Raw genomic sequence first — 56,914 nt, forward strand, 5'->3', positions numbered from 1 at the left:
GCAGCGCGGCGGTCAAGGTCGCGAGCGCCTTGGCGCCAGACTCGCTGATCTGATCCAGCATGCCGATCAAGGTGTCCAGATTGCCGGCGCCGCTGCGCAGCATGCCGCTCGCGGCGTTGATGACGTTGAGCGGGACCTGGATCTGATAGATGGCCGCGGCCAGTGCCTCGCGCGTGCCGTGCATGAGCTGTTGCTCCGCCAGGCGCGCGCGCAGATTCTCCATATGCGCGCGCTCGATCTCGCGGCGGCGCCCGGTGATGTCGTTGGCGAGGATCAGCAGGCGGCGCTCGCCCGGATCCGTCTGCCCGAAGTAGTTGCGCGCCGTGGGGTCGGACTCCTCCACCGGGGTGCCCGAGCAGGCGAACCAGCGCGGACCCTGATGGCCGCGGATGTCGATGCTGACCTCGACGTTCTTGAAGGGCTTGCCCTCCAGGCAGGCCGCGAAGGCGTCGATGCCGAGCTGCTCGCTGATGGCGGCGCGCAGCACCTCCACGGGCTCCTTGCCCTGCAGGTCGGCGAGCAGGCGCTTGTACTCCTGGTTGTCGAGGATGACCCGCCCCTCGCTGTCGAGCAGGACGACGATGACGGGCGCGGCGTCCAGCACGGTCTCGATGCGCGCCTTCTGCTGGCGCAGCGCGCCCTCCAGCTCGTGCATCTTGGTGACGTCGCGATGCATGCCGAGGAAGTATTTGAGATCGCCGTCCCGGTCCAGGACGGGCGAGATGGTCAGCTCGGCCAGGTAGTCGCCGCCCTGCTTGGTGCGGTTGACCAGGGTGCCGGTCCAGGTCTGCTTGCGCTGGATGGTGCGCCAGAGCTGCTCGTAGACGTTGTTGGGGGTGGCGTTGTTGGAGAGGATGGCCTCGTTCTCGCCGACGACCTCCGTGCGTCCGTAGCCGGTGAGCTGCTCGAACGCCGGGTTGGCGTAGAGGATGGTGGCCCTGGCGTCCGTGATGGAGATCGCGACCGGCGACTGCTCGACCGCCTCGAAGAAGAGCCGAGGCGGCAGCGGGGCCGAGGGGTTCCCGCCCATGAGGGCGAGTGCCTCGATCACCTCCGGCGGCGTGCCGTCGGGTGGACGGGCGAGAAACGCGCCCAAGGCGTTGATCACGTCTTCTTGGACGGGCTCCGGGGGTTGTCGGACCGACACGGCATTCTCCTGAGCGGCACGCTGATTGACCGCTCTGCAATAAGCAAAAAATACACCATGCAGCCATCTCGCGTCAGGCGGCGGTTGCGGGGACCACGGCGGGGGCCATTGTCGGTTTTCCAACAATCACACCGCCTGGCAAGGTGCAATCTTGTTGGCACCACGACAGGTGGAGGCCAGGCGCGTGGCGCTTGGGTCAAGGGTCTCGTCCTGGGCGCGAGGCTTCCGGGCGGCGTCCGCCGGCTCGCAAGCGCCTGATTTGCTGGCCGGTGTCACGGCGCCAGCCTGGTTCGGCAGCGCGTTTTGGGCGCCCTCTCAAAGCCCTGATGGATGCAGTGGCATTTGCCTTGCATGAGCAGAATCATCTCGTTCGTCGCGCAAGGGCTTCCGTACATGGGTGAGTATCTCATGCTGATCCTGGCTACCGCACTGGTCAACAATGTGGTGCTGGTGAAATTCCTCGGTCTCTGCCCCTTCATGGGGGTCTCGGGCAAGCTCGACTCCGCGCTCGGAATGAGCCTGGCGACCACCTTCGTACTGACCCTGGCCGCCGTCGCCAGCTGGCTGCTGGAGCACTTCGTCCTCGGACCGCTCGGGATCGGCTATCTGCGCATCCTGACCTTCATCCTGGTCATTGCCGCCGTGGTGCAGTTCACGGAGATGGCGGTGCGCAAGATCTCGCCGGCCCTCTATCAGGTGCTCGGCATCTATCTGCCGCTCATCACCACCAACTGTGCCGTGTTGGGCGTGGCGCTGCTCAACATCCAGGAGAAGCACGGCTTCCTGGAGAGCGTCCTCTACGGCTTCGGCTCGGCGCTCGGTTTTACCCTGGTCATGGTCCTCTTCGCCGGCATGCGCGAGCGCCTGGCGTTGGCGAACGTGCCCGCGGCCTTTGCCGGCGCCCCCATCGCCTTCATCGCCGCCGGGCTGCTGTCCCTGGCGTTCCTGGGCTTTGCCGGCTTGGCGTGACGCTTCCGACGACCGAGCATGATGGGTTCGGCGCGCGCGACCTATCCCACCCACTGATTCTCCCGGAGATCTGACTGCCATGTTTGCCGCGATCGCCAGTCTTACCACGCTCGGTCTTGCCCTCGGCGGGCTGCTGGGGCTCGCCGCGCGTTACCTGAAAGTCGAGGGGAACGCGGTGACCGAGGAGGTCGCCGCCCTCTTGCCCGGCTCCCAGTGCGGCCAATGCGGCTACCCCGGCTGCGCTCCCGCCGCCGAGGCCATCGCCTCGGGCGCGGCACCCGTCACGCTCTGCCCGCCCGGCGGACGGGCGCTCGCGGAGTCGTTGGCGAGCCTGCTTGGCGTCACCGCCGACCTGTCCGGCGTCGAGGACAAGGCGCCGATGATCGCCCACATCCACGAGAACCTCTGCGTGGGCTGCACCAAGTGTTTCAAGCGGTGTCCGACCGACGCCATCATGGGCGCGAACAACATGATCCACAGCGTCTTCGCGGACGCCTGCATCGGTTGCGAGCTGTGCTTCGATGTCTGTCCGACCGAGTGCATCGAGATGCGTCCGCTCACGCCGACGCTGCAGACCTGGTTCTGGCACAAGCCGGCGGTGGCGATATGACATCAATGCCACGCGGGAGCCGAACTCACCTTGCGATGGGCGGCGCGCAACTTCGGACGGAGGATCGCTGAAAGCCATGAAACTCTTCAAGATTCGCGGCGGCGTCCACCCGGACGACCGCAAACAGCTCGCCGCGGGACAAGCGATCGAAGTCCTGCCGATGCCGGCGCTCCTGCATATTCCGCTGCAGCAGCATATCGGCGCGCCCGCCAGCCCGGCGGTGCGGCGCGGTCAGCTGGTCGCCAAGGGCGATCTGCTGGCGAACGGCCAGGGCATGATCTCGGCGCCCGTGCATGCGCCGACCTCGGGTCGCATCATGGGTGTCGGCAGCTATCCGGCGCACCATGCCTCCGGCCTCTCGGTGCCGACCATCACGCTCAAGCCGGACGGCGAGGACCGCTGGGCCGATCACATCCAGGGCGTGGACGATCCCTTTGCGCTCGACGCGGACGCCATCGCCGCGCGTGTCGCCGCGGCCGGCATCGTCGGCCTGGGCGGCGCGACCTTCCCCGCCGCGGTCAAGCTGAACCTGCGCAAGAAGTATCGGCTGCACACCCTGGTCATCAATGGCGCGGAGTGCGAGCCCTACCTGACCTGCGACGACCGCTTGATGCGCGAGCGTTCGGCCGATGTGATCGACGGCATCCGCATCATGGCCCACGCGCTGGGCGTCGAGCGGATCGTCATCGGCATCGAGAACAACAAGCCGGAGGCGCAGGCCGCCATGGCGGTCGCGGCCTCCGAGCATGCCAACATCCGCATCGCGCGCCTCCCGACCCGCTATCCGATGGGATCGGAGAAGCATCTGGTGCAGACGCTGACCGGTCGGGAGACGCCGGCGCGTGGTCTGACCGCGGACATCGGCGTGGTCGTGCACAACCCCGCCACGGCCTTCGCCGTGCACGAGGCCCTGCGCTACGGCTATCCGCTGGTGGCGCGGGTCGTCACCGTGACCGGCCACGCCATCTCCAGGCCCCGCAACCTCAAGGTCCTGCTGGGCACCAAGGTCCAGGACATCCTCGACTACTGCGGCGGCTTCAAGGTGGAGCCGGAGCGGCTGATCAGCGGCGGCCCCATGATGGGCCAGCCCCTGCCAAGCACCCGCGTGCCCATGGTCAAGGGCAGCAATGGGGTCCTGGCGCTGACCGCCGACGAGACCAATGTGCGCGACACCATGCCCTGCATCCGCTGCGGGAGCTGCGTGCAGGCCTGCCCCTGCGGCCTGGTGCCCTTGGAGATGGCCGCGCACATCCGCGCCGGCGACCTTGAGGGCGCCGTGAGCCGCGGACTCATGGACTGCATCGGCTGCGGCTCCTGCGCCTACGTCTGTCCGGGCCACATCCCGCTGGTGCAGTTCTTCAACTATGCCAAGGGCGACATGGCCGCGCGTGGCCGCGCCAAGCAGAAACAGGCCGAGACCAAGCGGCTCGCCGAGCAGCGCACGGCCCGCATGGAGGCCATCAAGGCGGCCAAGCGCGAGGCCATGGCGAAGCGCAAGCGTGAGATGGCCGCGAAGAAGAAGGCCGAGGCCGAGCAGGCGGCGGCGCCCTCGGCGCACGCCGCAACCCCGATAGCGGAAACCCTAACCGCCGAAACCCCGGCCGAGACGGAGGCCTGAGATGAGCATCGAGACCCCGGCCGCCCAGGCCGGGCCATTCGCCCACGAGCCGGTCAGCATCTCCCGCACCATGGGCCTGGTGATGCTGGCGCTGCTGCCCGCCACGGTCTTCGGGCTCTGGCAGTTCGGCTGGCCAGCCATCTATCTCTTCGCCGCGACCATTGCGTCGGCCCTGGTGTTCGAGGCCATGAGCCTGCGCGTTGCCGGCAAGCCGGTGCGCCCCTTCCTCCTCGACGGCTCGGCCCTGCTGACCGGTTGGCTGCTCGCCATGACCCTGCCGCCCTGGGCGCCCTGGTGGATCGGGGTGGTTGGGAGCTTCATGGCCATCGTCATCGCCAAGCAGGTCTTCGGCGGGATCGGCCAGAACCTCTTCAACCCGGCCATGGTCGCCCGCGTTGCCCTCTTGATCGCCTTCCCCCTGGAGATGACCAGCTTCGTCGTGCCGACGCCCCTGTTCTCCGCCGAGGCGCCCGGGCTGCTCCAGGGGTTGGCGATCACCTTCGGCGGTCAGGGCTTCGACGCGTTCAGCGGGGCGACCGTCCTCGGGCACGTGCGCACGGAACTCGGTCAGGGCCATGAGTTGTCGGTCATCCTGCCCGGTCTGTTCGGCCCGCTGTCCGGTGCCCTGGGCACGGTGGCCGGCAGTCTGGGCGAGACGTCCGCCCTGCTCCTGCTCTTGGGCGGGCTGCTGCTGCTCTACAAGCGGATCATCACCTGGCACATCCCGCTCGCCATGTTGGCGACCGTCGCGATCCTGGCGACCCTCCTGCATCTCTATGATCCGGAGCGCTACGCCGGAGCCCTCTACCACCTGGTCTCGGGCGCGACGCTGCTCGGCGCCTTCTTCATCGCGACCGACCTGGTGACCTCGCCCGTCTCGGCGCGCGGCCAGATCCTCTTCGGTGTCGGATGCGGGCTCCTGGTCTATGTCATTCGCACCTGGACCAGCTATCCGGAAGGCGTCGCCTTCGCGGTGATGCTCATGAATGCCTGTACCCCATTGATCGACCACTATGTGAAGCCGCGCATCTACGGCCGCGATCGCAAGGGTAGCCCGATCGAGTATGCCGATGACGCGGGGGTGAGCCGATGAGCGACGTCGCCTGGTCGAACTTCAAGCAAGGCATTGGCTATCAGGGGCTGCTGCTCGGCTTCACCGTGGCCGCGGCGGCCACCCTGCTGGTCGTGGCGGATCGCCTGACCCGGGAGCCGATCGCGCTGCGCCATGCCGAGGACATGAATGCCTCCCTGGCCGAGGTCATCCCGGCCTCGCTGCACGACAACGATCTGCTGGCCAACAGCGTCACGCTGACGGACGCCTCGGGCGAGCCCGTCACCGTCTATCGCGCCCTCTCCGGTCACCAGGTCACCGCGCTCGCCTACCAGGTCAAGGCGTTCGGCTACGCCGGCGAGATCGACGTCATGCTCGGACTCGCCGCCGACGGCAAGATCCTCGGTGTCCGGGTGCTGTCCCACAAGGAGACGCCTGGTCTGGGGGACAAGATCGAGGTCGGCAAAGCGGACTGGGTGCGCGCCTTCGAAGGCCGCTCACTCGGCGATCCGCCGGCCGAGCGCTGGGGGGTCAAGAAGGACGGCGGTGACTTCGACCAGTTCAGCGGGGCCACCATCACGCCGCGAGGCGTGGTGCGCGGCATCAAGGGCGGGCTGGAGTTCTTCGCGGCCAACCGCGACGCGCTCACGGCCACCGTCGTCATCCAACGGCGCGAAGACCGCGCCGGCGCCATCCAGCCGAGTCATCCGTGAGGCCGCAGCATGACTGATTCAGACACCAAGCAGGGCACTCCCTGGGGGCGCATCGCGCGCGACGGCATCTGGTCCAACAACGTGATCCTCAGCCAGAGCCTCGCGCTCTGTCCGACGCTTGCCGTCACCGGGACCGCGACCAACGGGCTGGGCATGGGGCTCGCGACCACCGCCGTGCTGACCGTCTCCAATGTGCTGGTGTCCCTCATCCGGGGTGCCGTCACGCCGGAGGTGCGCATCCCGGTCTACATCGTGGTGATCGCCACGCTCGTGACCCTGGTGGACCTTGGCCTCAACGCCTATGCCCACGAGCTGCACAAGGTCTTGGGGCTCTTCATCGCGCTCATCGTGGTCAACTGCGCCATCCTTGGGCGGGCGGAGTCCTTCGCCTCCAAGAATCGGGTCCTGCCCGCCGCCCTGGACGGCTTGATGATGGGGCTGGGCTTCACCATCACGCTCGTCGTGCTTGGCGGTGTGCGCGAGATCTTCGGGACGGGAACGCTCTTCGCCGGGGCCTCTCAGCTGCTCGGTCAGGCCATGTCGTTCCTCGAGCTGACACTCATACCTGACTACCGCGGCTTCCTGATCGCCATTCTGCCGCCGGGGGGATTCCTGGCGCTCGGATTCCTGCTCGCGGCGAAGCGCGTCATCGACGCACGTGCCGCCGATGCGGCCAAGCGTCGAGCCACGGTGGCGGCGGCGATCGGCTGAGCCGGCCGTCGTCACGAGATCGAGATCCTGGGAGACGAAGAAGATGCTGGTTGGTGTCGCCTACGCAGACAAGTTCAAACAGACCTGGCTCAAGCTGGACATGCCCGACGGCAGCACCATTCGGGATGCCATCGAGCGCTCCGGTCTGCTCGATCAGTTCCCGGAGATCGACCTGGACGTCAACAAGGTCGGCATCTTCGGCAAGATCAGCAAGCTGGACACCAAGCTGACCGACGGCAATCGCGTCGAGATCTACCGGCCCATCACGGCGGATCCCGAGCTGGTCGAGCGGCGCGATCAGGATGAGGATGATTGAGGTGTCAGGTGTCAGGTGTCAGGTGCTTTGAGCCGTTGCCTGGCTGACGGAGGTCCTGGTCGTCACCCAGCGCGGCGGCTGAGAGGCGCGAACCGAATTCGAGAGACGCTTGAGCGACCGTGAACACCACAGCCTGACAGCGGAAACTCAATCGTTGCGTTGTGCTCCGCACATCGGCCATGTGCCTTCGGTGCACCGCGCGCATTCGGCGCCATTCGGCGAATTCCGGGAATGATATTACCCACGAGGCCGGGATGTTTTTTCCGTCTCGCGGCACCGCTCTGCGGGGCCACGCGTCTCTCCGGCGCTCTGCGCCAACACCGCTCGACCACAAACGCCTGGATCACTCCCACCCGCCAGGACCCGCGGTTTCGATCCCGTAGGATGGGCAAAGCCCTGGCGATGCGCTTCTTTCGCAGTGCCGAGGGTCGCGGGGCGTGCCCATCATCCCTGCTCGGCGTCTTGCAAGATGGGCACGTCCGTTTGGCGTCGAGCTTGGGCTCGATCTCAGAGCGCGGACTTTGCCCATCCTACCGATCCGGATCTATTTGGGTACGATCATTTCCGGATATCGCCTTAGCCCGTGGGGAGTTGTTACTTCGGTGCGTGTTGCTGGACGGGCGGGCCTGTGGAAAAACAGTCATGGGCCGGAAGCTCGCAAAATCGTGCGACGATGCGAGAACTGACCCCTTACCGCCGCCGATGCGAGAACTGACCCCTTACCGCCGTGTCAGCGCCGGACGCCAGCGCGATTGACTCCGCCATTCCAATTGCCGGGTTTGGGGGCAGCCACCGCTCGACCCACGGGGGCGACAGGGACAGGCACCGGGCGGACCACAGGTGCAACGCGAACTGCGGGGCGCACCACACAGCCCTTCGGAACACCGACGGTCTTGCAATAGACCACGGCGCTGGCGGGCGCGGTGGCGAACGTCAGCGTCAAGGCAATGGCGGAAAAGAGAATTGAGCGATTCATCAAAGGCTCCTCGGTGCGGGCAATGGTTCGTGAGCGTGAGGTTGGCGTCGGGCAATCCCAACCAAAATGATTGGATACCTTCGGCGGCCAACATGCAAGCAGCCCCGGCTAATGGGTAACGGAGGGTAAAGGCTCGCCGCCCGAGCGAGGTCGAGATCTTGGGCTGCGAGTTTCCGCTCCTGGGGCAGACTCTTTACCGCCGTCGATCGGTTGGGCGAATCGTCGAAATGCGTGACGGTATGGCGTTGGAAACGACGTCTCGGCTGGAAACGACGCTCCAGCCGTGACAGCGCATCCCGCGCCCCGCCTCAGATTTGAATCCCGCGCGTCTCCAGCTGCCGCCGAACGATGGGATCGGTACGGTTCTTGGATGTGGCGGCCTTCATGAAGACCACGACCCGATCGATGTCGCGGATCACTCCGAGCAGGGTTTCATCGTCTTCATGCATGGCGCGGAGCGACTCGAAGGCGATGTCCATCAGTTGCTCGTCGGCGCGTGCGATGCCGACGGCATAGGCAATGTTGCACGCAAGTCCACGCTCGTGATGGTGCATGCGGCTGGCGAAACGTCGCCAGGCGCCGAGCCAGCCCTCCCACTCCATCGCGGAGACGTTGCTGCGGCTGGTGCGTAGGAAGAGCACCACCTTGAGGAGCTCGTCCCGCCAGGCCCATGCCGGGGAGCCCTGCTTCCTGCGTACCCGCTCCACGACGCGGCCGTGATACTCCACGCAGTGATCGCACTGGTAGTAGAGGCCGAGCGCGTAGGCCACGTACTCGCGATCCAGCTCGCTGAGCGTAAAGGGATCTGACTCGCCTGGTGCGCCCGAGAACGTATGGGCGTGTAGCTCGTTCAGAACGTCGTTGAAGGGTTGGCCTTGAATGGACTCGCGGACTGCTTGACCTGCCACCGGTAGAACCTCTATGGAATGCTGCTGTTGGGGGGGCGATGCTACGCACGGCTATGCCGCACTGCAACATAAGAGATTGCTGCTAGACCGCGCGCTTCAACCCCCCGCGACTCTGCCCTTGTCGAGATTGCTGTCAGCATAGGCGTCTGCGGCGAAGCAGGCTGTGATCCACATCGCTAACGGGCGTTGCTGGCCCAGGGCCGGCGTCGTGGGCTGGTCTTTGCGTCAGCGCTCGGGCCTGCGCCGCGGTACGAAACGCTGCAAATGGGCCTTGAGCGGCTGGAGGCTGTGCGCGGCGTCGACCGTCCCATAGCGTGCGGGAAGATAGAGCGCGATGAAGCGACTCACGGGCGCCCGCAGATCCGGTCGGACGCTGGCGACACGCTCGCCATAGTCCCTCGGGCCTTCATGGTGAAGACGCGGGATGCCAGCCCGCGCGAGCTTGCGGCAGAAGCGCGCATAGAGTGCGTCGAGAGGGTCTTCCGCGGGCTTGTCGCGCATCAGTCCGAGCATGACGACAGCCAGGGTCAGGGAGATGGCGACGAGCATCAAGGCCGCCAGGCCGTATTCCCGCAAGGCGCCGAGACCCATGCGGTCGAGCAGGGCGAGCTGATCCTCGGAGGAGAAGTCCAGCACCCAGTTCTGCCAGCCGGCGTCCAGCGTGTCGGCGAGGAGCCGCAGGCCGCGGACGAAACGGACGATGCCGCTGGCGTCGTCGAGATCGAAGCGCACCGATGCGCCGGCCCCCAGCAGGCGCGACGCACTGCTGCGGTCGATCCGCGAGGGGTCGACGGCCGCTGTCGGGTCCACGCGCACCCAGCCGCGCCCCGCGATCAGGACCTCGGCCCAGGCATGAGCGTCCGATTGGCGGACGATCTGGTAGCCGCCGATGTCGTTGTCCTCACCGCCCAGGTAGCCGAGCACGATGCGCGAGGGGATGCCGCCGATCCGCATGAGCAGGGCGAAGGCGCTGGCGTAGTGCTCGCAGAAGCCGCTGCGCGTTTCGAAGAGGAACTCGTCCGCCGGATTGCGGCTCAGCGCCGGCGGCTCCAGGGTGTAATGGAAGGCCTCGCGATTGAAGAAGGCGAGACCGCGCTGCACCAGTTGCCAGTCCGTATCGGTTTGCGTCTTCCAGTCCGCGACGAGCGCGCGCATGCGCGGCGTGATGTTGTCCGGCAGGCGCAGTGCAAACTCACGCAGCGCCGGGCTGGGTTCCGTTGTCCGATAGACGAGCGCGGAGCGCACGCGATAGCGCTTGAGCGCGTTGATGGGCCGGTGCGAGATGATCTGCAGATCAGGCGTGACGAAGGCGCCCTCGGGTGCGCTGACCGGCATATCCAAGGCGAAGAGCCAGCGCTGTTTGGTTGGCTCCAGGACGATCTCGTAGTCGATGGGCGCCTCGGCTTGCAGCAAGCCGGCGGCGGCGTCGCGCGGCGGGGTGCCCGGCGTCCAGCGCCGTCCGTCCATCTCCCAGAGCACCGGGCCGCGCCAGTAGAGCTGGTCGCGCGCCGGGGGCGTGCTGTCGAAGCGGATGCGGAAGGCGCCTTCGCCATCGACGACCAGCTTGCTGATGTCGCCGGGCTCCATGGTGTCGGACATGCCGGTCATGGCGGCGTCGCGCTCGAAGCCGAGGTTCCAGAGCGGCGCGTTGAGGCGCGGGAAGAGGACGAAGAGCACCAGCGTCAGGGGGAGCGCCTGCAGCGACAGGTTGAGCGCGACGCGCAGCGCGGGTCGCGCGCTCGCGTCTCTGAATCCGGCGTTCAGATGCGCCAGGAGCGCCACGACGCCGAGGGCGATGGCACCCAGATAGGCCGCCATGGAGAAGGACTCGTCGAACAGAAACTGCACCACGATGAGGAAGCCGATGAGGATGGTGACCAGGCGCAGATCTCGCTTGGACTTCAGCTCCAGCAGTTTGAGCGTGATCATGGTCGCGAAGAGCGCGGCGCCGCCGTCCTGGCCCGCCAGGGTGTGGTAGCCGTGCAGGCAGTTGGCCACGCCGGCGAAGGTCAGCAGTATGCGCACGCCGGTGCCTGGCATGGCCGAGGGCCAGCGCACGGCGAGCAGCCGAACGGCGAAGATGAGCACCAGAAAGGCATTGACCTGCCAGTGCAGATGCCACATCAGGGGCAGGCTGGCGGCCATGACGAGGAGGCTGGTCCAGAGGGCCTGCCGGGGCTCTGCGTGCTCGCCGATCGGGATGGTTTTTTCAGACATCGTGGAAGAGTGCGAGTCGGGTGAGGCAGCGCTGGGCATGGGCGGCGCCTTGCGCGAGCGGTTCGGTGCCATCGGGTAGACGCAGTCCGAAGCGCAGGCCCGCCTCGCTTGCATCCAGGATCTGGCGGCTCATGAGGCTGAGGCGCGTTTCGGTGTCCGTGGCGCGCAGCCCGGACCAGTCGATCCAGACCTCCTGGCCCTGCTCGCCGCCGAATTCCTTCACTAAGAGTCCGCGCTCGCGGGCGAAGGCCTTCCAGTCGATGTGCTTGGGGGAGTCGCCCGGTCGGTAACGGCGCGAGCCGAGGTAGTCCTCCGCGCCCTCTCCGCTGTGCTTGTGCGGACGGCGATTGTCCCCGGCATCGGGGCTCGGCTCCGGGGCATGTGCCGCCGGAGCTGGATAGACCAGCGTGGTTGCGGCGGCGTCCACATAGCACCAGGCGCGAAACAGGCGCATGGGATGCCGGGTCTCCAGCGTGATGGAGCCGAGCCGCAGCAGGCCCCGGCGCAGCGCGGGCACCGCGAGGCCGAGCGAGCCCTGGTCATTGGCCGGCACGAACAGGGGTGGCGGGGTGTCCTGAGCTTTGCGGACGTGGATGTCATGGCGCATGCGCCGACCCTCGGCCCGCAGCGTGACCTCGAAGGTTGCCGTTTCACCGGCGAAGACGGCCGGCCCGCCGCGGGCCTGAACCGCGAGCCCGAGCAGGTTGAGCCAGGCGTGATGCATGGCGATCACGCCGACCGACGCCAGGAAGAAGGTGAAGAGGAGGCCGAGGTTGTTCTGATAGTTCAGCGAGCCCAGCAGCATGACCAGCATGACGGCGCCATAGGTCATCCCGGCCGCTGTCGGCAGGATGTAGATCTGGCGCGCGCCGACCCGCGCGACGCCGTCTGGCCCCATGGGAACCCGGCGCAGCATCCCCTCGAAGTGCCGCGCGATGCGTGTCTTGAGCGCGCGGATCGGGTGGCGGGACGTCCCGGTATCCGAGGGCTTGGCCCGGATCCGGCGGAATCGCGTTGCGAGGATCGAAGACATGCTGCAAGCGCTGCCGAGTTAGAGCGCGACGCTCTCGAGGATGAAGGGTGCCACATCCTCCTCGCCCGCGCGCTGGCCCAGCTCGCCGCAGACCAGCCGATGGACGACACAGGCCGGCAGCACCGTCTGCACGTCCTCGGGGATGACGTAGTCGCGTCCGGCGAGCAAGGCCCAGGCCTTGGCGGCATGCAGCATGCCGAGCCCGGCCCTGGGCGAGAGTCCGTAGGCGAAACGTTCCGAGCCGCGCGTGAACTGCAGGATGGCGTGGATGTAGTCGATGATGGGGCGGGCGGCGTGGATCTGGGTGGCCGACTGCTGCAGCCCGATCAGCTGGGCATTGGTCAAGGCCGGCGCCTGGCGCGCGACCATGTCGCGCCTGTCCTCGCCGGCGAGCAGCCGCTTCTCCTGCTCGGCATCCGGATACCCCAGGCGGATGCGCATCAGGAAGCGGTCGAGCTGCGATTCGGGCAGCGGATAGGTGCCGACCTGATGCAGCGGATTCTGGGTCGCGATGACGAAGAAGGGCTCGGGCAGGGGGCGGGTCTCGCCCTCGACGGTGACCTGGCGCTCCTCCATGGCCTCAAGCAGCGCGCTCTGCGCCTTGGGCGTGGCCCGGTTGATCTCGTCGGCCAGAATGAGTTGGGAGAAGACCGGCCCAGGATGAAAGCGGAACCCCTCGGTGGCGCGGTCGTACACCGAGACCCCAACGACATCGGCCGGCAGCAGGTCGCTGGTGAACTGGATGCGTGCATAGTCGAGGCCCAGGAGGCGGGCGAGGAGATGGGCGAGGGTGGTCTTGCCGACGCCCGGCAGGTCTTCGATCAGCAGGTGTCCTCGGGCCAGGATGCAGGCGAGGGCCAGCCGAAGCTCGTGGTCCTTACCGAGGATGACCGTCCGAGCGCTGTCGAGAATGCTCTCGGCGAGGACCGGACGGGGGCGAGTCTCGGTCTGGGGCTGACGTTGCGCTAGATTCGTTAAATTCATTGTCCGGTGACTCCCTCAGGGGCGTGTAGCCCATCGGATCGAGAATAAGTCTCTCTTTTCAAGCGTCTTTACCCTGCCGCTTTGGGTTAGACTAGCGAGCTTGATTGGTTCAGGCTCACTGTGATGATTGCAAGCGATGCATACGATGTGGTGGTCGTCGGCGGCGGGCACGCCGGCACCGAGGCGGCGCTCGCCGCCGCGCGCTGCGGGGCGCGTACCCTGCTGCTCACCCAGAACATCGAGACCATTGGTCAGATGAGCTGCAATCCGGCGATCGGCGGCATCGGCAAGGGTCATCTGGTCAAGGAGATCGATGCCCTCGGTGGCCTCATGGCGCGGGCGGCGGACCGCGGCGGCATCCAGTTCCGCATCCTCAATGCCAGCAAGGGACCCGCGGTGCGGGCGACCCGCGCCCAAGCGGACCGCGTGCTCTACAAGGCCGCGGTGCGCGGCGCCGTCGAGCGTCAGCCCGGACTCGCCATCTTCCAGCAGGCCGTCGATGACCTCCTCGTCGAACAGGATCGCGTCGTCGGTGTCCAGACCCAGATGGGGCTGCGCTTCATGGCGCGCGCCGTGGTGCTGACGGTCGGGACCTTTCTCGGCGGCCGTATCCATATCGGACTTTCGAACTATGAGGGCGGCCGCGCCGGGGATCCACCGTCCAACGCCCTTGCAAGACGGCTGCGCGAGCTGCCATTTCGTGTTGAGCGTCTCAAAACCGGCACGCCGGCGCGTATCGACAGCCGCAGCATCGACTACAGCCGCCTGCAGGAGCAGCCCGGCGACGATCCGGTCCCGATCTTTTCCTTCCTGGGCAGTCCGGCCGACCACCCGCGTCAGATCAGTTGTCACATCACCCACACCAATGAAAGGACGCATGACATCATTCGTTCGGGTCTGTCCCGCTCGCCGCTCTTCACCGGCGTGATCGAGGGTGTTGGGCCGCGCTACTGTCCCTCCATCGAGGACAAGATCGTGCGCTTCGCCGACAAGGCGTCGCACCAGATCTTTCTCGAGCCGGAAGGGCTCGACACCCACGAGGTCTATCCCAACGGCATCTCGACCAGCCTGCCCTACGACATCCAGGAGTCCCTGGTGCGCTCCATCGCCGGGCTCGAGCAGGCCCATCTCACGCGCCCTGGCTATGCCATCGAGTACGACTTCTTCGACCCGCGCGACCTCAAGCCGACGCTGGAGACCCGCTTCGTCGAAGGCCTTTTCTTCGCCGGACAGATCAACGGGACGACCGGTTATGAGGAGGCCGCCGCCCAGGGTCTGCTCGCCGGCGCCAACGCCGCGCTTCAGGTCCAGGGGCGCGAGGCCTGGCAGCCGCGCCGCGACGAGGCCTATCTCGGCGTCATGGTCGACGACCTCATCACCCGCGGCACCAACGAACCCTACCGCATGTTCACCAGCCGAGCTGAGTACCGGCTCATGCTTCGCGAAGACAATGCGGATCTGCGCTTGACAGAGACCGGTCGGCGGCTCGGCTTGGTTGGGGACGATCAGTGGCGCCGCTTCGAGGCGAAGCGGGAGGCGATCGAGCGGGAGCGTCAGCGCCTGCGCGAGACCTGGGTGCGGCCCGATGCCCTGAATGCGGAGCTGGCGACGCGCATTCTCGGCGAGCCACTGCGGCGAGAGGCGCGCGCGCTGGACCTGCTGGCGCGCCCGAGCATTGGCTACGATGGGGTTCGGGCGCTGGCCGGCGATCCCCCCGAGCCGCTGCCGCGAGATGTCACCGAGCAGCTCGAGATCCAGTCCCGCTATGACGGCTACATCAGCCGCCAGGGCGCCGAGATCGCGCGTCAGCGCGCGCAGGAGACCAAGGCGCTGCCGGGTGATTTCGACTACGACCAGGTGCGCGGTCTCTCCGTCGAGGTGCGCGAGAAGCTCGTGCGGGTGCGTCCGGCGACCATCGGTCAGGCCGCGCGCATTCCGGGGGTCACGCCGGCGGCGGTCTCCTTGCTGCTCATCCATCTGAAGCGCAGCGCGGTCGCGTCATGACCATGGCTGGGCGTGCGACGGATCCTGGCGCTGAAGCGGGCCTGTCGGAGCGTCTGTCGGCGGGGGCGCAAGCGCTGGGGCTCGGGCTGACGGCGGATCGGCAAGGGCTGCTCCTGCGGTTTCTCGCCATGCTCGTGCACTGGAATCGGGCCTACAACCTGACGGCCGTGCGCGATCCGCTTGAGATGGTCGCCAAACACCTGCTCGATAGCCTCGCCATCCATGATTTTCTCTTCGGCGATCGCGTGCTCGACGTCGGCACCGGCGCCGGACTGCCCGGAATCCCGCTCGCCATTCTGAGCCCGGAGCGGCGTTTCTGGTTGCTCGACAGCAACGGCAAGAAGGTGCGCTTCGTCCGTCAGGTCGTCTTGGAGTTGGGGCTCGCCAATGTCGAGCCGGTCCAGTCGCGCATCGAAACGTACCGGCCGCAGGGAAAATTCAGTACCATAGTGAGTCGTGCAGTCGCCGCCGACGACATCCTGCGAGCCCCGACGGCCCAGTGGCTCGCGCGCCCCGGTCGACTGCTCCTGATGAAGGGGCGCGAGACCGAAGAACCGCTGGATACCTCGGCCTTTTCGGCCGCCGCCCCGCGTGTCCATCGCCTCAGCGTGCCTTTCCTGGACGTGTCACGGCATTTGATCGAAATCCGGAGTGATTGAGCCGACCATGGTCAACATCATCGCGATCGCCAACCAGAAGGGCGGGGTCGGCAAGACCACGACGGCGGTCAATGTCGCCGCCTCGCTGGCATCGCTCAAGCATCGCGTCCTGCTCGTGGACCTCGATCCCCAAGGCAACGCGACCATGGGCTGCGGGGTCGACAAGCACACGCTGGATTACACGACCTGCGATCTGTTGCTCACCGACATCCCCATCGCGGACTGCATTCAGCGCGTCACCGAGCCCTCGCCGGGCTTCGATCTGCTGCCCGCGAATGGCGATCTGACCGCGGCCGAGATCGGGCTGATCGATTCCGAAGACCGCGAGCGCCGGCTCAGCAAGGTGCTGAGCAGCGCGGCCCAGGCCTATGAGACCGTCATCGTCGACTGCCCGCCGTCGTTGAACATGCTCACCGTGAATGCCCTGGTCGCGGCGCAGGGCGTGCTGATTCCCATCCAGTGCGAGTACTACGCACTCGAGGGGCTCTCTGCCTTGCTGGACACGGTCGAGCAGATCCGCGAGAACCGCAACGCGGGGCTGCGCATCGAGGGCATCCTGCGCACCATGCACGATCCGCGCAACAATCTTGCCAATCAGGTCTCGACCCAGCTCATCACCCACTTCAAGGACGACGTCTACCGCACCATCATCCCGCGCAACGTGCGTCTGGCGGAGGCGCCGAGCCATGGCCAATCCGCCTTGATCTATGACCCCTTGTCCAAGGGGGCCATCGCTTACCTGGCGCTCGCGAGCGAGATCCTGCGCCGCAACGACAAGCGCAAGCGCGCCGCCTGATTCGAGGACGCATGGATATCGAGCAAAAGTCTTCCGTCAAGAAGAAGGGTCTGGGTCGCGGTCTGGATGCCCTGCTCGGTGCCGCGCGCACGCCGCCGGTGGCCGTCGAGTCAGGCGCCGAGGGTGGTAGCGTTGCCCAGGCATCCGAGCAGGTCGCTCGCCTGCCGCTGGAGCATATTCAGCGTGGTCGCTACCAGCCGCGCCGCGACTTCGATCCGGACGCCATGCGCGAGCTTGCCGACTCCATCCTGGCGCAGGGTGTGATCCAGCCGGTGGTGGTGCGCCCGCTCCCGGAGCCTGCGGAGGGTGTGGCGCGCTACGAACTGATTGCCGGCGAGCGGCGCTGGCGCGCCTGCCAGCAGGCGGGAATCGCGGAGATCCCGGTCGTCATCCGCGAGGTCGACGAGCAGTCGGCCCTGGCGATCGGGCTCATCGAGAACATCCAGCGGGCGGACCTCAACCCACTGGAGGAGGCCAGCGCCCTGGAGCGGCTGATCGCCGAGTTCGGCCTGACCCATCAGCAGATCGCCGAGGCCGTGGGCAAGTCCCGCACCATGGTGACCAACCTGCTGCGCCTGCTGGAACTCAATGCCGATGTGAAGGCGCTGGTCGAGCAGTCGCGCCTGGAGATGGGGCACGCGCGCGCGCTTCTTGGGCTGAAGGGCGCCGCCCAGAGCCAGGCGGCGCGCCAGGTGGTCGCCGGCGGACTCTCGGTGCGCGAGACCGAGCGCATGGTGCGGCGGCTCCAGCAGGCGGAGGACGTCGGCGCGAGCGGATCGACGCAACCGGAGCCGGATCCGAATATCCGTCGCCTACAGACCGACCTGACCGACAAGCTCGGTGCGCGCGTGCAGATCCAGCACGGCAATCGCGGCTCGGGCAAGCTGGTCATCGCCTACAACACCCTCGATGAGCTCGACGGGATACTGGCGCATATCAAGTGAGCGCCGCGTCGCCGGGGGCCTCGATCGCGGGCGGTTTCGCGCATCGCAGGATCCGCTTGGCCTCAGATCGATGAATGGATGCATCTAAATTCCTTGGGTTGCGTTGACCCTATATCCGTAACCCCTTATACTTCGCGCCCGGTGAGCCAGGCGCTCACCAACTCGCGATGATCTGATGCAACAGCCTGACGCGCACCGGGCCAAGAGGATCCTAAAGATCCAATTCCTTCTTGGCCTGTTTTTAGCATTCGCAGCTCTGCCGTTTGGCGTTCCAGTTGCAATTTCAGTGCTGATCGGGGCCGGAACCTGCGTGCTGGCAAACGCCATGCTCGTCGGTTGGGTTTTTCGCGAATACCGTGCTCAACAGCCAGAGCGGCTTCTTGCCCGTTTCTACGGTGCCGAGGCCGCCAAGATCGTATTGATCGTCGGTGTATTCGCCGTTGCCTTCGCAACGCTCGACGACTTGAACATAGCGGCATTGCTTGCGGCCTATTTTCTGGTCCAGGTCGTTGCAACTGTCATTGCCGCTCAACTGGACAGCCGAACCACGAAGTGAGAATGATCGATGTCTTCTGCTGAAACGCTCACCTCCCAGCAATATATCCAGCACCATCTCACGAACCTGACGCTCGGATTTCATCCGGAGCATGGGCTTGGCTTTGCGCACGATAGCGCGGAGGCGGCTGAGATGGGGTTCTGGGCGATCAACGTCGACACCATGTTCTTCTCGATCCTGCTTGGTTCGGTGTTCATCTGGCTGTTCCGTAAGGTCGCCGAGAGTGCCACCGCCGGCGTTCCGGGCGGCGCCCAGAATTTCGTCGAGTGGATCGTCGACTTCGTCGAGGAGAACGTTCGCGGCTCCTTCAGCGGGAAGAACCCCATGGTCGCCCCCTTGGCGCTGACCATCTTCGTCTGGGTCTTCCTCATGAACCTCATGGATCTGCTCCCGGTCGACCTGATTCCGCATCTCTTCGGTCAGCTGATGGCCGTCTTCGGTGCCGACCCGCATCATGTCTATCTGAAAGTGGTCCCCACCACCGACCCGAACGCCACCTTCGGCATGGCGCTGATGGTCTTTTTCATGGTGCTCTACTACAGCGTCAAGATGAAAGGCGTCGGCGGCTTTCTTGGCGAGCTGACCCTGCAGCCCTTCGGCAAGTGGGGCATGCCGGCCAACCTCATTCTCGAGGGGATCAGTCTGCTGTCGAAACCCGTCTCGCTGGCGCTGCGGTTGTTCGGCAACATGTACGCTGGCGAAATGATCTTTATCCTCATCGCGCTGCTCTATGGCGGCGGGGTGGTGCTCGATGGAACGGCTGGAGTGCTTCAGTTCGTCTGGGCCGTGTTCCATATCCTCATTATTACGCTTCAGGCGTTCATCTTCATGGTGCTGACCATCGTCTATCTCGACATGGCCCATCAGGAGCATCACTGATCGCGTCTGTTGTCCATCTGATTCGACCGTTCTTCTTTCATCAGGCTTTTTAGTCTTCGTTCATTAACCGTCTTAACTCACTAACCCCTGGGGGATCTCATGGAGCTCGAAGTCGCACAAGCATTCGCTATGGCTATCAAATTCATCGGCGCTGGCCTCATGCTCGGCCTCGGTGCAGTTGGCGCCGGCGTTGGCATCGGTGTCCTGGGTGGCCGCTTTCTGGAAGGCGCCGCGCGTCAGCCCGAGCTCATCCCGATGCTCCGCACCCAGTTCTTCATCGTCATGGGTCTGGTCGACGCGCTGCCAGTCATCGCGATCGCCATGGGTCTGTACCTGATGTTCGCTGCCTAATACCGCGTCCGGCTCAGCCGGGGCCGGGCTAGCGCCTGTCACCCTGACTTGGTTCGAGGCTAAGGCACGAGGCAACGATATGAATATCAATCTGACTCTGTTCGCCCAGATGATCACCTTCGCGGTGTTCGTCGGGTTCTGTATGAAGTATGTCTGGCCCCCCATCGTGAATGCGTTGGCGGAGCGTAAGGCGAAAATCGCGGAAGGTCTCGCTGCCGGCGAACGTGGCCATCAAGAAAAGGCTCTTGGTGAGCAGCGCGCGCTCGAAGTGATGAAGGAGGCGAAGGCCACCGCGGCCGAGATCGTCGGTCAGGCGCAGAAGCGCGCGACCGATATCGTCGAGGAGGCCAAGGTCGATGCGCGCACCGAGGGTGATCGCATCGTTGCCGCGGCTCAGGCGGAGATCGAGCGTGAGGCCAACCGTGCGCGCGAGGAGCTGCGCGAGAAGGTCGCGACGCTCGCCATCGCTGCCGCCGAGAAGATCCTCAAGAAAGAGATTGACATCGATATCCATCGGTCGATCGTTGACGATTTCGCCAAGCAGCTCTAGGGAATCACCATGGCCGGAGATATCACCACCATCGCGCGCCCCTATGCCGAAGCGGTCTTCGAGCGCGCTAAGGAAGCCGGGCAGATCGCTGCTTGGTCCGAGGCGCTGGCGTTGCTATCAGCGGTGACGTCCGATCCCCAAGTGGCCGCCCAGATCGGCAATCCAACCGTGCCGAGAGAGTCGATCCGCGACCTCGTCCTCGAGGTCTGCGGCGACGCACTGCCCGCGGAAGCCGTCAATCTCTTGAAGTTGCTGACGCTCAATGCGCGGCTCGATGCGGTCTGCGAGATCGCTCGACTGTTCGAGGAGCGGCGCATCGCCGATGAGGGCGTCCGGCATGTCCTGGTCCGCAGCGCCTTCGAGGTGGATGCCGAGCAGCAGGAAGCGCTTGCGAAGGCGCTTTCCAAGCGTCTGGGCGGTCAGGTCGACCTTGAGGTCGAGACGGACAGCGCCCTGCTCGGCGGCATCGAGATTCGCGCTGGCGACCTCGTGATCGACGACTCGGTCCGCGGCAAGATCAAGCAACTCGCCCACGCTTTGCAATTCTGAACTGGACACCGCCATGCAACTGAATCCATCCGAGATCAGCGATCTCATCAAACAGAAGATCGAGAAGTTCGATCTTCAGACCGAGGCCCGGACCGAAGGGTCGATCGTCAGTCTGACCGACGGCATCGTGCGTATTCACGGTCTGTCCGACGCGCAGTACTACGAGATGCTCGAGTTTCCGGGCGACACCTATGGACTGGCGCTGAACCTGGAGCGTGACTCGGTTGGCGCGGTCATCCTGGGTGACTACACGCACCTCTCCGAAGGCGATTGGGTTCGCTGCACGGGGCGTGTGCTTGAAGTTCCGGTTGGCGAGGGCCTGCTGGGTCGCGTCGTCGACGCACTGGGTAATCCCCTAGACGGCAAGGGTCCGATCGACGCCGCCGGGACGTCCCCGATCGAGAAGGTGGCGCCTGGCGTTATCGCCCGCCAGTCGGTCGACCAGCCGGTTCAGACCGGCCTCAAGGCCATCGACGCCATGGTGCCGGTCGGCCGCGGCCAGCGCGAGCTGATCATCGGCGACCGCCAGACCGGTAAGACGGCTGTCGCGATCGACGCCATCATCAATCAGAAAGACACCGGCGTTAAGTGTATCTACGTCGCCGTCGGCCAGAAGAACTCCTCCATCGCCGGCATCGTGCGCAAGCTCGAAGAGCACGGCGCCATGGATCACACGATCATCGTCGCCGCACCGGCGGCCGATTCCGCGGCCATGCAGTTCCTCGCACCCTACGCGGGCTGCACCATGGGCGAGTACTTTCGCGACAAGGGCGAAGATGCCCTCATCGTCTACGACGACCTCACCAAGCAGGCGTGGGCCTATCGTCAGGTCTCGCTGCTGCTGCGCCGTCCGCCGGGTCGCGAGGCCTATCCGGGCGACGTCTTCTACCTGCACTCGCGTCTGCTGGAGCGCGCCGCGCGCGTCAATGCCGACTATGTCGCGAAAGCCACCAACGGCAAGGTCACCGGCAAGACCGGATCGCTGACGGCGCTGCCGATCATCGAGACCCAGGCTGGCGACGTGTCCGCCTTCGTTCCGACCAACGTCATCTCCATCACGGACGGTCAGATCTTCCTGGAGACCGACCTCTTCAACGCGGGTATCCGTCCGGCCATCAACGCCGGTCTCTCGGTGTCTCGTGTCGGTGGTGCGGCCCAGACCAAGATCATCAAGAAGCTTGGTGGCGGTATTCGTCTGGCACTCGCCCAGTATCGTGAGCTGGCGGCCTTCTCGCAGTTCGCCTCCGACCTCGACGAGTCGACCCGCAAGCAGCTGCAGCGCGGTGAGCGCGTGACCGAGCTGATGAAGCAGCTCCAGTACTCGCCAATGAGCGTTGGTCAGATGGCGATTTCGCTGTTCGCGGCGAATGAAGGCTACCTCGATGACGTCGACGTCAAGAAGGTCGTGGATTTCGAGCATGCCTTGCAGAGCTACATGAAGTCCGCACAGGCGGAGTTGCTCGCAAAGATCGATTCCACGGGCGACTACAACGACGAGATCCAGCAGGGTATGCATGCTGCGATCAAGGACTTCAAAGCCAATAACACCTGGTAAAACAGCCACCAGCAGCCAGCTGCCAACCTCTAGCGGAGGTCTTGGCGGCTGGCGCGGTGCGTTTTGACAAGTATCGAACCTCCTCAGCCCCAGGCCGACCGTCTGGCGGCTGGACGCTGGAGGCTGGGAGCTAAAGAATGGCAGGCGCCAAAGAAATCCGCACCAAGATCGCGAGCATCAAGAGCACGCAGAAGATCACCAAGGCCATGCAGATGGTCGCGGCATCCAAGATGCGCAAGGCCCAGGATCGCATGTCCGCCTCCCGCCCCTACGCGGAGAAGATGCTCCAGGTCATCAGTCACTTGGCGAATGCGACGCCCGAGTATCGCCATTCCTTCATGGCGGTCGAGCGTCAGCGCAAGCGTATCGGCTACATCGTCGTCTCTTCCGACCGCGGACTCTGCGGTGGCTTGAACAGCAACCTGTTCCGCCGTTTGCTGGCCGAGATCAAGGAGAAGCGTGCGGCTGGCATCGAGCCGATCTTCTGCACCATCGGCTCCAAGGCGTTGGGCTTCTTCAAGCGTTTCGGCGGCGATGTCAAGGCGCAGGCGACGCAACTCGGGGACAAGCCGCACATCGAGGACCTGATCGGTACGGTCAAGGTCATGCTGGACGCCTTCGAGGCCGGTGAGATCGATGCGATCTACGTCGCGAGCAATGAGTTCGTGAACACCATGACCCAGCGCCCCGTGATTCGTCAGCTGGTCCCCATCGTCGGGGGCAAGCGCGACAACATGCCCTATCACTGGGACTACATCTACGAGCCCGACGCCCACACGGTCCTGGACGCGCTGCTGACGCGCTACATCGAGTCGCTCGTCTATCAGGCGGTTGTCGAGAACGGCGCCTGCGAGCAGTCCGCGCGCATGGTCGCGATGAAGGCTGCCTCGGACAACGCCGGCAACCTGATCGGCGAGCTGCAGCTCGTCTACAACAAGGCGCGCCAGGCCGCGATCACGCAGGAACTCTCCGAGATCGTGAGCGGCGCCGCGGCGGTGTGACCGCTCCGCCGTCGTTGGTGAACCAGTTGTGGAACCCAGATCCAGACAGAATCGCTAGACGCCGCAAGGCAGAAGAGGAAAAGACATTATGAGTTCCGGGAACGTGGTGGAAATCATCGGTGCCGTCGTGGACGTTCAGTTCCCACGCGGCGAGATGCCCAAGATCTATGAAGCCCTGAGGATCGACTCGGTTGGGTTGACGCTCGAGGTTCAGCAGCAACTCGGCGATGGCGTGGTGCGTACCATCGCCATGGGCTCGACCGACGGTCTGCAGCGCGGCGTCGATGTCACGATGACGGGCGCGCCGATTCAGGTGCCGGTCGGTCAGAAGACCCTCGGGCGCATCATGGACGTGCTGGGCAACGCCATCGACGAGATGGGCGACGTCCAGAGCGAGGAGCGCTGGTCCATCCACCGCGCGGCGCCCAAGCTGGAAGACCAGGCGACCTCCACCGAGATCCTGGAGACCGGCATCAAGGTCATCGACCTCATCATGCCGATCGTCAAGGGCGGTAAGGTCGGACTCTTCGGGGGCGCTGGCGTCGGCAAGACCGTGACCCTGATGGAACTCATCCGCAACATCGCCGCCGAGCATTCCGGCTTCTCGGTGTTCGCCGGTGTCGGCGAGCGTACCCGCGAGGGCAACGACTTCTATCACGAGATGAAGGAGTCGAACGTTCTCGATAAGGTGGCACTGGTCTACGGCCAGATGAACGAGCCCCCGGGCAACCGTCTGCGCGTGGCGCTCACCGGCCTTACCATGGCCGAGTACTTCCGCGAGGAAGGCCGCGACGTGCTGCTGTTCATCGACAACATCTACCGCTACACCCTGGCCGGTACCGAGGTGTCCGCGCTGCTCGGCCGCATGCCGTCCGCCGTGGGCTATCAGCCGACCCTGGCCTCCGAGATGGGCGCCCTGCAGGAGCGCATCACCTCGACCCGCACCGGCTCGATCACCTCCTTCCAGGCGGTGTACGTGCCCGCGGACGACTTGACCGACCCCTCGCCGGCCACCACCTTCGCGCATTTGGACGCGACCCTGGTGCTCTCGCGTCAGATCGCCGAGCTGGGCATCTACCCGGCCGTGGATCCGCTGGACTCCACCAGCCGTATCCTCGACCCCAATGTCGTGGGCACCGAGCACTACGACACCGCCCGCGCGGTGCAGGGGACGCTGCAGCGTTACAAGGAGCTCAAGGACATCATCGCGATCCTGGGCATGGACGAGCTGTCGGAGGAAGACAAGCTCACCGTCTCCCGCGCGCGCAAGATCCAGCGCTTCCTGTCGCAGCCCTTCTTCGTGGCCGAGGTCTTCACCGGCGCGCCCGGTAAGTTCGTTCCCGTGAAGGACACCATCAAGGACTTCAAGGCAATCGTCGCCGGCGAGTACGATCACCTCCCCGAGCAGGCCTTCTACATGGTTGGCGGGATCGCCGAGGCCGTGGCCAAAGCCGAAAAGATGGCCAGCTAAGGGGGTTCTCCCATGGCAATGACAATCCACGTCGACATCGTCAGTGCGGAGGGGGCCATCCACTCCGGCACGGCGACCATGGTGTACGCCACCGCCGAGATGGGCGAGGTCGGTATCGCGCCCCGCCACACGGCCTTCATCAGCCGGCTGCGACCGGGTGACGTGCGCGTCCAGAATGAGCAGGGCGAGCAGGAGCACTTCTACGTCTCCGGTGGCATGCTGGAGGTGCAGCCGAGTGTGGTGACCGTGCTGGCGGACACCGCGATCCGCGCCCATGACTTGGACGAGGCGGCGGCTATCGAGGCCAAGCGCAGTGCCGAGGAGGCACTGGCCGGGCACACTGCTGAGTTCGAGTACGCCAAGGCCCAAGCCGAACTGGCCGAGGCGGTGGCTCAGCTGCGCACGATCGAGAAGCTCCGCAAACTCAGAGGCGGCTGATCTGGATCGCTGGCGGTCTCGCGCCTGACGTCTTACGCAATGAGCGCCCCTGGTCGGTTTGACAGGGGCGTTCGCGTTTTTAGGGGCCTGTCCTCGGGCCGGACGACGGCTTCGCTTCCCATGACCCAAAACCTGACCTTCACGGATGATCTTGACAAGGGTTCGCCGGGAGATGGGAATCACCCGCTCGCTGGCAAGGCGCTGAAGCGCTACGTCTGCGTTCGGAGGTCCGCGACCCAATGCACTCCGAGCTGAACGCGCAGCATCCCGCTCACGCCGTGCTTCACTGACGTGGAGGTCGCCTCTCGCGTCCGAAGGCCGCAACAAGGAATGGTGATTCTATGAAACTTGGTGTCGTGATCTTGGCCGCCGGGCTGGGCAAACGCATGCGCTCCGAGCTGCCCAAGGTGCTGCATCCGCTGGCGGGTCGGCCGCTGCTCGGACATGTTCTGGAGGCTTCGCGGCAGCTCGCTCCCGAGCGGATCGTCGTGGTTCACGGGCATGGCGGCGAGCGCGTGAAGGCGACCTTCGCGGATCACGACTGCGTCTGGGTCGAGCAGGCCGAGCAGCGCGGGACCGGGCACGCGGTGATTCAGGCGATGCCGGCGGTGTCGGACCTCGACCGCGTCCTCGTGCTCTACGGGGATGTGCCCTTGATTTCGCCCGCGACCTTGCGCGCCCTCCTCGACGCAAGCACGCGGACCCGGCTCGGGCTCCTGACCGCCGAACTCGTCGATCCGCGCGGTTACGGTCGCATCATTCGCGATGCGCAGAATCGCGTGGTGCGCATCGTCGAGGAGAAGGATGCGAGCACGGAGCAGCGCGGTATTCAGGAGATCAATACGGGTTTCCTGGTCGCCGACCGACATCGCCTCTCCGAGTGGTTGGGTGCGATCCGCGACGACAACGCCCAGGGCGAATATTACCTGACCGATATCATCGGTCTCGCGGCGGACGAGGGTGTCCCCATCGCCACGACCCAGCCGGCCGAGCTGGCCGAGATCGCCGGCGTCAACGACCGGGTGCAGCTCGCGGACCTCGAACGCATCTACCAGCGCTGGGCCGCGGAGGATCTGATGCGCTCCGGGGTGGCCCTGGCGGACCCCAATCGTTTCGACCTGCGCGGACGGTTGGTGGCCGAGCGGGACGTTCACATCGATATCAACGTCATCGTTGAAGGCGATGTCCGGCTCGCCTCCGGCGTGCGTATCGGCCCCAACTGCGTCCTCAAGGACTGCGTGATCGGCGCCCAGACCGAGGTCATGGCCAACTGCGTGATCGAGGGTGCGGTCGTGGGGCGCAATGCCCGCATCGGTCCCTTCGCCAGGCTGCGTCCGCAGGCCGAACTCGCCGACGATACCCATGTCGGCAACTTCGTCGAGATCAAGAAATCGCGGCTCGGCAAGGGCAGCAAGGCCAACCACCTCACCTACCTGGGCGATGCTGAGGTCGGCGAAGGCGTCAACATTGGCGCGGGCACCATCACCTGCAACTACGACGGCGCCAACAAATCCCGGACCACCATCGGCGACCGCGCCTTCATCGGGTCCAACACGGCCCTGGTCGCGCCCGTTTCCGTTGGCGATGGGGCGACCATTGGTGCCGGGTCGGTGGTGACCAAGGACGCCCCGCCCGATGCGCTCACCCTCTCCCGGGCGCGGCAGGCCACCTTGAAGGCCTGGGTGCGTCCGACCAAGAAAGGCTGAGTGGATCATGCGGCGGCGATGCGCTCGCCGGGGCGCTTGCTCATCTCGTTGATTCGCTCATCTCATTGATTCGCTGATCTCATTGAGTCGATTACATCTGGGGGACCAGGACTATGTGCGGAATCGTGGGTGCCATCGCTCAACGCCCGGTTGCGGCGATCCTGCTGGAAGGGCTGCGCCGGCTCGAGTACCGGGGCTACGACTCGGCCGGGATCGCCGTGCTGGATCCCAGCGGCCAACTCAGTCGCGTCCGTACCCTGGGGAAGGTGTCGCGCCTGGTGGAGGAGGTTGCCGCCAATCCCCTGGCGGGGACCCTGGGCATCGCCCATACGCGCTGGGCGACGCACGGCGAGCCGGCGACGCACAACGCCCATCCCCACGTCAGCCATGACCGCTGCGCCATCGTCCACAACGGCATCGTCGAGAACCATGAGGAACTGAGGCGCGAGCAGATCGCCGCGGGTCACCGCTTCACCTCCGAGACGGACACCGAGGTCGTCGTCCACGCCATCTACGACGAACTGGCCAGGGGCGCGTCCCTCATCGATGCGGTCCGCCAGGCCGCGACCCGGCTGCGCGGCGCCTACGCGCTCGGCGTCATCGACAGCGAAGACCCTGGGCACCTGGTGGCTGCTCGGCAGGGCAGTCCCTTGGTCATCGGCGTCGGCTTCGGCGAGCACTTCATCGCCTCCGACGTCTTCGCCCTGCTCCCCGTGACCAACCGCTTCATCTTCCTCGAAGAAGGCGACATCGCCGAGCTGACCCTGGAGTCGGTGCGCATCTGGGATCGCGATGGGCAAGCGGTCGAACGCCCGATCAAGACCTCGTCGGTCTCCGCGGATGCCACCGAGCGCGGCGAATACCGCCACTACATGCTCAAAGAGATCTTCGAGCAGCCGCGGGCGATCGCCGATACCTTGGATGGTCGGCTCGCCGGCAATCGCATCCTGCCCGAGTCCTTCGGCAATCAAGCCTCGGAGCTGTTCGCGAGCATCGAAGCGGTCACCATCGTCGCCTGCGGCACCAGCTTCCATGCGGCCCTGGTCGCGCGCTATTGGATGGAGGCCATCGCGGGGATTCCCTGTCAGGTCGAGGTCGCCAGCGAGTACCGCTACCGCAGCCATGTCGTGGCGAAGAATGCCCTCTTCGTCACCATTTCCCAGTCCGGCGAGACGGCCGACTCCCTTGCCGCGCTGCGCCAGGCCAAGGCGTCCGGCTACCAGACCACCCTGGCCATCTGCAACGTGCCCGAGAGTTCGCTGGTGCGCGAGTCCGACCTGGTCTTCCTCACCCACGCCGGCCCCGAGATCGGCGTCGCCTCGACCAAGGCGTTCACGACGCAGCTGATCGCGCTCTTTCTGCTCACCATCACCCTGGGGCGTTTCAAGCGGCTGGAGGCGTCCGACGAGGCGCGGCTGGTCGAGCTGCTGCGCTCCGTGCCCGCCAAGATCGAGGAGGTGTTGGCGCTCGACTCAAGCATCGCCGCCTTGGCCGAGCAATTCGTCGACAAGCAGCACACCCTCTTCCTGGGGCGCGGCGAGCAATACCCCATCGCCATGGAAGGCGCGCTCAAGCTCAAGGAAATCTCCTACATCCACGCCGAGGCCTACCCCGCTGGCGAACTCAAGCACGGCCCGCTCGCGCTTATCGACGAGCAGATGCCCGTCGTCGCCGTCGCGCCCAACAACGCCCTGCTGGAAAAGCTCAAGTCCAACCTGGAAGAAGTCCGTGCCCGTGGTGGCCAGCTGTATGTCTTTGCCGACTTCCAGGTCCCGCTCGACGAAGGGGAGGGCGTCACCGTCATCCGCTTGCCAGAGACCGACGACCTCATCGACCCCATCGTCTTCACGATCCCCTTGCAGCTCTTGGCCTATCACGTCGCCGTGCTCAAGGGGACGGATGTCGATCAGCCTCGCAATCTCGCGAAATCGGTCACCGTTGAGTAGCTGATGTCAGGCCGTGACACCGCGTCTGCTCCATCCTCAAGGCGGTTCTCCAGTCAAGCAATAGCGGAAGCGCGCTCCCAGTCGGTGCGCGCTTGGTCCCCGCGAAATGCGAGCGGCAGCAAGGTGTCACGAAGCGCTCACCGATCCCCTCCACGCCTTGGGCAGTAGCATGCTTGCCGCGATGCCGAGGAGCACGGCGACGAGCATTGGCCCGAAGGGCTGGTCGAGCTGGAGTGCAAGCGCGAAGGCGACGAGGTATCCGCCCACTCCGACGAGCCCGGAGCCGATCAGGGTCCAGCGCCAGCTGGGGGCGATCCGAAAGACCACCCACGCGGGAATGAGGACCAGCGCGAAGGCACCCATGAGACCGACGGTGAGGGTGCCGATCGCCAGGGTCGCGGCGGCGAGCAGATCCATCGCGAGATGCCAGCGCCAGGCAGGCAGGGCGTTGGCCTGCTCGAAGCGTGGAAAGAAGCGGCTGCGCAGGAGCTGCGGGAGGATGCGCGGCAGGATCCAAAGGGCCGCGACGATGAGCGCCAGGGCCGCGACCAGCTCGACGACGCCCGCAAAGTAGAGCTGCCCCTCCACCAAGGCGTGCGCGAGCCGCTCGCCCAGCTCGGTATTGGCGCCGATCAGCAGGGTCGCGGACCAGCCAACAAGAATCATGAAGGCATAGGCGAGATTGCCGCGCGCCTCGAAGCGCGTCTTGAGTGCGCCGCCGGCCAGCGCGCCCGCCGTGCCTCCCACCAGCGTCGGCAGGCCCAAGGCACTGCCCAGCAGCGCGCTCGCCGCCGCGAGATGTGAAAGCCCGAGTGCCGCGAGCCATTCGTCGCGCAGCATCAGCAGGGCGCCGATGACCGGCAGCAGGGTGGCCAGCAGCAATCCGGTCAGGAGCGGCAGGCGAAACAGCGGATCGCTCAGGGATGCAAGCCAGGCGTCAAGCATGTTTCACCTCGCCCGTTTCGAGCTCGAGCAGGTGCGAGCAGGTTTGCTGAAGGAACTCCCGATCATGGCTGACCAGCGCCAGCGCCTGGCTCGAATGGCGTGTCTGCAGGATCTCGATCAGCTGTTCGCGTCGGCCTGGGTCCAGATTGTTGGTGGGCTCGTCGAGCAAGACCAGATCGGCCTCCGTGGCGAGCGCGGACCAGATCCACAGCAGCTGATACTGACCGCCGCTGAGCCGGTCGATCCGCTGCCGCAGGAGGCCCGTGAGCGCCTTTGGCGCACCCTGAGTCGTCGCGCCCGCGGCGCGCAGCAGCTCGCGCCCGGTGATGGGCATGGCCGGCAGGCGCAGGGGCTGCTGATCCAGGTAGGCGATGCGCAGGCCGGGCGCCCGCTCGATGCGTCCGGCGAAGACCTGGGCCGCGCGGCCAATGGCCTTGAGCAGGGTCGACTTGCCCGTCCCGTTCGGACCCCAGATGCCGAGCCGCTCGCCACGCCGCAGCGAGAGGGAGAGCGGGCCGACCACCGGCCGGCGATAGCCGGCGGTCAGACCCTCGAGGCGGATCAGGACATCCTCGGCCGCCGCGCTCATGGCCCGGACGCGATCGCCTCGACCCAGACGTCCAGGTGCGCCAGGTAGCCGTTGCCGTCCGCCTTCAGCGGCGGCTCCAGGCTCAGGCGCGCCGCCTGCCAGCCGAGATCGCGCGCGAGCTTCTGCGCGGCTTTGGGCGCTTGGTAGGGCGCATAGATGATGACCCCGCGCTGGCCCTCGAGCCTGGCGGTCAGCTCGCTGAGGTAGCGCCCGCTTGGCGGCACGCCGGGAACGGCCTCGATGGTGCCGAGCAGCGGGACGCCGAAGCGCTCGAGCAGATAGATGGCGTCACGGTGATAGAGCAGGACCCCAGGGGCATTCGCGAGCCGCGCCCGCCAGCCGGGGAGACGCTGCTCAACCGCACTGGCGAAGGTCTCGGCTCCCTGGCGATAGGCAGCGGCCCCGCCGGGATCGAGCTGCGCCATGCGCTCGGCGAGCGCGCGGGCGATGGTCGTCATCCGCACCGGGTCCATGTCGACGTGCGGATTGCCGACCGGGTGGACGTCGCCGAGCGCGCGGTCGGCCGGCCCGCCGGCATCCAAGAGCGGCACCTGGGCCGCCGCCTCGAAATAGCCCGCGCGACCCGGCTGGATGGCGGGATTCGCCGCGCTGGCGATGGCCGGCGGCAGCCAGCCGATCTCCAGCTCGGCGCCGATGGCGACCACCAGGTCGGCCGAGCGCAGTGCGCGGATCATGCTGGGCTTCACCTGCAACTGATGCAAGTCGCGGTCAGGTCCGGCGAGGATCCCGAGCTTGGCGCGGTCGCCCGCCACCGCGCGCACCAGGGCGCCCATGCTCGGACTGGTCGCGACCACCTCGAGCGGCGCGGCCCAGGCGCCGCCGAGACAGGTCAGGCCAATGCACATGAATAGCAGTCGCTTCAACATCTTGAACCTCCGATCAGAAGCTGTGGGCGCCATGGCTGCCCAGACTCACGAGAAATTGCAGATAGAAGGCGTCGAAGCGCTCGCGCTCGTTTTCGGCGACGAGGATGTCGTTGCGCGCGTACTGGGCGCGCAGCTGCGAGAACTCCGACAGGTTCCAGGTCAGGTTCAGTGTCCAACGATCGGATGAGCCGTAGCTCGCGTCGCCATCTCCGCTGACCTCGTTCGTCAGACCCAGAACGTCATAGCGCAGGCCGACCGTCCACTTGGGCGCGAAGCCATAGACGGCCTGGGCATAGAGCCCGTCCGTGGTAAAGGTGCGATTGGAGCCGAGGATCTCCTCGTGCGGACTCGAGCGGACATCGAGATCCTTGATCGCGCGCAGATACTCGGTTTGAAACTTCACATCGCCCTGACCATCGGGGCCAGCGCCGTCGTACTTGTAGACGACATCCAACCCCCACAAATCGGCGTCGCCCGCCAAGCCGTTCTCATGCACCTCGTCCTCGCCTTCATGCGTGTGGCTATGGACCTCTTGGTGCTGGCTGTTGTGGGCGTAGGAGAGGCCGAATTGCAGCGCATGGTTCTGGCCGAGGTCCGGCGCGACCTTGGCGAAGGCGGTCCAGAGGCGTGGACCGTCCTGGGTGTCACCCAGATTGAGCTCGGCCTGCTCCGCATCGTCCAGGGTGGCGCCGAAGAGCTCCTGATCGCCCTGCGCGGCCTCGACGCCAAGCAGCGTGTAGACCGGCAGCGGTGGCAGCCAGGTGAGCTGAACGCCCGTGTCCTGCAGACCGTGGTCCCCGAGCAGGTTGAGGTAAGGCAGGTTCTGGTCGACGAAGTCCCACTGATGCGGGTGCTGCTTGTTGATGTAGCCGAAGTCGCTCAGGAACTTGCCTGCCTTGATCCGCAGACCCTGCGGCAGATTGCGGGTCTGCATCCATGCCTCCTCCAAGTGCACGTCACCGTCGTCGGTTACCGCCAGATAGGCGGCGGCGTCGAAATAGGGATCGACGGTCGCGGAGAAGGCGATCTCCGCCTCGCGGAAGTTGAAGCCGTTCTCGGCGGTGCCGTGGGCGTGCGCATGCTCCGTCTCGTCGGCGTGCGCATGGGCGTGTCCGCCCGCGGGCTGCAGTGCCTCGCCGACCAGGGCTGCGCCAGCCCCATCGATGCCGTCGTGGTAGTAGTTGCCGTCCAGGATGACTGAAATCTGCGGATTGAAGGCGCTGCCGGAGGTCAGTGCACCCAAGCCTCCCCCCGTGGTGCTCGGCGTGCTGGCAACGGGTTGGGAAACGCTCGGCGCGCGCATCGGTTTGGACGCCGCCTCATCGGCCGGCCGGGTGCTCTCTTGGGGCGCCGAGTCTGCGCGCTCAGCCTTGGCCAGGCGGTGCTCCAGCGCCTGGATGCGCTGCTCGTAGTCCTGCTTCATGGAGCGGAGCATGGCCTTCAGCTCCGCGATCTCGGGGTCGGTGGCTGCGACGCTGGTCGCGGGGGCAAATACGGCGGACGCGATCGCGGCCGCCAATGCAGTCTTCTGCATGGTGGAAGCTCCTCATTGCGTTGGGGGCGCGCCGCCGTTTCAGGCAAGCGCGCGCTGCTCAGGCAATCAGAAGCGGTTTGGGTGGAGCGCGGGCGGAGTGGGGACGATGCGCGCGGTCGTCGCGCAGCAAGCCTTCGGGGCGCACCGATTGGAGCGCAACGACGCGGGGCGGTGCCGCGACGCTTGGCGGCAGCGCCGGCAGGGGCGCACTGCCAACGGCAATGGCGCACAGCTCGCAGACGCCCTCGTGGGGGTGGGAGAAATGGTCGATCTCGTGGAGCGCGAGCGCCGTCTGAGCGAGCAGCAGGACGGCGCAAGCCAGGGCGACGGCCCAGCTCGCGGCGGTTCGATCCTGTCTCGACGGCTGTGAAGGCATTGAAGCGAATGGCGCGCGATTGCTCGGATGAGTTGGTCGCCCATGGTAGCGGGCGCAATTCCGGCTCGGCAAGTCAGGATGGCGCGACGCGTCATCCTCAGCGCCTCCAGCGCGGTCTTGCGCTCGGTGTGATTCGGTCCGCGCCTCGGCAGCCGCTTGTCGCCGAGATTCCAGCCGGATCCTCTTGTGCCGAACACCTCGGCCAGGGCGCCCCTCGGCGCGCCTCCTCGACGGCCTGGCGGTCGGGAACGCCGTGGCCCGATGGCGCCTTGATAGAATGACAGGATGACGATTGATCAACGTCTCCTGGGTTTCTCTGCCATCCATTGGCATTGGCTCACTGCCAATGCCGTCCGCGTCAACCTTGGACCCCACTCATGCCCAGACCCGAAACCCCACTCATCGCCGCCGATACCATCATCGAGCTCACCGATCGACCCGGCCGCCCCATCGTGCTCATCGAGCGCCGCTATCCGCCCCATGGCTGGGCGATTCCGGGTGGCTTCGTCGATATCGGCGAGCCACTGGAGGCGGCGGCCGTGCGCGAGGCGCTGGAAGAGACGGCACTGCGGGTGACCCTGCGCGCCTTGCTCGGCCTCTACTCGGACCCGCGCCGAGATCCGCGGGGCCATACCGTCACGGCCGTCTATGTGGCCGAGGCGACCGGCGAGCCCCGTGCCCAGGACGATGCGCGCAACCTGGCGGTCTATCCGGTGGACGCACTGCCCGAGGCGCTTGCCTTCGACCATGCCCTGGTGCTCGGCGACTACCTGCGTTTCCGCGACACTGGACAGCCGGCACCCCTTCGGCTCGGACCCGGCCAGGATGATCTCTGACTCGGCGTGCCCTTGCCCATGAGTCCGTTGCGCCAGTCGCTTGGTGGGAGCGGCGCCCCGCCGCGATGTCCGTCGCGCCGAGGGCGGCGCTCCCACGGCGTGCCGCAACGCCGATCGAGGCGCGCCGCGTCTTGCGCCGCCAGCCATGCCGCACCGACAATCGCCCGCCCTTTCCCCATCGCGACCCCCGCGAGGTAGCGCGAGATGTTGAGTTATCTCCACGGCTTCCATGCCGGTAACCATGCGGATGTGTTCAAGCATGCGGTCCTGACGCTCGCCCTCGATGCGCTCATGGCCAAGCCCAAGCCACTGGTCTATCTCGACTCCCATGCCGGCGTCGGGGTCTATGACCTGGCCGCGCCAGAGGCGAGCAAGACTGGCGAGTTCGCGGACGGGATCGGGCGACTCTGGCGCGAGCGTGGGGCCTTTGCCGAGCTGGCCAGCTATTTCGGCGCCATCGCGGCGCTGAATCCCGATGGCGGCTGTCGGCACTACCCCGGCTCGCCGCAACTCGCGCGGCACTGCCTGCGCGCGGACGACCGACTGATTCTCATGGAGCTGCACAAGACGGAGGCGCAGCGCCTGCGCGCCGCGCTGCGGGCGGATCCGCGGGTCAACATCCATCATCGCGACGGGTTCGAGGCCCTGCCGGCCCTGCTGCCGCCAAGGCCGCCGCGCGGCCTGGTCCTGATCGATCCACCCTACGAAGTGAAGACCGATTACGAAGCGGTCGCGCGCGCGTTCGCGGCCGCCTATGCGCGCTGGCCGACCGGCGTCTATCTCATCTGGTATCCGCGCCTGGCCGTGCAACGCGACCGTGCCGATCACCTGCTGCGACGTCTGCTCCGCACCGTCCCTCGCTTCCTGGTGGCGGAGCTGGCCGTGCAGGCGCAAGCGGACGATGTCGGAATGCACGGCTCGGGCGTGGCCCTGGTGAACCCGCCCTGGCAGCTCGACGAGCGACTCACGCAGCTGTTGCCGCGTCTCGCGGCCATCTTGGCGGCCGCTCCAGCCAAGGTCGAGGCGCAGACGCGCCCAGCGCCGCGCTGGTGCGTGCAATGGCGGGAAGGGGCCGATTGACGACCGCCAGCTGTCATTGACCTCGCTCATCGGTTCGGCGCAGCGCCGCGGGAGCGCCGCCCTCGGCGCGACAGGCGCCCGGTCGCGGCGGGGCGCCGCTCCCACCTGCCGGCCTGCTGATCGAGGGCCGTTCGCACCGAATCCGTGTCGTTCGTCGGAAGAATCGCACGGCGTCGTTGGCCCGATGGCGGACCTCGGCGAGCATCGCCCGACGCTTCCACGTCAGCCCCGGCGGTGCCCCGGAAGTCGGTCGCGCGGGTGCAATGGCATCCGCCCTGTCGAAAACCAGCGTATTACCGATTACTTTTATCGGATCAACCGTCGTAGTATTCCCCACCTAGGCCGTCGCAGCACGGCCTCGCCGGCTGAGTCACAACGGCTGAGTCACAAACCGAGCGAGCAGCGTCGTGCGAAATCATCCGGACAATCAACGGCAGGTGCGATTCTGGGCGCAAGATCCCCGGATTCAGGGGCTCGTCGCCAATGTCGCCGACGGCGTCATCGTCGTCGATGCCGAGGGCCGCATCGAGCTGTTCAACCCGGCGGCCGAGCGGCTGTTCGGCTATGCGGCCGAGGCAGTCATGGATCGCAACGTCGCCATGCTCGCGCCGCCCACCCACCGCGATCGACATGCCTCTGGGATGGCCCGCTACCTGCAAACCGGCGAGACCCGGATCATCGGCACCGGGCGCGAGGTCGCCGGCCTGCGCCAGGATGGCACGACCTTCCCGATGTATCTCTCGGTCGGCGAGGTCGAGTTTCCCGGGTTCCATGGCTTCATCGGCGTGGTCCATGATCTGACGACGCAAAAGGTCGTGGAGCGCGAACTCGCCGCCGCCCGCGGCCACCTGCAGGACATCATCGACTCCATGCCCTCGATCCTGGTCGGGCTGGACGTGGATGCGCGCGTGACCCTCTGGAATCAGGCCGCGGCCGAGGTCTGGCAGCGCTCCGCGGGGGAGACCCACGGCATGGCCTTCGAGGAGGTGTTCCCCTACCTCGCGGGCGAGATCGGGGCCGTGAAGGCGGCGATCCGCGCCGGCGAGCCCTTCAAGCGCGAGCGCTTGCCGTTCCCGGCACGCGGCGAGACGCGCTACGCGGACGTGGTCGTCTATCCCCTGGCGAACCAGGACACGCCCGGCGCCGTGGTGCGCATCGACGATGTGACCGACCGGATGCGCATGGAAGAGCTGATGGTCCAGACCGAAAAGATGATGTCGATCGGCGGACTCGCGGCCGGCATGGCGCATGAGATCAACAACCCCCTGGGGATCATGGCGCAGAGCTGTCAGAACCTGCTGCGGCGGGTCTCCGACGAGCTCCCGGCCAACCGCGAGGCGGCGGCCGAGCTGGGTGTCGACTTGGAGCTGGTGCGCCGCTACCTGGAACAGCGCGGCTTCTTCCAATTCGTCGCCGGGATGCAGGAGGCCACCACGCGGGCCAGTGCCATCGTCACCGACATGCTCGCCTACAGCCGGCGCAGCGCCTCCAGCTTCGTCGCCGTCGAGCTGAGCGAGCTGCTTGAGCAGGTGCTGCGGCTCGCCAGTCATGACTACGACCTCAAGAAGAGCTACGACTTCCGCCGCATCCAGATCCATCGCGACTATGCGCCCGGCTCCTATGAGATCGACTGCGATCGCACCGCCATCGAGCAGGTCGTGCTCAACCTGCTCAAGAACGCCGCGCAGGCCATCGCCAACGCGCCGGACGGCGACCCCCCCGCGATCACCATCAGCCTGCGCGATGAGGGCGAGCGCGTTCGCCTGGAGGTCGCGGACAACGGCCCCGGCATGCCGGAGGACGTCCGGCATCGCCTCTTCGAGCCCTTCTTCACCACCAAACCCGTCGGCGTCGGCACCGGCCTCGGGCTGTCGGTCGCCTACTTCATCGTCACCGAGCAGCATCGCGGCACCATGGAGGTCGTGAGCAAGCCCGGCGCGGGCGCGCGCTTCGTCATGCGTCTGCCGCGCGAGGGCCGACCCTATGCCGCAAGCGGCCCGGTTCGACGTTGAACCGGCTGGAGTCAGCGGTCCAGCCGCCGCAGAGCGGTCCGACGCGGATCCTCATCATCGAGGATGACCCCGTGGTGCGCTTCAACACCCAGAGCTGGCTCGAGGACAGCGGCTACCGCGTGGATCAGGCCGACGACGGTGCCACGGGGCTCGCATTCGCGTTGGAGAACCCCCCCGACCTGGTGCTCTGCGACCTGCGCATGCCCGGCATGGACGGATTCGGCGTCCTGCGGGAGCTGGGTGCCGCTCGTCCCGAGCTGCCCATCATCGTCGTCTCCGGCACCGGCGTGCTCGGCGATGCCGTGGAGTCCCTGCGCCAGGGCGCCTGGGACTTCGTGGTCAAACCGATTCAGGATATGGCGGTTCTGGAACACGCCATCGAAGGCGCCTTGGAGAAGGCCAGGCTGATTCGCCAGAATCATGCGTATCAGAGCCAGCTGGAGCAGGTGAACCGGACCCTGCGCGAGCAGTTGGAGCGCATCCACGAGGACGCCGACGCCGGCCGCCGGATCCAGCTGCAGCTGATGCCGTGCCAGGAAAAGGCGTTCGGCCCCTACAGCTTCAGCCGCTGCCTGCTGGCGTCGACCTATCTCAGCGGTGACTTCGTCGACTATTTCCACATCGACCCGCGGCACCTGGGTTTCTTCATTGCCGATGTCTCCGGGCACGGCGTCTCCTCCGCCTTCGTCACCGTGTTGCTCAAGAGCTTCGTGCAGCGCGCGCTCGAACGCCTCCACCAGGACGGAGATCAGCGGGTGCTGGAGCCCCTGCGGATGCTCGAGACCCTCAATGCGCATCTCCTGGAGCAGGCGATCGACAAATATCTCACCATCTTCTACGGCGTCATCGAGCGCAGGACCGGGCAAATCCGCTACGCCAATGGCGGGCATTTCCCGAGCCCCATGCTCGTCGAGCGCGACGAGGCACGCTTCCTGGCTGGGCGCGCCATGCCGATCGGCCTCTTTCCGAGTCCGGAGCTGGACGCGGGTACGCTCGACCTGGCGCCCGGCAATGCGCTCATCCTCTGCTCGGATGGCGTGCTGGAGACCACGCCTGGCGAGTCGCTGGACGCGCGCCTGCGGCGGTTGATCGAGGCCGTGAAAGAGCGGGTGGCGACCGCGACCGAGCTGGTCGAGCGGTTGGGGATCGACCCTGCACGCGCCTATCCGGACGACATCACTGTATTGACCTTGGTGCGGGAGCAAGCGACATGACTGAAGGACGGGCGCGCTACGCGCGACGGGACGGGACCTGGCTGATCAAGCTCGAGGGCGACGTGCGCCATCCCCTGAGCCGGGGCCTCAACGCCTTGCTCGACCAAATCTTCGCCGACGCCGAACTCCGGCGCGTGCTGGTCGACTTGTCGGAGACGGAGACCATCGATAGCACCAATCTCGGCGTTCTGGCGCGCATCGCGAATCACATGGTGAAGCAGGGGCGGTCACGGCCGACGCTGATTGCGCCGGACCCCGACATTCAGACGATCCTCCGATCCGTCTGCTTCGACCGCATCTTTCACATCCTCAGCCACTCGCCGCCCTCGGCGGGCGACCTGGACGATCTGCCCGACCTCGCCCCGGACGAGCGTGCCACTCTGACCCTGATGCTGGGGGCGCATCGGCGTCTGAGCGCCCTCGATGCGGGCAACGAGCTGCAGTTTCGCGATCTGATCCATCTGCTGGAGCAGGAGTACCGGCGCGGCGGTTGAGCCGGCTCGAAGGCGTGCCGGCCCTCGTCTGACGAGGTGACTCGGAGATCATGCGCCCGTGCCCAGGCCGTCGATGATCAGCAAATGACCGCCGGCACCCGTTCGTCGGGCCGTTTTCAATGGGACCAGCCGCGCGCCAAAGCGGCGTTCGCAGTCGTCGGCGAGCCGCAGGAAGGTCGAGCGACCAGGGTCGGCCAGCAGGATCTGCCGCACACCCAGCAGGAGCGCGCGCTCGATGAGGCGGCGCAGCTCGGTCGTCAACTCGGGCCAGAAGCAGATGTCAGCGCCCAGGAGGATGTCGTGCTCGCGCAGACGCTGCTCGGAAATCGCCTCGAAGCGCACCTGCTCGGTCCGCACCTGCACGCGGTTGAGGCGTGCGTGGGTCTCGGCATAGGGAAACACCTCGGCGTCGGCATCCGTCAGCAGAACCTCGACCGGGAAGTGCTTCGCGCAGTAGATCCCCAGGAGCCCCCAGCCGCAGCCAAGCTCCATGACACGTTGACCGCGGGACATGGGATGCGCGGCCAGGTATTCCATGAGCATGTAGCTCGATCGCCAGACCTGCGTGCCGTGCAGACTGGGTGTCGAGCAGGCCTTGCGCAGCGAGCGCAGCGCCGGGTGCGTGTGCTTCATGATCTGAAGCCCATGGCGATCGAGGACATGGCCAGGCGCGATCCGGCGTCGATCCTTCGAGGGACACGTCTCCTCGGCGCCCTGATCCTTCCCATCCAGAACGCGCGCAGTCAATTCGAGTCACCTCTCCATCGATCGAGTACACAGGCGCTGGCGTCGATCATCCGTCGGGCCAGTCGTCTTCGGTAGGGTGGACGAGCGAGAGCGAAGTCCACCCTGCCGGTCCAGCTGATGACCAAGGCCGGGTCCCTGATGGGCACGGGCCGCGTTCCGTGCTCGAATTCCGCCTCGGCGCCGACCGGACATGCCCATCGCGCAAGCCTCGACGCTAGGACGCCGTTTGGCCCTGGCCATGTCCGGCATTCACCCCAGGCTGGGGGTCAGCGGGGAGCGCGCTCTTCCAACACCCGGATGCGCTCCTTGAGTGCCTCGATCTCCGAAGGTCCGGCCTGACCGCTCGGAGAGGGTGCGCCATAGACCGGGGCGCTAGGATTGCTCGGGGCCACGACCGGGGGTGTCATGCCGACCGGGGCAGCGTTGTACCCTGGGACGCCGGGTTGGCCGTAGGCGGGATAACCGCCATAGCCGCCCTGCGGGCCGTAGCCGACGGATCCAGGGTAGCCCGCGGGGCCGCCGTAACCGCCGGGCGCACCGTAGGCGCCTGGCATGGCATAGCCATTCGGCATGGGGTAGCCGCTCGGCGCCCCGTAGCCGTAGGGCATGCCCGACCCGCCGGGCGGTCCATAGGCACCCGGCCCGTCGTAGCCAGGGCCACCCGCGTCGCGGTCGCCATCCTGCTGGCGGTCGCCGCCCATCCATTTGGAGGGATTCATCATATTGCCCATGTCGAAGGCAAGGCCGCTCTGAGCGATGCCGATGAGGCTTGCGCCGAGCAAGGCGGCCAGCACTGTCCGAAGCTTCGTCGTGTCGTTCATGTCTGATCCTCGTCTGTTTTGTGAGTGTTCGTCATGCTTGGAATTGCCGACCCATCGCGTCCTGGAGCCGTGCATGCGGAGCCGGCGGTGCCCGTCGCGCGCCGGAAACAACCGTCGGTCGAAGCGGATGTTCGGGAAACGACAGACCGCCAGTCCCCGCTGCTCGGCAGGAGGGCGAGAGGGCAGTGCCTGATCGATGAGAACCCTGGCGGCACCTCATGCCGACGCGGTCGCCAACCCCATCGGGCAAGGGCGATCAGTCGATCCAGGCGCCTTGATAGAGCTCCCGGCCGGAGGGGTCCATGACGTAGTGCCGAGCCTGGCGCTCGCGATTGGCTGCGTCGCAAGCCGCCATCGCCTCCTCGAGGTCGGAAAAGTCCGCGACCTCCTGTTGCTCGAAGGCTCTCGACCGCGTCGCGGCGTCTTGGCCGGCGAGCGGCTCAGATCTCATCAGGGTATACATCGCGGGTCGCTCGTCTCCGTGGCTGCGGTGAAAGAGGAATACCGCTTGGATGGCGCGCGGCGGCCTTGGCTATCAGTTGGGCCGGTAGGGTGGACGAGCGAGCGCGAAGTCCACCGAATCCCGCGCCGTTCCTGGTGGACTGCGCCGCGCTTGTCCACCCTACCGAAGACGACTGGCCCGAAGGATGAGCGTGGAGCGAGCCGCTGAGCGTCGTTCTAGCCTCGCATCGGCCAAGGCAACGGAGGTCGAGCGCGGCCAGACAGAGATGTCGGCGCGAATCGGCCGTTGCCTTCGGAACGATGGAGCTGATGGAGAGGGCGGGCGTTCGGCGGGAGCATGAAACGGCGAGACTCGCCGCAGGCTCACGCACATCCTGGCGCCTGGATGGGGTTCAGGGCAGCCTCTCCCAGAGGGAGAGGGGGAATCTGCGCCTGCTGTGTGCGACCTGCGGTCGCGGCCTGCGCCTTAGTAGCGGCGTCCGCCGGAACCGCGGTCAGTCTTCGGCTTGGCTTCATTGACCTTGATGGTACGGCCTTTCAGGTCCGTTCCATTCAGACCCTTGATGGCGGCGTCGGCGAATGAATTATTGGCCATTTCGACGAAACCGAAGCCTTTTGACTCACCAGTGAACTTGTCCGTGATCAGATTGACCTGGGAAACGTCACCAAAACGGGCGAAGGTTTCACGCAGATCCGCATCCGTGATGTTGTATGGGAGATTGCCTACGTAGATATTCATGTCTCTCTCTCTCGGAATTCTTGTGCATTCGTTCTGGAAGGCGCGAGCGAAGATCGCCAAGCACGGGTTCTACTTCTGCGCCAAAGACACCGCGGACGCGGCAGTGGGGAAAGGGAGGCTACGAGGTCTCGTAGAAAATCGATGAGATAATCGTCGAAATCGGCAGGCGCCAGGTCCCGATCAATGGATCGGTCTTTCTCACTCGCATGGACAATAACAGGGTTGACTGAGGAAAGCACGCGATACTTCATGTGCCTCTATGCGGCCAATGAATGACCGATAAACAGGTTCTACCGTGTCAATTGCCACTTGGGCGAATGCCATAAAGACTCATGCCTGGCGATGATGATTGGCGGGAATGGTCAGGTTCGCGCGCCTTGGCTTCCGACGTGGGAGCGCCGTCCTTGGCGCGATGGGCGCCCGGTCGCGGCGGGGCGCCGCTCCCAGTGCGCCCGTGGGTCCGGCGTGGGCTCAGGTCCAGCTCGTCTTCGCGGTCTTGGGGGTGGCGGCCTTCGCGGCGGCGGCCTGCGCGGTGCGTGCGCGACCCGCGCTCGCCTTCCAGCCGACGGAATTGCGTAGATTGAAGTCCTCCGCGCAGGCTTCGGCGAAGGCGGTCACTTCCTCCAGCGTCCCGCGGTGATAGCCGACGATATTCGCGCGGCCACTGGTGAGGACATAGCGAAACCACTCGCCTTTCTGCGTGCTCGCTGGCATGACGGCCGGCTCGACCGAGAGCACCTCATAGGTGCGGCGCAGCGAGTTGCTGGGGGTTTGGTCATCCCCGGCGGGCCTGGGCGCGCGCTCGGGCGCGGGTCGGGCGCTCGGCGGGTGACCGGATACCTGGCTGAGATGGATGATGGATCCATTGAGGAGATGCCCGTCCAGCGCGCTGAGTGCGGGCTCGACCGCCGCGTCGACCAGATCGACATAGCCGACCTTCTGAAAGCGGCACTCGGGTTCGCCCGAGATCAGGCTGACGCGATGGACGGCGCCATAGCCGGAGAAGAGCTCCTCCAGCTCGGCCTCGCTCGTCTGGTCGGGGAGATGCGTGACGCGGATCGTTGCGATCGCATCCTTCGTTGTCGAGTCCAGTGAGGTCATTTCAGCGAGCCCTGATCAGCGGAGTTCGAAGTTGACCATGCGCGAATGGTGCGTGGCCGCGGGAGGGAGCAGACGAAGGTCATCATATCCCGAGCGCGCTACCCAGGCGTGAAGAGATTGGGGCGAAAAGGCGGGAATCGATGCATGACGCCCAGAAAATCGCTCGGGATCGGCGCTAAAACTGCCCGGCAAGCGCCATTCCAGCATGCGGGTGGCCGCTGGCATCATGCCGATCCCTGGCTCGGCGCCTGTTGACGGTACCAGTCGAGGAATGCGCTCCCGGACATGGGCGTGCCGAGGTAGAAGCCCTGCGCCTGATCGCAGCGGTGCTCGCGGAAGAAGCGCAGATCCGCCTCGCTCTCGATGCCGACCGCGGTCATTTCGAGCTGCAAGGCATGGCCGAGGTGGATGATGGTGTCGACGATGGCCGGCATGCTGCGCGCGAGGTAGAGGCGCTGGACCAGCACGCGGTCGATCGCCAGGCCGTCCAGCGGCAGGTCTTCCAGGTCGCAGAGGCTTGAGCAGCCCAGCCCGAAGTCGTCCATCACCAGCTTGACCCCGAGCGTCTTCAGCGCCCCGAGCAGCCGTTTCGCTGTCTCGCGGTTCTCCAGCAGGGTGGCTTCGCTGATCTGCAGCGTGAGGAGTCCGGGATCCGCGCGGGCCTCCTGGCAGATCCGCGCGAACGCGGGCACGAACTGCGGGTGATAAAACTGATGGATCGAGACGTTGACGGTGATGGGCATTCTGGACAGACCCGCCTCCCGCCAGGCGCACTGCTGGAGGCAGGCTTCCTGGAGCGTCCACTGCCCGATCGCGTGGCTCAGATGGAGGGATTCCGCCACCGGGAGGAAGGTCGCCGGAGGGATGCTCCCGCCGTCCGGCTGCGGCCAGCGCAGCAGCGCCTCGACGCCTTCGACCCGGCCGCTCGCCACATCGATCAGCGGCTGATAGGCCAGGCGGAGCTCGCGCCGCGCGAATGCCTGCCGCAGCCGCTGCTCCATCATGGCCGCGGCCCGGATGCGCCGATTGAGCGCCTCCGTCACGAACTGATAATGCCCGGGGCTCAGCGTCTTGGCCTGATACATGGCCAGATCCGCCCGCTGCATCAGCTGGCCCAGCGTGTCACCATCCCGCGGGAAGAGGCTGATGCCGAGACTCGCGAGACAGTGCAGCTGCAGCCCCGAGATGTCATGGGGCGGGGCCAGCGCGGCGATGATCTTGCGAGCCGCGGCCGCGGCCTCCTCGGCGTCGTGAATGCTGGCCAGAACAGCCACGAACTCATCGCCCCCCAGGCGGGAGATCAGGTCCTCGGCGCGCAAGCTGGCGCGCAGCCGATCAGCGACCGCCTGCAAGACCTGATCGCCCACCTTGTGCCCATGGAGATCGTTGATCGCCTTGAAGCGATCCAGATCCAGGAAGAACACGGCCAGCTGCCCGCCCGAGCGCCGCGCCCCCGCGATCATATGCTCCCCCAGTTGATCGAGCAGGACCCGCGCGGGCAGTCCGGTCAGGGGATCGTGCTGGGCCATCTGGACCGCCCGGTCCTCGGTTTCCTTGCGACGGGTGACGTCCTGGTGCACCAGCAGGACGCGCTCCAGGCGGCCGCTCGGGTCGAGGATCGCCTCCAGGCGGGTCTGCAGCCAGCGGTACTCGGAGTCGCCGGCGCGCATCCGATACTGGATCTCACTCGGTCCCCTGGGGGCGTCGACGAAGCCCCGGATGGTCGCCATGATCCGCGGTCGATCCTCCGGATGCACCCGTTCGGTCCATATGCCGATCCGCGCCGGCGCCGGCTGGCCCCAGCCCGCGGCTGATGCCGTCCCGTCCGACGAGACGGACAGCCGGTCGGACCTGGGGTCCCACTCCCAGAAGGACAGCTCCGCGATCTCCGTGACCAGCCGCAAACGTGCCTGGGCGTCGAGCAGCTCCAGCTCGCCGTGCTTGCGCGCCGTGATGTCGATCAGAATGCATTGCCAATGGGCTCGCCCGGCGCCCGCGCGCGGGTTGAGGCAGGTCTCCATGAGCACCCAAGGGGGTTCGTCCGCGTGCCTGAGACGCAGCTCGCAGCGCTGCGGTTCACCCGTGGATTGCAGATCCCGCCGACAGCGGTAGTGAAGGTCCTGATCCTCACTGCAAATGAAGTTGGATAAAGGCTGGCCGACCAGCTGGGCGCGCGGCCTGTCGAGCAGGGTGGCGGCCGCGAGGTTGGCCTCCTCGATCAGGCCCGACTCGCTCAGCGTCAGATAGCCCACCGGCGCCAGGTCATAGAGATCGAAATAGCGTGCGCGAGAGGCCTCCAGCTCGGTCTGCGCGCGGCGCAGCTCCTCATTCTGGAGCTCGAGCTCGATCTGATGGACGCGCAGCTCGTGCGCCAGCGCCGCGGCCTCCTCGCGCCCGCGGCGCATGTCTTGCGCGCCCAGTCGCTGCTCGGCGCGCTGGCGCAGCGCCGCGCGCTCCTGTTCCCGTTTCTCCGGTTGGTCCTCAAGCGGCTTGGGGGCCTCATCGTCCGGGTGCATCTGACGTCTTCCTCGCGCTGGACGCGGGCTGATGTGATCGGGGCGGCGTGCCGCCCGCCAGCAAGGTCATGAGCGTGTCGCGCTTCAGCGGCTTGGTGAAATGCGCGTCGAAGCCCAGTTGCCGGGTGTCGTCCACATCCTTGGCCTGTCCCCAGCCGGTCACCGCGACCAGGCGGGCGGAGCGTCCCGCCTCGGTGGCCCGCAGACGCCGCGCCACCTCGAAGCCGTCCATGCCGGGCAGCCCGAGATCGAGCAGGATGAGGTCGGGCCGAAAGCGCTCCAGCGCCTGGAGCGCCGCGGGACCGTCCGCGGCCCACTCGACCTCCTGGCCCAAGAGGCTCAGGAGGAGCACACAGCCGTTCGCGACGTCGGGATCGTCCTCGACCAGGAGGACACGCCGAACCGGGAGCGAGACCGGATCCAGGGTAGGCGCGTGCGTCGACGTTCGATCGGCCGGGCAGGGCAGGCGGATCTGGAAGGTGCTTCCCTGTCCGAGCCCCGGACTGAGCGCGCCGACCGTGCCGCCGTGCAGCTCGATCAGACCCCGCACCAAGGTCAGCCCCATGCCCAGGCCACCGCGTCGGGCGCCGCCTCCGCCGTCGCGCCGCGCCAGGGGTTCGAACACCTTCTCCAGCGAATCCGGCTCCAGCCCTTCCCCCTGGTCGCACACCTCGAGTGTCGCGATCCCGTTCGCCAGGACCAGTGAGACCCTGATGGGCGAGGCGGGTGGACTCAGCTCGCTGGCATTGCGCAGCAGATTCACGATCGCCTGGGTGAGGCGCACCGCATCGCCGTTCAGCACCACGGGGTCGGGCGGCAGCTCCACCTCCAGGCGCTGTTGGCGCGCCTCCACCTGCGCGTGGATCTGCTCCACGGCGCTGGTCGCGCAGTGGCGCAGATCACAGGGCGCGCGCTCCAGGACGATGCCCCCGCGGTTGATCCGCGAGATGTCGAGCAGGTCGTCCACCAACCGGGCCAGGTGAGCGGATTGACGCATCAGGATCCCCGCCATGGGCGCCAATCGCGCCGGGGGCTGGCCCTCGGCGTTGCCGAGCACCTCCGCGATGTGGCGGATCGGGGCGAGCGGATTGCGCAGCTCGTGGCCGAGCAGGGCCAGAAAGTCCTCCTTGCGCTCGGCCTCCTCGCGTTGCAGCGCCTCGAAGCGCATGTGGGCGTCGATATCGCTGAGGACCAGGAGACACTGCAGCGCCCCGGTTTCGCGCTCCGGCTGCAGCGACAAGATGAGCGCGACCCAGAGACTGGAGCCGTCCGGACGCCGCAGGCGCAGCTCGCAGCGCTGCTGCGGTTGCGCGGCATCCAGCCGCCGGCGAGAGCGGTAGTAGAGATCCTGATCGTCCGGCATCACCCAGTCGCAGATCGGCCGCCGCACCAGATCCTGACGGGTCGTCCCCATCAGCTTGGCGGCGGCGAGGTTCGCCTCGCTGATCAGGCCGCGCTCGCTGAGGGTGAGATAGCCCACCGGGGCCAGGTCGTAGAGGTCGAAATAGCGCGTATGCGCCAGCGCGAGCGCGTCCTGCGTGCGGCGCAGCTCTTCGTTCTGGAGTTCCAGCTCGATCTGGTGCACGCGCAGCTCGTGAAAGAGTCGCGCCACGTCTTCGGCGTCGGCGGGCGTCTCCGCCAGGGACTCCAGTTGGGATAGCCGGGACTCGGCACGCTGGCGCAGTGCCGCCGTGCCGGCGCCTCCGGGGTCGTCTGTCGGTGCGGCCATCAATCCCTCGCGATCCAGGTGTCTGCGTGCCATCGCACCCTCGCTTCCGGAGTTGTCGGATCAGGTATCCCGGCCCCTGCCGCTGCATACCTCGGTGGGAGCGCCGCCCTCGGCGCGACGGTCGCGGCGGGGCGCCGCTCCCACCCGTTCTGCGCCGTGCCTTGCGCGATGGGCACGTCCGTCCGGCGTCGGCGTGTGGCGCGGGCGCATCGCGCGGACTTTGCCCATCCTACGCCCCACTAGCCCGCGCCGTGCCCTGCGCGCCGCCGTGGGAGCGCCGCCCTCGGCGCGAGGGTCGCGGCGGGGCGCCGCTCCCACCCGTTCTGCGCAGTGCCTTGCGCGATGGGCACGTCCGTCCGGCGTCGGCGTGTGGCGCTTTGTTCCGAGCGCTGCGGGTTGGCGGGCGTGCCCATCATCCCCGCGCCGTGCCCTGCGCGCCGCCGTGGGAGCGCCGCCCTCGGCGCGACGGTCGCGGCGGGGCGCCGCTCCCACCCGTTCTGCGCCGTGCCTTGCACGATGAGCACGTCCGTCCGGCGTCGGTATGAGGCGCGGGCGCTGCGCGCGGACTTTGCCCATCCTACGCCCCTGCGACCCGCGACCCACTAGGCACACCCCGGCAGCCAGCGCAGCAGGGTGGCGTAGAGGCGTTCGGGTTGGAAGGGCTTGCCCAGGAAGTCGTTCATGCCCGCCTCGACGCAGGCCAGGCGATCCTCCGCGAAGGCGTTGGCGGTCATGGCGATGATCGGCAGGCGCGCGCGCCCCGGCAGCTGGCGAATCGCGCGGGTCGCCTCCAGCCCGTTCATCACCGGCATCTGCATGTCCATGAGCACCAGCTCATAACGCTTTTCGCGGACCTTGTCCAAGGCGATCTGGCCGTTGTCCGCCGTGTCGACCTGGAAGCCGACGTCCTCCAGCAGATCGGCCGCGATGAGCTGATTGATCGGTTCGTCCTCCACCACCAAGAGGCGTCGCCCAGCGCAGTGCTGTCTGAGGATCTGCTCCGCCGCCTGCGCCGGCGGCTCCGCCACCGCGGGCGCCACGGCCTCCCACGGTGCCTTGCGCAGGCGCGCCGTCATCCAGAAGCGGCTGCCACGCCCCGGCTGACTCACCACCCCGACCTCCCCGCCCATGTGCTCGGCCAGGCGCTTGACGATCGCCAGCCCCAGGCCCGTGCCGCCATAGCGGCGCGTCGTGGATTCATCCGCCTGGGTGAAGGGCAGGAAGATGCGCGCCTGCTCGGCCTCCGTGAGGCCGATGCCGGTGTCCTCGACCTCCAGGCGCAGCCGCAGGCTGTCGCCCTCGTCGGCATCCAGGAGGGCGCGCAGCGTGATGCGGCCGTGCTCGGAGAACTTGACCGCGTTGCCGGCGAAATTGAGCAGCACCTGCTCCAGGCGCATGGCGTCGCCGATCAGCCGCGCCGGCAAGGCGGGGTCGACTTCCCCCTCCAGGGTCAGCCCCTTGGCCTTGGCGCGCCCCTCCACCAGCGTGATGCATTGCTCGATCAATTGCGCCGGGGAGACCGGCAGGTCTTCCAGCACCACATGGCCGGCGTCGATCTTGGAGAGGTCGAGGATGTCGTCGATGACGTGCAGCAGGTGCACGGCGGCGGCGCCGACCTTGTCGAGCCGATTGCGGGCATGCTCATCCTCGATTTCCCCCAGCAGCAGGTAATTGAGCCCGATGATGGCATTCAATGGGGTGCGGATTTCGTGGCTCATGTTGGCCAGGAAGCGGCTTTTCGCGCGGTTCGCGACCTCGGCGGCCTCCAGCGCCGCGCTCAGCGACGCGGTGCGGGCGGCGACCTGGGATTCCAGGTCATGGCGGTACTGGTCGAGTTCCGCCTCGCCGCGCTTGCGGGCGGTGATGTCGCTCAGGATGACGCGCCAGAGGGGCTGCGCGGTCAGCGGGTCCGCGGCGAGGCTCGACTCCATCAGCACCCAGCGGGGCGCGCCGCTGGCGGGTGCGAGGCGCAGCTCGCCGCGTTGCGGCGCGCCGGTCTCGCGCAGCTCGCGGCGGCTCCCGTAGAAGGCGTCCTGGTCCTCGTGGGCGATGAAGGCGGAGAGCGGCTGTCCGACCAAGTGTCCGCGCGGCACGCCCAGCAGGGTGGCCGCGGCGAGGTTCGCCTCCTGGATCATGCCGCCCTCGCTCAGGCTGAGATAGCCGATGGGGGCCAGGTCGTAGAGGTCGAAATAGCGCGCCCGGGACGCCTGCAGGTCCGCCTGGGCGCGGCGCAGCTCCTCGTTCTGGAGTTCCAGCTCGATCTGATGCACGCGCAGCTCATGGACGAGCCGGGTGCTCTCCTCCGGCGTCAGCGCCTCCAGCGGCGCGGGGGTGCCTGCCGCGAGCTGGGCCTCGGCGTGCGCGCGCAATCCGGTTTCGGGCTCCGCGGATGGCGCGGACAGGGTGCGAGCTGGTTGGCCGTCAACCAGGTGGCCGTCAGCCGATCGGCCGTCGCCGGGTTGTCTCTCATCTGTTCGGTGGATCATGTCCCCCCCCCCCGTCTGGCCGCGATGGGTCTGGTCCCGCCGCGGCCTTGTTGGCGGTTGGGTTCGGCGTCAGGTCTTCGAAGGCGAGCAGGATGGCGCCGGCCTGCCTGCTCAAGGGTTCGAGCCGACGGGCATTGAGCAGCATGGTCCTGGGTCCGAGCTTGGGAAAGTCGTGCTCGACGCGATAGTCGTCGAAGCTGGCGCCAGGGGTCGCGAGATCATCCAGCAGCTCGCGCAAGGCGGGGATGTCCCATTGGCCGCAGCCCAGTTCGTAGAGCGGGCGCCCAAGTATCTCCGCCTCGCTCACCTGGAAATGGCGGTAGAAGGCGCGGTTGGCCGAGACCAGCCGCGCGGCCTCGTCGAGGATCACGAGGGGACCGCGCACGGCATCGACGACGCCCTCGGCGAAGACGCGGGCGGCCTGTAGCGCATCCTCCGTGTGCTTGCGGGCGGTGATGTCGACGAAGGTCATGACGGCGCCCTCGATGACGTTGCTCAGGGTGCGGTAGGGGCCTATCCGCATGAGGAACCAGGTGCCGTCCAGGATCTGGAGGGTCTTTTCGCGCGGCGCGAGGGTTTGCAGGACCGCTTCGACGTCATCGGCCAAGTCGGTATAGCCCACCAGGTTGGAGACGATATCGCCCACCGGTCGGCCGATGTCGCTGGGGATGAGCTTGATGATCTGGGTCATGGCCGGCGTGAAGCGGCTGATGCGCAGTTGGTCGTCGACGAAGAGGGTGGCCACCCCGGTGCCGGCCAGCAGGTTGTTCATGTCGTCGTTGGCGCGCGAGAGGTCGGCGACCTTGGTCTGGAGTTCGGCGTTGACCGTGGCCAGCTCCTCGTTGACGGATTGCAGCTCTTCCTTGGAGGTTTCCAGTTCCTCGTTGGTGGACTGGAGCTCCTCGTTGACCGATTGCATCTCCTCGTTGGTGGATTTCAGCTCCTCGTTGGAGGTCTCCATCTCCTCCAGCGTCGTCTGCAGGTATTCCTCCTTGGCGCGCAGCTCCTGCTCCAGCTCGCCGATGCGCCGGGTGGTCGCCGCACTGGCGGCGGTGCCATCCGCCTCGGCGCCCTCGGCGAGCGGCTTCGGCGTCGAGGGCGCCCGCTCGAGGATCACCAGATAGAGATCCGTGCGGCCGTCGTCCGCCTTGGCGCGCTTGCGTGGCTGCACGGGTCTGATGGTGAGATCGACGTCGGTGAAGTCACCGTTCGTCTTGACCTGCAGGCCGGGCATGGTGACGACGTCCTGATGGGTGACCGCGCGCTGCAGCGCCGTGGTCAGCGGGCGGCGCAGGCCCTCGCGCGCCATCTGGAAGATGTTCATGGCCGCCGTGCCCATGGCGGGCTCCAGGTACTGCCCGGTGCGCCCGTGGATGTAGCCGATCTCGCCGCGGGCGTTGGTCAGCACGGCGGCCGGATCGAAATGCCGCAGCAGCGCCTGCTCGGTCAGGGTGCCCAGGTCCATGGCGGGCGCGCGCGCCACGGGGGCGGGGGGATAGACGGGCTCCGCCCCGAGACGGCTTGTGGAGGGGAGTTCGCCGAGGCTGGGCACCGGGGCGCCGCTGACGGGATCCTGCCGGGCGTAGAGCTTCCACTTGCGGTCCAGCGGCGTGAAGAGCGTCATGGCGTCGCCGATGGTCTCGGAGTTGCCGAGAAAAAGCGCGCCGTCGCGGTTGAGGGCATAGTGAAACAGTGGCATGAGCTTGCGCTGCAGGTTGCCGTCCAGGTAGATCAGCAGGTTGCGGCAGCTGATGAGGTCGAGGCGGGAAAAGGGCGGGTCGCGGATGAGATCCTGCTCGGAGAAGACCAGCAGATCGCGGACGACCTTCTGGATGCGGTAGAGCCCGGCGTCCTCATCCAGCGAGAAGAAGCGCGCCAGGCGTCCGGGCGAGAGGTCGGCGGCGATACTGGCCGGGTAGACGCCGGCGCGCGCCTGCTCGATGGCCAGCGCATCGATATCCGTGGCGAAGATCTGGATGTGATAGGTCTGCTTGAGGGTTTCCAGATGCTCCTGGATGAGGATGGCGATGGAATAGGCCTCTTCCCCGGAGGAGCAGCCGCAGACCCACACCCGCACCGCGGCGCCCGCGGGCTTGCCGGCGAACAGCCGGGGGATCACCTGGGCCTCCAGGGCGGCGAAGGCCTCGGGGTCGCGGAAGAAGTTGGTGACGCCGATCAGCAGGTCGCGGAAGAGTGCCTGGATCTCCGCCGGCTCGCGCTGCAGGTAACGCACGTAGTCCGACTGGCGCTCGATCTGTTGCAGGGCCATGCGGCGTTCGATGCGGCGCACCAGGGTGCTCTGCTTGTACTCGGAGAAATCGTGCCGGGTCGCGTCGCGCAGCAGCAGGCAGATCTTGGCGAGCGCGTCCTCGCTCCTGGCGGCGGGGGGCAGCGGGCCGGGCCGCCTGCCGAAGGCATGCGCCAGGTAGGCGATGAGCCGCGCGGGCATCTCCGCCGGCGGCAGGATGACGTCCGCCAGCCCGGTGGCGATGACGCTGCGCGGCATGCCGTCGTAGGCCGCGGTGGTCGGGCTCTGGACCATCACCATGCCGCCCTCGCCCTTGATGGCCCGCGCGCCCAGGGTACCGTCGCTGCCGGTGCCGGAGAGCACCACGCAGATCGCCCGCTCACGCTGGTCGTCGGCGAGGGAGCGGAAGAAGAAGTCGATCGGCAGGCGCAGCCCGCGCGGGGCGGAGGGCTCCAGCAGGTGCAGCTTGCCGTTGAAGAGCGCCATGTCCAGATTGGGCGGGATGATGTAGGCGCAGTCCGGCAGCACGGTCACGCCGTCCTCCACCTCCTGGACCTGCATGCGGGTGTAGCGCTTGACCAGGTCGGTGAGGATGCTCTTGTGATCCGGCGCGAGGTGCTGCACCAGCACGAAGGCCATGCCGGTCGCGATGTCCTTCGGGATGGCGGAGAAGAAGGCCTCGAAGGCGGCGAGCCCGCCGGCCGAGGCGCCGATGCCGACGATCGGGAAGGGTTCGGTCGGAGCGGGTTCCGGCGGCGGTTCGCTGGCCGGCTCGGCGGACGGGGGAGCATCGGATGACGCTGGAGTCTGGTCCCGCGGTGCATCGGGCGCGCCGGGCGCGCCGCTGGGCGTGCTGGAGTCGCTGTTGGAGGTCATGGCTGGTCTTTAGCTCCGCGCGGTCGCGCGATGTGGGGCGAAGACGTCTGCTCGGTGCCTGCCAGGCGCCGAACGCGCCGGTGAGCGCGGCGCGGCGCGGCGCGGGAGATTGCCACGAACACGATAGCACATGCATGGCGATGGTTCTCTCCACCGCGTGGGGGCGGCGCCCCGCCGCGCCCATGGCGGGCCGGGGTCGCCGGGGTCGATCGCGCCGGGGCGGCGCTCCCACTTGGGCCGCCTCCGTGGGAGCGGCGCCCCGCCGCGACGATCGCGGGCCGGGGCTGCCGGGGGTTGATCGCGCCGGGGCGGCGCTCCCACGCGGGGGCGGCGCCTGTGACGAAAAAGCCCGAGCCGCCGGATGGCGGTTCGGGCTCATCGGGAGCGCCGGGGCAAGCCTTCACCCCGCGCGCGGCGCTCGGCTCGGTCTAGGGCGAGCCGGGCGAGCAGGACTTGACGTCCGCCCGGACCGCGTTGAACACGGCCTTGACGTTGAGCGCCTGTGTCATGGTCACCTCGCAGCTGTCGTCCTTGCCCGCGCAGGCGCCATCCCAGCCCGCGAAGAGGGAGCCGGGGTCCGCCTCGGCCATGAGGGTCACCAGGCTGTCCTTCGCGAAGGCATTGCTGCAGGTGCTGCCGCAGTCGATGACGCTCGGGCCGGCCTCGGAGGAGAGGTCTTCCCCGGTGACGGTTTCCATCCACTCGACATGGCTGGCGAGCCGGGTGTAGACGGTCGGCTCGGCGGGCTCGTCGCAGCCGTTGCCCCAGCTGACGATGCCGGCCTGGGCATAACCGCCGCGGCCGTTCTCGACCACCAGCGGGCTGCCGTCGTCGGCCTGGCAGTGCTCGTCGTCCGTGGCGGCGGAGGTGGTGCAGAGCATGTTCTGCGTGATGGCGGCATCCCCGTAGGCCGTCCGGCAGGTGTCGGGATTGGCGATGGAGGCGTCGACCTTGGAGAGCAGCGTGGCGGTGAGGCCGCACAGCTCGGTGGGCGTCCACCCCGTGACGGCGCTGGCGGTTCCGGGGCAGGCGAGGTCTGGTTCGCGCTCCCAGGTGACGGGGCGCAGGGGGTCGACATAGACCGGGCTCTTCAGCTCGATGAGCGCGATGTCGTGATTCAGGGTGAGCGGGTTGAACTCGGGATGCTTGACGATGCGTTTGACCTTGGAGGTCTGACCGCCGTATTCGAAGCGCGTCGAGCCGGTGCGGACCTCGATGTTCGACGGCGAGACGGTGTTGTAGCGGTCGTCGCTGTCATCCACGATGCAGTGCGCGGCGGTGAGGATCCAGTTGGGGTGGATGACCGAGCCGCCGCAGGTCCAGCTGCCATTGAGGCGCCAGGTGCTGATCTTGAGGGCGGCTTGCCAGGGCCACTCGGACTGCTCGACGGGCTCGCCGCCGAGGAGCCTCGGCTGCGCGGACGCGGTGCTCTGGGCGACGGCGGAGGCCGCCTCCGACCCAGCGCCCAGGGAGGAGAGAACCCGGCCCTGACCGGTGCCGAACTTCTGCACGGTCAAGGGGAGCTGCTCGGGGTCCGGGGCCAGCCATTTGGCGACATCGGGATAGTAGTGGGCGAAGGCGCCGTCCACCGTTGAGTTGTTGCGGTCGCAGGCGTCCTCCGGGTAGTAGCCGCAAGCCCCGTAGAGCTGACCGACCACGCGGCCGTCCGCCAGCATGACGGGCGCGCCGCTGCTGCCGCCCTCGGTGCTGCCGACCAGGTCGCGCGAGAAGATGAAGGGGCCGTAAGGCAGGCCGGGGAGGGCGCAATCCGCGCTACGGTCGACGCGATGTTGGGAGAAGGCCTGCGGAGAGCCCAGCGGGTGACTCAGGCGGAAGAGCAGGGTGCCTTCGGCATTCCCGCCGAGGGGGGTCATGGAGGTGTCGGTCCAGCCGAGGTACCAGGCCCATTCGGGCGGTGGCGTGTCGAGGACCAGCAGGCTGTGATCATCCACCGCCGAGTGGTCGAGCAGGGTGGCGCCGAGCGTGGACGCCGTGCCCGGCAGGATCGGCTGGCAGCCGGCGTTGCAGAAGGGGGTCTTGTAGTCGAACCAGGCCTCGACCGTGGCGGCCACCGCGGAGTCGCTGATGCAGTGATTGGCGGTGAGGAAGTAGGGGATGCTGGTCGCTGGGTCGGTGTCCGCGAGCAGGCCGCCCGAGCAGAGGTAGCTCGCGCCGTCCTGGATGAAGTTGATGTGGGCGATCGCCTTGCGCGCCTTCTCGATGGCCGGCCACTCCGCCTCGGTGTGGCAGGAGCCATCTTCGATGCAGGGCGCATTGATGGCGCAGAAGGGGTTGGCGGCGCCATCGAAGAGCAGGACGGCGCCGATGCTCAAGCGGGCATCGTCCGAGGCCCCCTCGGGAACCTGCACATGGATGTAGAGCGCATCGCCCGTGACGCTTCCCGACCAGAAGCTCGTGGTGGCGCCCGTGTAGGGGCCCTCGACCTCGCCGGCGTCGTTGTAGAGGTAGATGGAGCCGCCCGCGGGGAGGGCGACGTTGTCGAAGCGCAGCCGGGCGCCCGCGGCACCGGCGGAATCCAGGCGCATGACCCAGGTGAGCTGTCCGTCCGCGCGCCGGACCGTGCCGCCCGCGAAGCTATAGGTCTGGTCGCTCATGGCCGCGACGTCGAGCGGCTGCAGATCGACGTTGACGTCGACTCCCTTGACGATGCCGACCTTGAGCGGTTTGCCCGAGGGAGCCTTCGCATTGTCCGCGGCGATCTTCTCGTGCTCCTCCGCCGTCAACTCGACGCGGGCAGCCGATGCGGCGGGGCGCTGGCCGATCATGGCCCGCAGGCGTTGAACCGATGCGTGCTGTGCCTCCGTGGCGGCCCCGACGGGTCGCTGCTGCGGCATCACATCGACGGCCGACGCGGCGCCGGAGGCGGCCAGGAAGATCAAGGGGATCAATCTTCCACTTAGACGATCTCTTTCCATCGTGATGGCTCCTTCAAAAACACGATTTCATTCGCGTTTGCAGAAAATGCATTCGGGTTCGGGGAGAATAATGGACTCGTTACACGATCGCTACCTGGTTTCCTGAACGAATCAGCCGGTGCTTCGTGCTGTCTTCGATCTTGCCGGAGCAGACTCCTTAAGCGGCATCCGGCCGCATCGAATGCAGGGCGGACAAGCGCGGCGCGGTCCACCAACAACGGCGCGGGATTCGGTGGACTTCGCTCGCGCTCGTCCACCCTACCTGTCTACCTGTCTACCTGTCCGACTGACGACTGAGGCCGATTCCGCGATCGACGTCTCATTCCAGGGTCCACTCGGGATTCTACTGAAAGTGCCCGCGGATTCGGATCTCCGAATGTCCGAAGTGTGACCCAGGGCCGTGCTTTCGATTTCGAACCGACGCGCTGGGGCGAAGCTGCTAGTCTTGCCAGACTCCGTTGCCATGGCCCCTTCTGCGTCATTTATGCCGCCAAGCGATCGACGACTGACTCTGTTCGCCTCCTTCTCCGGCGCCGGTGGGGTCGAGCGCATGCTGGTGAATCTGGTGCGGGGCATCGCGAATCAGGGCGTTGGCGTGGATCTGGTCGTGGTCCGCACCGAGAGTCCGCATCTGGGGCAGTTACCGGACGGTGTGCGCCTGATCCGCCTGCGCGCGTCTCACACCCTGCTTGCGGTGCCAGAGTTGGCCCGTTACCTGCGCGCGGAGCGCCCCGCCGTGCTCCTGGCCGCGAAGGACCGCGCCGGGCGCGCGGCCGTGCTGGCGCGCGCGCTGGCCGGCACGCAGACGCGCCTGGCCCTGCGCCTGGGGACCAACCTCTCCACCGCGATGGCGGAGCGCTCGCTGCTCGAACGCTGGCTGCGCTATCTGCCGATTCGGCTGCTCTATCCGCGCATCGAGCGCATCATCGCCGTCTCGCGGGGCGTCGCCGAGGATACCGCCCGCGTCGCCCGGATCCCGGCCGCGCGGATCACCGTGATCCGCAATCCCGTCATCACGCCCGATCTGGCGGCCCAGGCGGCCGAACCTTGTCCGCATCCCTGGCTCGAGCCGGGGCAGCCGCCGGTGCTCATGGGGGCCGGCCGCCTGCAGCGGCAGAAGGATTTTCCGACCCTGATCCGCGCCTTCGCCAAGGTGCGCGCGGTCCGCGACGCCCGTCTGATGATTCTGGGCGAGGGCACCGCGCGCCCCAAGCTGGACGCCTTGGCGGCGAGCCTGGGCGTGGAGCGCGACGTCTGTTTGCCGGGCTTCCAAGCCAATCCCTACGCCTTTCTGACGCGGGCGGCCGTCTTCGTGCTCTCCTCGGCCTGGGAGGGATCGCCGAACGTGCTGACCGAGGCGATGGCACTGGGTGTCCCCGTGGTGTCCACTCAGTGTCCGAGCGGACCCTCCGAGATTCTGGACGGCGGCCGCTACGGTCCGCTGGTCCCCGTCGGTGACGCGGATGCCCTGGCCGATGGCATGCTCGCGATGCTGGAGAAGCCGACCCCCGCAAGCGTGGTTCGGGGCGCGGTCGCGGACTACGAGCAAGGGCGCAGTGCCGCGCGCTATTTACAGGTGCTGGGGTTTTCTGGTCACGAAGCTCCAGCTTCGTGACCAGGCTCGAATC

At 66.9% G+C, this 56,914-nt stretch carries 49 protein-coding genes (1 of these 49 running past the window's edge); 29 read left to right on the forward strand and 20 right to left on the reverse strand.

Annotated elements, in window-relative coordinates; all coding sequences use genetic code 11:
- Positions 1–1,147: the 5' portion of a nitrogen fixation negative regulator NifL gene (gene nifL / locus CKO23_RS05845; protein WP_200329012.1), read on the reverse strand. The gene continues 494 nt to the left of window position 1, outside the view; only the first 1,147 of its 1,641 coding nucleotides appear in the window; its start codon is at positions 1,145–1,147; the stop codon falls past the left edge of the window.
- A gap of 393 nt (positions 1,148–1,540) precedes the next feature.
- Between nifL and rsxA the strand changes: the two genes are divergently transcribed.
- From rsxA to CKO23_RS05880, 7 genes are all read left to right on the forward strand, one after another.
- Positions 1,541–2,116 (forward strand): electron transport complex subunit RsxA, encoded by a 576-nt coding sequence (gene rsxA / locus CKO23_RS05850; protein WP_200329107.1) that lies wholly within the window; start codon positions 1,541–1,543, stop codon positions 2,114–2,116.
- 79 nt (positions 2,117–2,195) lie between these two features.
- Positions 2,196–2,726, forward strand: coding sequence for an electron transport complex subunit RsxB (gene rsxB / locus CKO23_RS05855; protein ID WP_200329014.1), 531 nt, complete (start codon positions 2,196–2,198; stop codon positions 2,724–2,726).
- Between the two features lie 76 nt (positions 2,727–2,802).
- Positions 2,803–4,344, forward strand: coding sequence for an electron transport complex subunit RsxC (gene rsxC, locus CKO23_RS05860; protein ID WP_200329016.1), 1,542 nt, complete (start codon positions 2,803–2,805; stop codon positions 4,342–4,344).
- 1 nt (position 4,345) lies between these two features.
- Positions 4,346–5,437 (forward strand): RnfABCDGE type electron transport complex subunit D, encoded by a 1,092-nt coding sequence (locus CKO23_RS05865; protein WP_200329018.1) that lies wholly within the window; start codon positions 4,346–4,348, stop codon positions 5,435–5,437.
- Positions 5,434–6,108 (forward strand): electron transport complex subunit RsxG, encoded by a 675-nt coding sequence (gene rsxG / locus CKO23_RS05870; protein ID WP_200329020.1) that lies wholly within the window; start codon positions 5,434–5,436, stop codon positions 6,106–6,108. The genes CKO23_RS05865 and rsxG overlap by 4 nt, the downstream gene beginning before the upstream one ends.
- Before the next feature lie 9 nt (positions 6,109–6,117).
- Positions 6,118–6,819 carry an electron transport complex subunit E gene (locus CKO23_RS05875; protein WP_200329022.1) on the forward strand — a complete coding sequence of 234 codons (702 nt, stop codon included), beginning with the start codon at positions 6,118–6,120 and terminating at the stop codon, positions 6,817–6,819.
- Positions 6,820–6,862: 43 nt separating this feature from the next.
- Positions 6,863–7,135 (forward strand): RnfH family protein, encoded by a 273-nt coding sequence (locus CKO23_RS05880; protein ID WP_200329023.1) that lies wholly within the window; start codon positions 6,863–6,865, stop codon positions 7,133–7,135.
- 730 nt (positions 7,136–7,865) lie between these two features.
- On the opposite strand, the gene CKO23_RS05885 is transcribed toward CKO23_RS05880, so the two are convergent.
- From CKO23_RS05885 to CKO23_RS05905, 5 genes are all read right to left on the reverse strand, one after another.
- Positions 7,866–8,111 carry a hypothetical protein gene (locus CKO23_RS05885; protein WP_200329025.1) on the reverse strand — a complete coding sequence of 82 codons (246 nt, stop codon included), beginning with the start codon at positions 8,109–8,111 and terminating at the stop codon, positions 7,866–7,868.
- Positions 8,112–8,419: 308 nt separating this feature from the next.
- A complete protein-coding gene (locus CKO23_RS05890; RefSeq protein WP_200329027.1) occupies positions 8,420–9,019 on the reverse strand; it encodes a hypothetical protein in 600 nt (199 codons plus the stop codon).
- A gap of 225 nt (positions 9,020–9,244) precedes the next feature.
- Positions 9,245–11,236 carry a transglutaminase TgpA family protein gene (locus CKO23_RS05895; protein WP_200329029.1) on the reverse strand — a complete coding sequence of 664 codons (1,992 nt, stop codon included), beginning with the start codon at positions 11,234–11,236 and terminating at the stop codon, positions 9,245–9,247.
- Complete coding sequence (locus tag CKO23_RS05900; protein ID WP_200329031.1) at positions 11,229–12,269, reverse strand: DUF58 domain-containing protein; 1,041 nt, start codon at positions 12,267–12,269, stop codon at positions 11,229–11,231. The genes CKO23_RS05895 and CKO23_RS05900 overlap by 8 nt, the downstream gene beginning before the upstream one ends.
- 18 nt (positions 12,270–12,287) lie before the next feature.
- The gene (locus CKO23_RS05905) at positions 12,288–13,253 is read right to left on the reverse strand and encodes an AAA family ATPase (RefSeq protein ID WP_200329033.1); all 966 of its coding nucleotides are present in this window, start codon (positions 13,251–13,253) and stop codon (positions 12,288–12,290) included.
- Between the two features lie 123 nt (positions 13,254–13,376).
- Between CKO23_RS05905 and mnmG the strand changes: the two genes are divergently transcribed.
- The 15 genes from mnmG to glmS all read left to right on the forward strand — a co-directional run bounded on the left by mnmG (position 13,377) and on the right by glmS (position 28,658).
- Positions 13,377–15,257 carry a tRNA uridine-5-carboxymethylaminomethyl(34) synthesis enzyme MnmG gene (mnmG, locus tag CKO23_RS05910; RefSeq protein WP_200329035.1) on the forward strand — a complete coding sequence of 627 codons (1,881 nt, stop codon included), beginning with the start codon at positions 13,377–13,379 and terminating at the stop codon, positions 15,255–15,257.
- Complete coding sequence (gene rsmG / locus CKO23_RS05915; protein ID WP_242482249.1) at positions 15,254–15,916, forward strand: 16S rRNA (guanine(527)-N(7))-methyltransferase RsmG; 663 nt, start codon at positions 15,254–15,256, stop codon at positions 15,914–15,916. The genes mnmG and rsmG overlap by 4 nt, the downstream gene beginning before the upstream one ends.
- Before the next feature lie 7 nt (positions 15,917–15,923).
- Positions 15,924–16,712, forward strand: a complete 789-nt coding sequence (locus tag CKO23_RS05920) for a ParA family protein (RefSeq protein ID WP_200329111.1) — start codon at positions 15,924–15,926, stop codon at positions 16,710–16,712.
- 11 nt (positions 16,713–16,723) lie between these two features.
- A complete protein-coding gene (locus CKO23_RS05925) occupies positions 16,724–17,656 on the forward strand; it encodes a ParB/RepB/Spo0J family partition protein (RefSeq protein ID WP_200329037.1) in 933 nt (310 codons plus the stop codon).
- A 175-nt stretch (positions 17,657–17,831) separates the two neighbouring features.
- A complete protein-coding gene (locus CKO23_RS05930) occupies positions 17,832–18,212 on the forward strand; it encodes an ATP synthase subunit I (RefSeq protein WP_200329039.1) in 381 nt (126 codons plus the stop codon).
- Positions 18,213–18,221: 9 nt separating this feature from the next.
- A complete protein-coding gene (gene atpB / locus CKO23_RS05935; protein WP_200329041.1) occupies positions 18,222–19,091 on the forward strand; it encodes a F0F1 ATP synthase subunit A in 870 nt (289 codons plus the stop codon).
- Between the two features lie 99 nt (positions 19,092–19,190).
- Complete coding sequence (atpE, locus tag CKO23_RS05940; protein ID WP_012969289.1) at positions 19,191–19,442, forward strand: F0F1 ATP synthase subunit C; 252 nt, start codon at positions 19,191–19,193, stop codon at positions 19,440–19,442.
- Positions 19,443–19,521: 79 nt separating this feature from the next.
- Entirely contained in the window at positions 19,522–19,992 is a 471-nt protein-coding gene (locus CKO23_RS05945) for a F0F1 ATP synthase subunit B (protein ID WP_200329043.1), read from the forward strand.
- Between the two features lie 9 nt (positions 19,993–20,001).
- Positions 20,002–20,541, forward strand: a complete 540-nt coding sequence (locus tag CKO23_RS05950) for a F0F1 ATP synthase subunit delta (protein WP_200329044.1) — start codon at positions 20,002–20,004, stop codon at positions 20,539–20,541.
- Between the two features lie 13 nt (positions 20,542–20,554).
- Positions 20,555–22,096, forward strand: a complete 1,542-nt coding sequence (gene atpA, locus CKO23_RS05955) for a F0F1 ATP synthase subunit alpha (protein WP_200329046.1) — start codon at positions 20,555–20,557, stop codon at positions 22,094–22,096.
- A 137-nt stretch (positions 22,097–22,233) separates the two neighbouring features.
- On the forward strand, positions 22,234–23,097 hold the full coding sequence (atpG, locus tag CKO23_RS05960; protein ID WP_200329048.1) for a F0F1 ATP synthase subunit gamma: 864 nt from the start codon (positions 22,234–22,236) through the stop codon (positions 23,095–23,097).
- An 88-nt stretch (positions 23,098–23,185) separates the two neighbouring features.
- Positions 23,186–24,568 carry a F0F1 ATP synthase subunit beta gene (gene atpD, locus CKO23_RS05965; RefSeq protein ID WP_200329050.1) on the forward strand — a complete coding sequence of 461 codons (1,383 nt, stop codon included), beginning with the start codon at positions 23,186–23,188 and terminating at the stop codon, positions 24,566–24,568.
- Positions 24,569–24,580: 12 nt separating this feature from the next.
- Positions 24,581–25,006, forward strand: coding sequence for a F0F1 ATP synthase subunit epsilon (locus tag CKO23_RS05970; protein ID WP_200329052.1), 426 nt, complete (start codon positions 24,581–24,583; stop codon positions 25,004–25,006).
- Positions 25,007–25,347: 341 nt separating this feature from the next.
- Positions 25,348–26,712 (forward strand): bifunctional UDP-N-acetylglucosamine diphosphorylase/glucosamine-1-phosphate N-acetyltransferase GlmU, encoded by a 1,365-nt coding sequence (glmU, locus tag CKO23_RS05975; protein WP_200329054.1) that lies wholly within the window; start codon positions 25,348–25,350, stop codon positions 26,710–26,712.
- Between the two features lie 113 nt (positions 26,713–26,825).
- Positions 26,826–28,658 (forward strand): glutamine--fructose-6-phosphate transaminase (isomerizing), encoded by a 1,833-nt coding sequence (glmS, locus tag CKO23_RS05980; RefSeq protein ID WP_200329056.1) that lies wholly within the window; start codon positions 26,826–26,828, stop codon positions 28,656–28,658.
- Positions 28,659–28,784: 126 nt separating this feature from the next.
- Here glmS and CKO23_RS05985 read toward each other — a convergent pair whose 3' ends face one another.
- The 4 genes from CKO23_RS05985 to CKO23_RS06000 are packed head-to-tail and all read right to left on the reverse strand — an operon-like array spanning position 28,785 to position 32,613.
- A complete protein-coding gene (locus tag CKO23_RS05985; RefSeq protein WP_200329058.1) occupies positions 28,785–29,603 on the reverse strand; it encodes a metal ABC transporter permease in 819 nt (272 codons plus the stop codon).
- Positions 29,596–30,192 carry an ATP-binding cassette domain-containing protein gene (locus CKO23_RS05990; RefSeq protein ID WP_200329060.1) on the reverse strand — a complete coding sequence of 199 codons (597 nt, stop codon included), beginning with the start codon at positions 30,190–30,192 and terminating at the stop codon, positions 29,596–29,598. Before CKO23_RS05990 ends, CKO23_RS05985 begins: the two co-directional genes overlap by 8 nt.
- Complete coding sequence (locus CKO23_RS05995; RefSeq protein ID WP_200329062.1) at positions 30,189–31,079, reverse strand: metal ABC transporter substrate-binding protein; 891 nt, start codon at positions 31,077–31,079, stop codon at positions 30,189–30,191. Before CKO23_RS05995 ends, CKO23_RS05990 begins: the two co-directional genes overlap by 4 nt.
- Before the next feature lie 13 nt (positions 31,080–31,092).
- Positions 31,093–32,613 carry a TonB-dependent receptor gene (locus CKO23_RS06000; protein WP_200329064.1) on the reverse strand — a complete coding sequence of 507 codons (1,521 nt, stop codon included), beginning with the start codon at positions 32,611–32,613 and terminating at the stop codon, positions 31,093–31,095.
- Positions 32,614–32,719: 106 nt separating this feature from the next.
- Between CKO23_RS06000 and CKO23_RS06005 the strand changes: the two genes are divergently transcribed.
- The 6 genes from CKO23_RS06005 (at position 32,720) to CKO23_RS06030 (ending at position 38,625) form a co-directional block, all read left to right on the forward strand.
- Positions 32,720–32,983, forward strand: coding sequence for a hypothetical protein (locus CKO23_RS06005; RefSeq protein ID WP_200329065.1), 264 nt, complete (start codon positions 32,720–32,722; stop codon positions 32,981–32,983).
- 383 nt (positions 32,984–33,366) lie between these two features.
- Positions 33,367–33,825 (forward strand): NUDIX domain-containing protein, encoded by a 459-nt coding sequence (locus tag CKO23_RS06010; protein WP_200329067.1) that lies wholly within the window; start codon positions 33,367–33,369, stop codon positions 33,823–33,825.
- A 204-nt stretch (positions 33,826–34,029) separates the two neighbouring features.
- The gene (locus tag CKO23_RS06015) at positions 34,030–34,905 is read left to right on the forward strand and encodes a 23S rRNA (adenine(2030)-N(6))-methyltransferase RlmJ (protein WP_200329069.1); all 876 of its coding nucleotides are present in this window, start codon (positions 34,030–34,032) and stop codon (positions 34,903–34,905) included.
- Positions 34,906–35,312: 407 nt separating this feature from the next.
- Positions 35,313–36,917, forward strand: coding sequence for a PAS domain S-box protein (locus CKO23_RS26525; RefSeq protein ID WP_200329071.1), 1,605 nt, complete (start codon positions 35,313–35,315; stop codon positions 36,915–36,917).
- Positions 36,914–38,131, forward strand: a complete 1,218-nt coding sequence (locus tag CKO23_RS06025; protein WP_200329073.1) for a SpoIIE family protein phosphatase — start codon at positions 36,914–36,916, stop codon at positions 38,129–38,131. Before CKO23_RS26525 ends, CKO23_RS06025 begins: the two co-directional genes overlap by 4 nt.
- The gene (locus CKO23_RS06030) at positions 38,128–38,625 is read left to right on the forward strand and encodes an STAS domain-containing protein (protein WP_200329075.1); all 498 of its coding nucleotides are present in this window, start codon (positions 38,128–38,130) and stop codon (positions 38,623–38,625) included. The genes CKO23_RS06025 and CKO23_RS06030 overlap by 4 nt, the downstream gene beginning before the upstream one ends.
- Before the next feature lie 48 nt (positions 38,626–38,673).
- On the opposite strand, the gene CKO23_RS06035 is transcribed toward CKO23_RS06030, so the two are convergent.
- The 10 genes from CKO23_RS06035 to CKO23_RS06080 form a co-directional block, all read right to left on the reverse strand.
- Complete coding sequence (locus CKO23_RS06035; protein WP_200329077.1) at positions 38,674–39,372, reverse strand: class I SAM-dependent methyltransferase; 699 nt, start codon at positions 39,370–39,372, stop codon at positions 38,674–38,676.
- 266 nt (positions 39,373–39,638) lie between these two features.
- A complete protein-coding gene (locus tag CKO23_RS26330) occupies positions 39,639–40,193 on the reverse strand; it encodes a hypothetical protein (protein ID WP_200329079.1) in 555 nt (184 codons plus the stop codon).
- A gap of 256 nt (positions 40,194–40,449) precedes the next feature.
- Complete coding sequence (locus CKO23_RS06045; protein ID WP_200329081.1) at positions 40,450–40,656, reverse strand: hypothetical protein; 207 nt, start codon at positions 40,654–40,656, stop codon at positions 40,450–40,452.
- Between the two features lie 465 nt (positions 40,657–41,121).
- Positions 41,122–41,394: an RNA recognition motif domain-containing protein gene (locus tag CKO23_RS06050; protein WP_200329083.1), complete on the reverse strand. Its 273-nt coding sequence runs from the start codon at positions 41,392–41,394 to the stop codon at positions 41,122–41,124.
- Positions 41,395–41,865: 471 nt separating this feature from the next.
- A complete protein-coding gene (locus CKO23_RS06055; RefSeq protein ID WP_200329085.1) occupies positions 41,866–42,495 on the reverse strand; it encodes an RNA recognition motif domain-containing protein in 630 nt (209 codons plus the stop codon).
- A 224-nt stretch (positions 42,496–42,719) separates the two neighbouring features.
- A complete protein-coding gene (locus CKO23_RS06060; RefSeq protein ID WP_200329087.1) occupies positions 42,720–45,011 on the reverse strand; it encodes a sensor domain-containing protein in 2,292 nt (763 codons plus the stop codon).
- Positions 44,995–46,773 carry a hybrid sensor histidine kinase/response regulator gene (locus tag CKO23_RS06065; RefSeq protein WP_200329088.1) on the reverse strand — a complete coding sequence of 593 codons (1,779 nt, stop codon included), beginning with the start codon at positions 46,771–46,773 and terminating at the stop codon, positions 44,995–44,997. Before CKO23_RS06065 ends, CKO23_RS06060 begins: the two co-directional genes overlap by 17 nt.
- A gap of 569 nt (positions 46,774–47,342) precedes the next feature.
- On the reverse strand, positions 47,343–49,109 hold the full coding sequence (locus CKO23_RS06070; RefSeq protein ID WP_200329090.1) for a PAS domain-containing hybrid sensor histidine kinase/response regulator: 1,767 nt from the start codon (positions 49,107–49,109) through the stop codon (positions 47,343–47,345).
- Between the two features lie 97 nt (positions 49,110–49,206).
- Positions 49,207–52,350, reverse strand: a complete 3,144-nt coding sequence (locus CKO23_RS06075; RefSeq protein ID WP_200329092.1) for a chemotaxis protein CheB — start codon at positions 52,348–52,350, stop codon at positions 49,207–49,209.
- A gap of 428 nt (positions 52,351–52,778) precedes the next feature.
- Positions 52,779–55,286 (reverse strand): serine protease, encoded by a 2,508-nt coding sequence (locus CKO23_RS06080; RefSeq protein ID WP_200329094.1) that lies wholly within the window; start codon positions 55,284–55,286, stop codon positions 52,779–52,781.
- Positions 55,287–55,770: 484 nt separating this feature from the next.
- On the opposite strand from CKO23_RS06080, the gene CKO23_RS06085 reads away from it, so the two are divergent.
- Positions 55,771–56,901, forward strand: coding sequence for a glycosyltransferase (locus tag CKO23_RS06085; RefSeq protein WP_200329096.1), 1,131 nt, complete (start codon positions 55,771–55,773; stop codon positions 56,899–56,901).
- Positions 56,902–56,914: the final 13 nt, after the last annotated feature.

The sequence above is a fragment of the Thiocystis violacea genome (genome assembly GCF_016583565.1).
Classification (GTDB): Bacteria; Pseudomonadota; Gammaproteobacteria; order Chromatiales; family Chromatiaceae; genus Thiorhodococcus; species Thiorhodococcus violaceus_A.

What these genes read in the sequence shown, in the direction of transcription:
- rsxA (WP_200329107.1), top strand. Translation starts at nt 1,541, where the DNA reads ATGGGTGAGTATCTCATGCTGATCCTGGCTACCGCACTGGTCAACAAT.
- rsxB (WP_200329014.1), top strand. Translation starts at nt 2,196, where the DNA reads ATGTTTGCCGCGATCGCCAGTCTTACCACGCTCGGTCTTGCCCTCGGC.
- rsxC (WP_200329016.1), top strand. Translation starts at nt 2,803, where the DNA reads ATGAAACTCTTCAAGATTCGCGGCGGCGTCCACCCGGACGACCGCAAA.
- CKO23_RS05865 (WP_200329018.1), top strand. Translation starts at nt 4,346, where the DNA reads ATGAGCATCGAGACCCCGGCCGCCCAGGCCGGGCCATTCGCCCACGAG.
- rsxG (WP_200329020.1), top strand. Translation starts at nt 5,434, where the DNA reads ATGAGCGACGTCGCCTGGTCGAACTTCAAGCAAGGCATTGGCTATCAG.
- CKO23_RS05875 (WP_200329022.1), top strand. Translation starts at nt 6,118, where the DNA reads ATGACTGATTCAGACACCAAGCAGGGCACTCCCTGGGGGCGCATCGCG.
- CKO23_RS05880 (WP_200329023.1), top strand. Translation starts at nt 6,863, where the DNA reads ATGCTGGTTGGTGTCGCCTACGCAGACAAGTTCAAACAGACCTGGCTC.
- CKO23_RS05885 (WP_200329025.1), bottom strand. Translation starts at nt 8,111, where the DNA reads ATGAATCGCTCAATTCTCTTTTCCGCCATTGCCTTGACGCTGACGTTC.
- CKO23_RS05895 (WP_200329029.1), bottom strand. Translation starts at nt 11,236, where the DNA reads ATGTCTGAAAAAACCATCCCGATCGGCGAGCACGCAGAGCCCCGGCAG.
- CKO23_RS05900 (WP_200329031.1), bottom strand. Translation starts at nt 12,269, where the DNA reads ATGTCTTCGATCCTCGCAACGCGATTCCGCCGGATCCGGGCCAAGCCC.
- CKO23_RS05905 (WP_200329033.1), bottom strand. Translation starts at nt 13,253, where the DNA reads ATGAATTTAACGAATCTAGCGCAACGTCAGCCCCAGACCGAGACTCGC.
- mnmG (WP_200329035.1), top strand. Translation starts at nt 13,377, where the DNA reads ATGATTGCAAGCGATGCATACGATGTGGTGGTCGTCGGCGGCGGGCAC.
- rsmG (WP_242482249.1), top strand. Translation starts at nt 15,254, where the DNA reads ATGACCATGGCTGGGCGTGCGACGGATCCTGGCGCTGAAGCGGGCCTG.
- CKO23_RS05920 (WP_200329111.1), top strand. Translation starts at nt 15,924, where the DNA reads ATGGTCAACATCATCGCGATCGCCAACCAGAAGGGCGGGGTCGGCAAG.
- CKO23_RS05925 (WP_200329037.1), top strand. Translation starts at nt 16,724, where the DNA reads ATGGATATCGAGCAAAAGTCTTCCGTCAAGAAGAAGGGTCTGGGTCGC.
- CKO23_RS05930 (WP_200329039.1), top strand. Translation starts at nt 17,832, where the DNA reads ATGCAACAGCCTGACGCGCACCGGGCCAAGAGGATCCTAAAGATCCAA.
- atpB (WP_200329041.1), top strand. Translation starts at nt 18,222, where the DNA reads ATGTCTTCTGCTGAAACGCTCACCTCCCAGCAATATATCCAGCACCAT.
- atpE (WP_012969289.1), top strand. Translation starts at nt 19,191, where the DNA reads ATGGAGCTCGAAGTCGCACAAGCATTCGCTATGGCTATCAAATTCATC.
- CKO23_RS05945 (WP_200329043.1), top strand. Translation starts at nt 19,522, where the DNA reads ATGAATATCAATCTGACTCTGTTCGCCCAGATGATCACCTTCGCGGTG.
- CKO23_RS05950 (WP_200329044.1), top strand. Translation starts at nt 20,002, where the DNA reads ATGGCCGGAGATATCACCACCATCGCGCGCCCCTATGCCGAAGCGGTC.
- atpA (WP_200329046.1), top strand. Translation starts at nt 20,555, where the DNA reads ATGCAACTGAATCCATCCGAGATCAGCGATCTCATCAAACAGAAGATC.
- atpG (WP_200329048.1), top strand. Translation starts at nt 22,234, where the DNA reads ATGGCAGGCGCCAAAGAAATCCGCACCAAGATCGCGAGCATCAAGAGC.
- atpD (WP_200329050.1), top strand. Translation starts at nt 23,186, where the DNA reads ATGAGTTCCGGGAACGTGGTGGAAATCATCGGTGCCGTCGTGGACGTT.
- CKO23_RS05970 (WP_200329052.1), top strand. Translation starts at nt 24,581, where the DNA reads ATGGCAATGACAATCCACGTCGACATCGTCAGTGCGGAGGGGGCCATC.
- glmU (WP_200329054.1), top strand. Translation starts at nt 25,348, where the DNA reads ATGAAACTTGGTGTCGTGATCTTGGCCGCCGGGCTGGGCAAACGCATG.
- glmS (WP_200329056.1), top strand. Translation starts at nt 26,826, where the DNA reads ATGTGCGGAATCGTGGGTGCCATCGCTCAACGCCCGGTTGCGGCGATC.
- CKO23_RS05985 (WP_200329058.1), bottom strand. Translation starts at nt 29,603, where the DNA reads ATGCTTGACGCCTGGCTTGCATCCCTGAGCGATCCGCTGTTTCGCCTG.
- CKO23_RS05990 (WP_200329060.1), bottom strand. Translation starts at nt 30,192, where the DNA reads ATGAGCGCGGCGGCCGAGGATGTCCTGATCCGCCTCGAGGGTCTGACC.
- CKO23_RS05995 (WP_200329062.1), bottom strand. Translation starts at nt 31,079, where the DNA reads ATGTTGAAGCGACTGCTATTCATGTGCATTGGCCTGACCTGTCTCGGC.
- CKO23_RS06000 (WP_200329064.1), bottom strand. Translation starts at nt 32,613, where the DNA reads ATGCAGAAGACTGCATTGGCGGCCGCGATCGCGTCCGCCGTATTTGCC.
- CKO23_RS06005 (WP_200329065.1), top strand. Translation starts at nt 32,720, where the DNA reads ATGCGCGCGGTCGTCGCGCAGCAAGCCTTCGGGGCGCACCGATTGGAG.
- CKO23_RS06010 (WP_200329067.1), top strand. Translation starts at nt 33,367, where the DNA reads ATGCCCAGACCCGAAACCCCACTCATCGCCGCCGATACCATCATCGAG.
- CKO23_RS06015 (WP_200329069.1), top strand. Translation starts at nt 34,030, where the DNA reads ATGTTGAGTTATCTCCACGGCTTCCATGCCGGTAACCATGCGGATGTG.
- CKO23_RS06030 (WP_200329075.1), top strand. Translation starts at nt 38,128, where the DNA reads ATGACTGAAGGACGGGCGCGCTACGCGCGACGGGACGGGACCTGGCTG.
- CKO23_RS26330 (WP_200329079.1), bottom strand. Translation starts at nt 40,193, where the DNA reads ATGAACGACACGACGAAGCTTCGGACAGTGCTGGCCGCCTTGCTCGGC.
- CKO23_RS06045 (WP_200329081.1), bottom strand. Translation starts at nt 40,656, where the DNA reads ATGTATACCCTGATGAGATCTGAGCCGCTCGCCGGCCAAGACGCCGCG.
- CKO23_RS06050 (WP_200329083.1), bottom strand. Translation starts at nt 41,394, where the DNA reads ATGAATATCTACGTAGGCAATCTCCCATACAACATCACGGATGCGGAT.
- CKO23_RS06055 (WP_200329085.1), bottom strand. Translation starts at nt 42,495, where the DNA reads ATGACCTCACTGGACTCGACAACGAAGGATGCGATCGCAACGATCCGC.
- CKO23_RS06060 (WP_200329087.1), bottom strand. Translation starts at nt 45,011, where the DNA reads ATGCACCCGGACGATGAGGCCCCCAAGCCGCTTGAGGACCAACCGGAG.
- CKO23_RS06065 (WP_200329088.1), bottom strand. Translation starts at nt 46,773, where the DNA reads ATGGCACGCAGACACCTGGATCGCGAGGGATTGATGGCCGCACCGACA.
- CKO23_RS06075 (WP_200329092.1), bottom strand. Translation starts at nt 52,350, where the DNA reads ATGACCTCCAACAGCGACTCCAGCACGCCCAGCGGCGCGCCCGGCGCG.
- CKO23_RS06080 (WP_200329094.1), bottom strand. Translation starts at nt 55,286, where the DNA reads ATGGAAAGAGATCGTCTAAGTGGAAGATTGATCCCCTTGATCTTCCTG.
- CKO23_RS06085 (WP_200329096.1), top strand. Translation starts at nt 55,771, where the DNA reads ATGCCGCCAAGCGATCGACGACTGACTCTGTTCGCCTCCTTCTCCGGC.